The organism is Methylobacterium sp. Leaf100 (assembly GCF_001422845.1).
Lineage (GTDB): Bacteria > Pseudomonadota > Alphaproteobacteria > Rhizobiales > Beijerinckiaceae > Methylobacterium.
The window spans coordinates 115,343-171,938 of record NZ_LMMW01000034.1; the positions used below are offsets into that span (position 1 = coordinate 115,343).

Consider the following 56,596-nt stretch of genomic DNA (forward strand, 5'->3'; position numbering starts at 1 on the left):
TCCGGTCCGCATGCGCCGGGGCGAATGTTTCCCCCGTGGGCAGAGGTTTTCATCCCGATCGGGCGTTTTCTGTTCGGGTGGGCGTTTTCCCCGGCGGCCGATGGGTTCAAGCTGTGCGAGAATCGCCCGCGGGAGCGTCCGCCCGGTTGGCCGTCCCCTCGTTTTTATCGGCGATCGGTTCTTGCCACGCCGCCGTTCTTGTCATTCAGCGTTCTTGCCGCCAGCTGTTTTTGCCGCCAGCCGTTCTTCCCGTCCCATAACTCTTGCCGTCCCATAAGTTTTGAGTCCCGATGGTCATTCTCCGCTCGATCGCCTTCAGCCTCGCCTTCTACCTCGCCACGACGCTCATCGCGGTGCTCGGCCTGCCCGCCCTCGTCTCCCGCCGGGCCGTCATCCGCCTCGCTCAAGCCTGGGCGAACGTCACCCTGTGGCTCCTGCGGGTGATCGGCGGCGTGGCGGTGGAGTTCCGGGGTCTGTCCAACATTCCGCAGGGTCCCGTCCTCGTCGCGGCCAAGCACCAGTCCGCTCTGGAGACCCTGGCGCTCGTCACGGTGTTCCCGGACTTCGCCTACATCCTCAAGCGTGAGCTCCTTTGGATTCCCCTGATCGGCTGGTTCCTGTCGCGCTCCGGCATGGTCGCCATCGACCGCTCGAAGGGCACGCGCGCCATGGCGGCGATGAACGAGGCCGCCGCCGACGTGATCCGCGCGGGACGCCAGCTCATCATCTTCCCCGAAGGAACGCGCCGCCCGCCCGGCGCCCCGCCGGCCTACAAGCTCGGGCTGACCCACCTTTACGCGACCCTGGGCGTGCCCTGCCTTCCCGTGGCCCTCGACACCGGCCTGTACTGGCCGCGCCGCAGCCTGATGCGCCGGCCCGGCACCACGGTGATCGAGTTCCTTCCCCCGATCCCGCCCGGCCTCGACCGCGCCCGCTTCCTCGACACGGTCCAGGCGCGCATCGAGGGCGCCTCCGACGCCCTTCTCAGTGCCGGCCGGGCCGACCTCGCGGCTCGGGGCCACACCGTACCGGCCCCGGTGCAAAGCGCGTCGCCCACCGCCTGAGGCGTTGCAGGGCGCGCTCCGGCATCGGCGGACACCCGGGCGAAACCTTCGTGGGGTCGCGGGCATGGAATCGCGGGGATGGGGTCGCCGGTGCCCGAACGTTCTCGCCCGGGAACGGTGGCCTTGACGGTAACCCTTTGTTAGGAATACTTTGGAACAAACAGCGAACGAAGGGTCCTGTCCCGGTCCGCTCCCAGCGGAACTTCGCGGAGGCCCGAGCACGGAGACGACCGATGCGCGAAGAACGCCTCAGAACGACCGCCGGTCTGCGTGGAACCCCCGCCCTGCTGCTGAGTGCATGGCGTGGCCGGTCCGGCCGTCGCTACATCGTCGGCATCCACGATCTCGTCGAGCCTGAACTCGACGACATGGACGACGCGGTGATCCTGGCGGTGCGCCGCGACGCGGACGGGCATGGCGAGCTCGTCAGCGTCACCTCCGCCGGGGAAAGCCCGCGGGAGCGCCTGACCCGCGGCTGGCTGGCCCGCGCCCGGCATCGCGGCGCCAATGAGATGCACGTCCACCGCCTCGCCGAGACCGAGGCCGAGCGCCGCGCCATCGTGGCCGACTTCGACGCCGACGCGATGGCCGACGCCTGAACCCATCGGCCATGCTTTCGCCGCCAAGACCCTGATAGGCCATGCCGGACGAACGTGGCGGGCCTGCAGAGGGGCCGCCTCCGAAAGATCAACGGCGGCGGGGACCCGATGACAACGACGACAACGCCGGCCGCGCCCCGCGCGCATTCGCGAAAAGGCCTGTTCGTCCCCTTCATCCTGCTCGCCACCCTCGTGGTCCTGTGGTCCGCCGCATGGGTCTGGGTCCGCGACCGGGCGGGCCGCGAGATGGATGCCTGGCTCGCCCGGGAGGCGGCGGCTGGCCGGACCTGGACCTGTGCCGACCGGTCGATCTCCGGCTATCCGTTCCGCATCGAACTCCGCTGCGCGTCCCTCGCCTTCGCCCGCGCCGACAGCCGCTTCACCCTGGGGCCGGTCACCGCCGTGGTTCAGGTCTATCAGCCGCGCCAGGGCATCCTGCAGGTGGCCGGGCCGTTCCACGTCGAGCAGGGCGACCTCACCGGCGACGTGACATGGACGTCCCTGGAGGCGAGCTTCCACGGCGCGTCCGAGGCGTTCGTGCGCGCCTCCGTGGTGGTCGACGCCCTGAAGGGCACCGTGCGCGGACCCGGGCAGCCCGACATCGCCTTCGACGCCCAGCACCTCGAGGCCCATGGCCGGCCGACCCCCGGCCGCTTCGCCGCCGAGGGAGCCGTCGACCTCAGCCTGCGCGTCGCCAAGGCGGCGGTGCCGTTCATCGATCCCTACGTCGGCAACGCCGACCCGACCGACATCGCCCTCGACGCCACCGTGAACCGGGCCGCGACCCTACACACGGGAACGGTGGCACGGGAACTGGAGGCCTGGCGCCAAGCCGGCGGCAGCCTCGACATCGCCCTCCTGTCGCTCGCCAAGGGCAATCGTCGGGCCCAGGCCCACGGCAGCCTGAGTCTCGATCCGAGCCATCGTCCGGAAGGACAGATCGACGTGCGCGCCGCCGGCGTCGAAGCCATCGTCGGCCAAGTCATGGGCCAGCGCTTCGGCGCCGAGAAGGGCGCCCTCATCGGCAACCTCGTCGGCCAGTTCCTCGGCGGCGGCCGCCGTGCCCGGGCGGAGGCGGCGGCGCCCGACGCGGTGCCCCCGGCCGACCCGGCCCTGAAGGCCCTCCCGCCCCTGCGGATCGCCGACGGTCGCCTGATGCTCGGCCCGTTCCCGATCCCGAATGTCGAGGTTCCGCCGCTCTATTGAGGCGGAGTGGGGCCGGTCGGCGGACGGGATTTAGTGAAAATCGGCGGGTTCGAGAAAATCTCGGTCCCGTCCGGTTGAACGGAATCCGATGCGGGGCGTTTGAACGGTCAAGCTCAAGCCGAAGCGGTTGAGCGCGCCCCGGAGTTCCGTTCCATGACCTTGACCACCATCCTTCTCATCATCCTCATCATCGCGGTTCTCGGCGGCGGCAACTTCCTCGGCGGCGGCGCCTATCGCGGACAGAGCTTCGGCCTCGGCGGTATCCTCGTGATCATCCTCATCGTGCTGCTGGTGACCGGACGACTCTGAGCTTCCGAACCTCGTCTTAAGACACTAGCCAAGCGAGATCTTTGGGACTTGTCGGCGTATCGGCCCGAACGCGAAGCTCGCCGTTCGGGTCGCTGCGTTCAAGGCTGGCAGGTGATTCCGACCACGGCGCCTGCCAGCCGCGCAACGACGGTTCCGGACGGGCCGGTCGCAGCGGTCGCGGTCGTCACGCCGGCCGAAGTCAGGAACGCGCCGATCCGGTCGGCCGCAACCGTTCCGTACCGCGCGGGCGGCACCACCCCCGCCACCTTGCGCGGCGCGCTCGGATAGCTGGCAACGAGTCCGGAGAGCGCCCCGCTGGCGTTCAGGATCGGTGCCCCCCCGGCGCCCGGCTGAAGAGGCGCCTCGATTCGCCCGTCGCTCGCGAGAAAGCCGGGCGCCGCCGCCACGGCGCCGTTCCCCTCCGCCCCCATCACCAGCACGGATCCCGAGGCCGTCGCGCCCGCCCCCTGCAGGGCCGGCGGAGCACCCGACTTCGACGGGCCCGACACATCCAGAAGCATCAGGCCGCCGTCGCGCATCGCGATGCGGGCGGCCCCACCGTTGACCCGCGGGATGGCGCAGCCGTCGAGGGCGGCGGCACTCGTGAGCACACGACCCGGCGCCACCAGCAGCCCCGTCGCGAAGGGCGCGGCGGGACGGTCGATCAGGGGGGGCGGGATTGGAGCGGCGCGGGCGACCGGAGCCGCGGGCGCCGCGTCCGGGAACGGCACGAAGCTGTTGGCGATGGCGATGACGAGGCGGTCGAACGTCTCCGAGAGCGCTTTGTCGTAGCCCAGGGTCAGACCGCGCAGGCCAGCTTCCCCGGCGGCGTAGCGGATGTAGGACTTGCCCGCGGGTGTCTCGGCGGTGACCACGAGGAAGTCCGGCCGCTGAAGCTTGTACGTCACGCGGCGCTCGGGGGTCGGCGCGGTGAGGCGGGCGAACATCGCTTCGAGGCTCGACTCGCCGGGGGCGAACGACTTCGTCTCCACGGTGATGCGGCCATCCGCGCTCTGCCAGCGGGTGCCGCCCGGGATCGCTCCGCGCTTGGGCAGCAACCGCTCGGGCAGGCCCAGAACCGTGCCGCTCGCCGGATCGGGCTTGATGAGGAAGCCGGCCGCCGCGCGCGCGGCCGCACCGGCCTTGAGCAGCCCCGCGCGGCCGGTCGCGTCGAGGAGGCCGCCCCCGCCGCCCGTCCGGGCCCGGTAGGCGTTCAAGGCGTCGTAGGTGCGCTTCCCGAACGTGCCGGTGACGACGGCGTTGGAATCCCCCGTCCAGACCAGGGCGTCCTGGAGGGCCTTGCGTTCGGCTTCCGGCAACGCCTCGTACGCCGCCTTGGCCGCTTCGAAGGCCGGGTCGGGCGCAGCCGCCCTCGGAGGCGGCCCGGCGGGCCTCGGTGCCTGGGCCAGGGCCAGCGCCGGGGCGAGACCCAACACGACGCAGCCCATTCCCAAACCGGCCCGAACCCGTCGCACCATCGATCCGTGCCTCCGAAACGCGGGATGGAGCTTGGCAGAGGCGCCGCGTGAATTCCAGGGCGTCGATCCCGGATTGCGGGCGGGAGGCGAAGTGCTACGGTCCCGGCCCGGAGCGCCGTGCGGGCGGGGTCGAGTCGATGGGGTTGGCGATGGCGGGATCGACGGGGCACAGGCGCACGGCGCTCGTGGCAGCGGGCGCGTTCCTCCTGGCCGGCCTGTTCGACCCGCCTGCGCAGGCGCAGGCACCCCTGGGCCAACCCACCAGGACGGGCCTGAAGGCCCCGGCCCCCAAGGCCTTTCAGCGTGAAACCCTCGCCAGCGACGGCGTACGCCTCGAGGCCGCCCTCAAGGCCGAGGCCGGCCCGCCGCGCCCGGCCGCTCGGGCACGGGCCGAGGGCGCGGCCCTGATGGAGGCCGAAAAACCCCTCGAGGCGCTCAAGCCCCTCGGGGCCGCCGTCGCCGCCGAGCCGGGCAACCCCGAGAACTGGCTCGCCTACGCCCGTGCCGCGAGCGCCGTCGGCACCGGTGAGACCGGCGATTACAGCAGCCGCATGCGTCTGCGCCGCAACGCCCGGGCCGCCGCCTACGCGGCTTACCTGCGCGCGGCCACCGTCGCCGCCGAGGCCGAGGCGCTCGCCACCCTCGGCGAAGTCCAGGCCGCCGAATCCGAGTGGCGCCCGTCCCTGGAAGCCTACCGCGCCAGCCTCGCGCTCGCCGACGACGCGCAGGTGCGCGAGACCTACGAGGGGCTGCGGGCCGAGCACGGCTTCCGTGTCCTCGACTACAAGGTCGATTCCGATGCCGCCGCCCCGCGCGTCTGCTTCCAGTTCTCCGAAGGGCTGGCCGCGAAGACCGATTTCACCCCCTTCGTCGCCGTCTCGGGCGCGGCCAACGCCGCCGTCACGGGGAGCGGCCAGCAGGTCTGCGTCGACGGACTCAAGCATGGTGAGCGCTACGCCTTCGTCCTGCGCCAGGGGATTCCGTCTGCGGCCGGCGAGACCCTGCTGAAGTCGTTCGACTACGAGGTCTATGTCCGGGACCGCTCGCCCCAGGTGCGGTTCACCGGGCGCAACTACGTCCTGCCGCGCACGGGTCAGGCCGGGGTGCCCCTGATCTCGGTGAACGCAGCGAAGCTCGACGTCGAGGTCCTGCGCATCGGCGATCGCGGCCTGCTGCCGTCGCTGCGCTCGGAAGATTTCCTCTCCCAGCTCAACGGCTCGACGGCGAAGACCATCGCCGAGCAGAAGGGCCAGCGGGTCTGGAAGGGCGTGCTCGACACGGCCAAGGCCGAGCCGAACGCGGAAGCCGTCACGGCCTTCCCCGTGCTGCAGGCGGTGGGCAAGTTGGAACCCGGTCTCTACGTCATGCTGGCCCAGCCCACGGGCGTCGCCGGCGCGACGGACGAGGAGGGCGGCTACGAGCAACAGGCGACGCAGTGGTTCGTGGTCTCGGACCTCGGGCTGACGGTGTTCAAGGGCCGCGACGGGGTCCACGTCTTCGCCCGGTCCCTCGCTTCGGCGGCCGTGGTGGCGGGCGCCGAAATCCGGCTGGTGGCCCGCAACAACGAGGTCCTGGCGACCGCCAAGACCGACGCGCAGGGCCACGCCGCCTTCGCGGCCGGTCTCGCGCGCGGGGAGGGCGGGATCGCGCCGGGTCTCGTCGTGGCGCAGATGGGCGACGATTACGGCTTCCTCGACCTGAACCAATCCGCCTTCGACCTGACGGATCGCGGCGTGAAGGGCCGGCCCCAGCCCGGGGCCGTCGAGGCCTACGTGTTCCCCGAGCGCGGCGTCTACCGCTCGGGCGAGACCGTGAACCTCACCGCCCTCCTACGCGACGCCGTGGGCGTCGCCGTGCCCGACCTGCCCCTGACGCTCGTGCTCAAGCGCCCCGACGGCGTCGAGGCCCGCCGCGTCGCCGTGCCGGATGCCGGCCTCGGCGGGCGCTCGCTCGCCGTGCCCCTCCTGGCCGGGGCCATGCACGGCACCTGGCGGGTCTCGGCCTATACCGACCCCAAGGCGCCCGCCATCGGCGAGGCGAGCTTCCTCGTCGAGGATTACGTGCCCGAGCGCCTGGATGTGACGCTGTCGAGCGCGACCCCGAGCCTCGTCCGGGATGCGCCGGCCACCATCGATGTCGCGGCGCGCTACCTCTACGGCGCGCCGGGCTCGGGGCTCGAAGTCTCCGGCACCGTGCTGGTGCAGCAGGCGGCGGGCAGCGGCATCAAGGGGTTGGAGGGCTTCTCCGTCGGCCTCGACGACGAGCGGGTCGAAGCCGTCTCCCAGGAGATCGAGGCGCGGGCCACCACGGACGCGCAGGGGGCCGCCCGCCTCACCGTGCCGGTGCCGGCGCTTGCCGCCCCGCGCCCCACGGAGGCCCGCATCACCCTTCAGGTCGGCGAGCCGGGCGGCCGGGCGCTCTCGCGCACCCTCACCCTGCCGATCCTGCCCGCCGGCCCGGTGCTGGCGATCCGCAAGACCTTCTCGGGCGACCTGCCCGAGGGCGGCACCGCCGGCTTCGAGGTCGCCATGGCGGCGCCCGATGGCCGGCGCTTGTCCCAAGCGGGCGTCGCCTGGACCCTGCAGAAGGTCGAGAAGACCTACCAATGGTACCGCGAGGGCGGGCGTTGGTCGTTCGAGCCCGTCACCAGCACCCGGCGCATCGCCGACGGGAAACTCGATCTCGCGTCCGACACCCTCGGGCGGATCAATTCCGTGGTGAGCTACGGCACCTATCGCCTGGAGGCGAGCGTGCCGGGCCGGCCGCAGGCCACCGCGAGCGTCACCTTCACGGTCGGCTGGGGCGGGGGCGAGACGGCGGACGTGCCGGACCTCCTCGATCTGCGCCTCGACAAACCGGCCTATGCCACCGGCGAAACCCTGCGTGCCCGCCTTCAGCCGCGCTTTGCCGGTCAGGCGACCCTGGCGGTGGTGAGCGACAAGGTCCACGCCGTGCTGACCGTGGCGGTGCCGAGCGGCGGCACCACCGTCGACATCCCGGTCAAGCCCGAATGGGGTGCCGGCGCCTATCTCGTCGCCACCGCCTACCGGCCCCTCGACCAGGCGGCCAAGCGCCTGCCGGGCCGGGCCCTCGGGGTGGCGTGGTTCGCCGTCGATCCGGCGAGCCGCAGCCTCGCCGTCACCGTGGAGGCGCCCGCCAAGGTGCGGCCCCGCGAGACCCTCACGCTTCCGATCCGCCTCGCGGGCCTCGGCTCCGGAGAGACGGCCCGAGTCAGCGTGGCGCTCGTCGATGTCGGCATCCTCAACCTGACGCGCTACGAATCCCCCGATCCGTTCCGGCACTTCTTCGGTCAGAAGGCCCTCGGCCCCGAGATCCGCGACGTCTACGGCTACCTCATCGACGGCATGCAGGGGACGCTCGGCGCCATCCGCTCCGGCGGCGACGGCGGTGCGGCCGAACTCGCCGACACGCCCCCGACCCAGGCGCCCCTGGCGCTGTATTCCGGCCCCGTCACCGTCGGGCCCGACGGCCGGGCCAGCGTCAGCTTCCCGCTCCCGGCCTTCAACGGCACCGGCCGGGTCATGGTCACGGCCTGGAGCCGGTCGAAGGTCGGCGCGGCCCAGGCCGACGTGATCATCCGCGATCCCGTCATCCTCACCGGCACCCTGCCGCGCTTCCTCAACGTCGGCGACCGTTCGCGCTTCCACATCGCCATCGACAACGTCGAGGGGCCGGCGGGCGACTACACCGTCGATCTCGGCCTGACCGGTTCCGTGGTGGTGGGGGCCGAGGCCCTCCACAAGACCCTGCGACTGGAGGCGGGGGCCAAGGGGGCCCTGGTGATTCCCATCACCGCCGCCGGTCCAGGCACGACGCGCCTCGACGTGACACTCACCGGCCCCGGCCTGCCGCCCGGCATCGGCCAGAGCTTCGCGCTCGGGATCGGCGCCGGCACCGGGCCCCTCGCGCGCCGCACGGTGCAGCCCCTCGCTCCCGGCGCGACCCTGCGGGTGACGGACGAACTCCTCGCCGACATCCTGCCCGGCACCGGGGCCGTCTCGGTCACGGCCTCGACGCTCGCCGGCCTCGACGTGCCGGCCCTGCTCCAGGCCCTGGAGCGCTACCCCTACGCCTGCTCCGAGCAGACCGTGAGCCGGGCGATGCCGCTTCTGGCCCTCAGCCGCGCGGCGCCCGGGGACCGGATGGGCGTCGACGACGCCGTGGACATCCGCATCCGCGAGGCCATCGACCGGGTGCTCGCCCGCCAGGGCTCGTCGGGCGAGTTCGGCCTGTGGTCCGTCGGCGGCCAGACCGATGTCTGGCTCAACGCCTACGTCACCGACTTCCTCACCCGGGCGCGCGAGCGAGGCTTTGCCGTGCCACCCACCGCCTTCGCCAGCGCCCTCGACAGCCTGCGCAACGCGGTGGCCAACACGAGCGAGGTCCGGGACGGCGGCATGGACATCGCCTATGCGGCCTACGTGCTCGCCCGCAACGGCCGACCGGTGATGGGGGATCTGCGCTACCTCGCCGACACCAAGCTCGACGCCTTCGCCACCCCCCTCGGGCGCGGCCAGATCGCGGCGGCCCTCGCCCTGCTGGGCGACCGGGGCCGGGCGGCCAAGGCCTTCGCCTCGGCGGTGACGGCACTCAAGGGGCCGGGACCCACGGACCGGCCGGATTACGGCTCGCGCCTGCGCGACGGCGCCGGCCTCCTGACACTGGCCGCCGAGACCGGGCTCGCCCGCGACGCGGTCCAGCCCCTGGCGACCGTCATCGCCGAGGAGCGCCAGGCGGGGCGCCCGACGAGCACCCAGGAGAACGCCTGGATGGTCATGGCTGCGCAGGGGCTGGCCAAGGATTCCGACGCCCTGCGCTTCACCATCGACGGCGCATCCGCGACCGGTGCCCTCGCGCGGCTCTATCGCGGCGATGCGCTGGCGGAAAAGCCCGTCGCCATCGTCAACGCCGGCACCACGACGGCGCAGATGGTGGTGAGCGTGATCGGCAACCCCATCGCGCCCGAGCCCGCCGAATCGCGGGGCTACGCCATCGAGCGGACCTATCACCGCCTCGACGGCAGCCCCGTCGATCTCGCGCAGGGCATTCGCCAGAACGACCGCCTCGTAGTCGTTCTCAAGGTGACGGAGGCCAAGTCCAGCCCCGGCCGCCTGTTGCTGGTGGATCGCCTGCCGGCCGGCCTGGAGATCGACAACCCGAAGCTCCTCGACGCCGATGCGCTCACCGGCCTCGCCTTCGCCAAGTCCGACGTGGCACCGGTGTACACGGCGTTCCGCGACGACCGGTTCGTCGCCGCCTACGAGCGGACGACCGAGCAGTCGGCGTTCTTCCGCGTCGCCTACACCGTGCGCGCCGTCTCGCCCGGCACCTACGTCCACCCGGCCGCCACCATCGAGGACATGTACCGGCCCGAGCGCTTCGGGCGCACGGGCTTCGGGTCCGTGGTCGTGAGCGCGAAGTAGGGCGATGACGCGCGAGGGTCCGCCCTTCGGTTCCTCAGCCGTCGAGGACGCTCACGCCTCCTCCACGGCGGGCGATGGCCGTCATGTCGAGGCGAGCGCGGGTCCCCTCTCCTGGGGGGAGAGGGACAGGGTGAGGTGTGTGACCTCTCCGGGGATGGACCACACCTCACCCCAACCCTCTCCTTCCAGGAGAGAGGGCCTGTCGCGGTCCAGGCGATCGACGAGGACAGTTGCCGCGGGGCTGTTCGTCTTCTTTCTGACGACGGTCGCCATCGCCACCCTCGCCCTCTGGCGATTCGTCGCCATCCTCCCGCCCCTCGATCTGACGCAAGCCGGCTTGCGCTCCACCGTGGTCCTCGACCGCGACGGCGGACTCCTGCGCCCGTTCGCCACCGTGGATGGGCGCTGGCGCCTGCCGCTCTCCGCAGGGCAGGTCGATCCGCGCCTACTCGCCATGCTGACGGCCTACGAGGACAAGGGGTTCGACACCCATCCGGGCATCGACCCGGCCGCCACGCTCCGCGCCGCCGGGCAATGGCTGCGGCACGGCCGAATCGTCTCGGGCGGCTCGACCCTGTCGATGCAGGTGGCCCGCCTCGTCGAGCCCCGCGCCGCGCGCTCGCTTACCGCCAAGCTGCGCCAGATGGTACGGGCGGTGGAACTGGAGCGCCGCCTCGGCAAGGCGGGGGTGCTCGACCTCTACCTTGCGCTCGCCCCCTATGGCGGCCCGGTGGAGGGCCTGCGGGCGGCGAGTCTGGCCTATTTCGGGCGCGACCCGGCCCGGCTTTCCTTCGCCGAGGCGGCTTTGCTCGTCGCCCTGCCGCAGGCCCCCGAAGCGCGTCGGCCCGACCGCTTCCCCATGGCCGCCCGGCGTGCCCGCGACCGGGTCCTCGACCGTGTGGCCGCGCAAGGGATCATCACGCCGGCCGAGGCGAAGGCGGCCAAGGCCGAACCCGTGCCGCAGAGGCGAAAGCCCTTCCCGATGCTGGCGGCCCATGCGGCGGAGGCGGCGGTCGCGGCCGATCCCACTTCGAGGAGCATCCGCCTCACCCTCGATGGGCGCCTGCAGGCGAGCCTCGAGGCACTGGCCACGGAGCGTGCCGCCGCCCTGGGCCCAAGCCTGTCCGTCTCCATCCTAGCCCTCGACAACCGCACGGGCGCGGTGCTGGCCCAGGTCGGCAGCCCGGGCCACGGCGATGCCTCACGGTCGGGTGCCATCGACATGACGGTGGCGATCCGGTCGCCGGGCTCGGCCCTGAAGCCCTTCATCTACGCGCTGGCCTTCGAGCAGGGGATCGCCCATCCAGAGACCCAGCTCGACGACCGGCCCGTGCGCTTTTCCGGCGCCTACGCCCCCGAGAATTTCGACCTCGGCTACCAGGGTACGGTGACGGCGCGGCGCGCCCTCCAGCTCTCCCTCAACGTGCCGGCGGTGGAGCTGCTTCAGGCCGTCGGGGCGGCCCGCTTCATCGCCCGCCTGCGGGCGGCGGGGGCGCGCATCGAGCTGCCGCGCGACACCGCCCCGGGCCTGCCCGTGGCCCTCGGTGGCCTGGGCATTACCCTCACCGACCTCGCGCGGCTCTTTTCCGGGATGGCGCGCGGCGGTCTGGTGCCGCCCCTCCTGCGCCGCCTCGACGGTCCCGCCCTCGGCTCTCCCGATGCCCGCATCGCCGAACCCGTGGCGGCTTGGTACGTGGCCGATACCCTGCGGGGAGCCCCCCCGCCCGAGAACGCTCTTCCCAACCGCATCGCCTACAAGACGGGCACGTCCTACGGCTATCGCGATGCCTGGGCCGTGGGGTTCGACCGGCGCGTCACCCTGGCGGTCTGGGCCGGGCGCCCGGACGGCAACGCCGTGCCGGGCCTCGTCGGCCGGGTTGTGGCCGCCCCGGTCCTGTTCGACGCCTTCGCGCGCTTCGGTGGCGAGCCCGAGCCCGTGCCGCGTCCGGCCGACGCCCTGGTGACCACCAATGCCGGCCTGCCGCCGCCGCTGCGCCACCTCCGCCGCGACGCGGCGAAGACCGTCTCGGCCGCCCTGGGGGCCACCCTCAAGATCGCCTACCCGCCCGATGGCGCCCGGATCGATCTCGGTGTGCCGGACACCGGTTTGGAGGGCGATCTAGCGGGCAGCGCGCCTGACACGGAACTCCGTGCGAGCCTCGCCCTCAAGGCTCTGGGCGGTGTTCCACCCCTGACCTGGATGGTCGACGGCCTGCCCGTCGCCGGCGGTGCCCGGCGCCAGGCCGCGTGGCGCCCCGAAGGCGCCGGCTTCGCTCGCATCTCGGTGATGGACGCCAGCGGGGCTTCCGATTCCGTCATGGTGCGGATCGAGTAGGCCACCGTCGGGGGCCGGCGCGCTTCCGCCGGGACCACCGCTCTCGACCCGGTTCCGGCCGTTGCGCTTGGCCGCGTAGAGGGCCGCGTCGGCCGCTCGCATGAGTCCGTCGAGGTCGTGGCCGCAGGCCTCCGTCGTCGCCAACCCCACGCTGACGCTGACGTGCAGGTCCGGCAGGGTCGGCACGGCGAGGCTCGCGACGGCCCGGCGCACCATCTCGGCGCGGGCACGCGCATCCTCGGTTCCGGTCAGCAGGCAGGCGAACTCCTCTCCGCCCATGCGGCCGAAGATCGTGCCGGGGGGCACCAGGGCACCGGCGGTGTGGCAGAATCCGACGAGCACGGCGTCGCCGACGGCATGGCCGTAGGTGTCGTTGATGCGCTTGAAATGATCGAGATCGAACAGCAGCAGGGTCGCGGTCCGGTTCGAGCGGCTCAACGCCGACTGGGCTTCTGCCACGAAGGCCCGTCGGCTGGCGATGCCCGTGAGCGGATCCGTGTCGGCGGCGAGGCGCTGCAGCCGCTCCGCGCGTTCCTTCGTGAGTGCCATGAACACGAAGGCCAAGGCCAGGGTGAACAGCATCCCGAGGCAGGCGAGGATGGCGAACGCACTCGTCTGCAGGGGATGCACCCCCACGGGTTGTGGCGGGATGAGGAGGGCCATGGGAACGCGCACGGCGTACATCCCCCCATAGGCCAACAGCAGAAAGACGGCCGGGTAGCGGGAAACCAGGGGCTCGGTTCGCTTCTTCCAGATCAGGGCCGCCATGGCGAAGCAGAAGCTCGCGGCCATGCCGGAGGCCAGGACGATGCGCGCCGGAACGGAGGCGAAGAAATCCGGCACCAGGCATGCGCCGCTCCACAGGGCGACGCAGAGGATGACCGGCCGGGGGCGCAGGCGCCGCCCTTCGAAGGCGAGGATACCGTTCCAGATCATCCCATACGCGCCGATGATCAGGGCGTTGGCGAGCCCGATGGACAGCGGATCCGAGATCAGTCCGCGCAGGGCGAGGAGCGCCGAGCCCACGCCGCCGACGAGGTGGGCGAGCCCCCAGATCGCCAGGGCGTGCATCCGTCGGGCCTGGCTCCACGACAGAAGAAACAGGATCCCGACCGTGAAAGTCAGGATGACCGTTACCAGGAGCAAGGTCGGGGCATCGAGCCGCATCGATCAGTTCCAAGCCGCAAGGCCTTCGCCTCCAAGGCACGAGGCTTTCGACTGCCTTCGCATGCACGAGCAGGTTGCGCAGCGCAATCGTGAAGACGCTCGATCTACCTTCGCGAAAACAAAGCAACGGTGCCGACTCGGCTCCTTTCCCGAGAGATCACGAGAATGTCATGCCGATACGGTGAATGCGCTTTCCGTGGCGAAACACGCAGGCATCGAATGCCGCCTCATGCCTGGACTTCGGTGATCAGGTCCCGGATCCGAACGGCCAGGGACTCCATGACGAAAGGCTTGGTCAGCACCTGCATGCCCGGTTCCAGGGTGCCGTTGCCCAGCACGGCGTTCTCGGCGTAGCCGGTGATGAACAGCACCTTGAGGCCGGGGCGGACGGCGCGGCCGGCATCGGCCATCTGCCGGCCGTTCATGCCGCCTGGCAGGCCGACATCGGTGACGAGGAGGTCGAGGCGCACGTCCGAGCGCAGGACCTTCAGGCCCGCCGCCCCGTCCGCCGCCTCGATGGCCGTGTAGCCGAGATCCTCCAGGACTTCGGTGACCAGCATGCGCACGGTGGGTTCGTCGTCGACGATGAGCACCGTTTGGCCCTGCTCGGCCCGGGGCGCATCGGCGAGATCGGCCGGCGTCTCGGCAGCCTCGGCCTGTCCGTAATGCCGCGGCAGGTAGAGGCACAGGGTCGTGCCCTGTCCGACTTCCGAATAGATTCGGACCTGCCCCCCCGACTGGCGGACGAAACCGTAGATCATCGACAGGCCGAGACCGGTGCCCTCGCCCAGGGGCTTCGTCGTGAAGAACGGGTCGAAGGCGCGCGCCGCCACCTCGGGCGTCATGCCCGTGCCCGTGTCGGTGACGCACAGGGACAGGTACTGGCCGGGCTCGAGATCGCGCTCGCGGGCGCCGCGCGTGTCCACCCACGTGTTGGCGGTCTCGATGGTGATGCGCCCGCCCGTCGGCATGGCGTCGCGGGCGTTGATGCACAGGTTGAGGAGGGCGTTCTCGAGCTGGTTCGGGTCGACGAGCGCCGTCCACAGGCCGGCTGCGCCCACCACCTCGATGGTGACGGCCGGGCCGACGGTGCGGCGGATGAGCTCCTCCATGCCGGCGACGAGGCCGTTGATGTTGGTCGGCTTCGGGTCGAGGGTCTGGCGGCGCGAGAAGGCCAGCAGGCGGTGCGTCAGGGCGGCCGCGCGCTTCGAGGCGCCCTGGGCCGCGTTGATGTAGCGGTCGAGATCCGTCAGCCGCCCTTGGCTCATCCGGGTCTGCAGCAGTTCGAGGCTGCCGGAGATGCCGGTCAGCAGGTTGTTGAAGTCGTGCGCGAGGCCGCCGGTGAGCTGTCCCACGGCCTCCATCTTCTGGGCTTGGCGCAGGGCTTCCTCGGTCTGGCGCTGCTCGGTGATGTCGCGCCCGACGATGTAGAAGTGGTCGCCGCCGGGGGCCGCATTCCACATGACCAAGCGCTGGCGGCCGTCCTTGCAGAAGATCCGGTCGACGAAGCCCGTGACCGTTTCGCCCGCGGCGAGGCGCCGGACCACGGTCGCGGTCTCGGCGTGGTCCGCCGGATCGATGAGGACGAGGAAAGGCTGCGCGAGAAGCTCTGTCTCGGACCAGCCGAGGGTCCGGCTCCAGGCCGGATTCACGGCCTTGAGGTAGCCATCGAGGCCGGCCGTGCCCATCAGATCGTGGGTGGTCTCCCAGATGCGGTCGCGCTCGCGCGTGCGGTGCTCGACCTGATCGGCGAGGCGGGCGTTGAGGCGGGTGAGTTCGGCCGATGCGGTGCGCTGATCGTCGATGTCGGTGTTGGTGCCGACCCAGCGGACGATGCTTCCGTCATCGGCGCGGATCGGTTCGGCGCGCACCAGGAACCAGCGATGGACCCCGTCCCCGCGGCGGATGCGGAACGAGGTCTCGTAGGGCATACCCGAAGCGAGCGCCGCGCCCCAGCTCACGACCAGGCCACCGAGATCGTCGGGATGGATGATGCTGCCCCAGGCCGCCCCGTCGAGCTCGCCCGGCCCCGCGCCGCTATAGGCGTAGACCTGCGCGTTGAACCAATCGAGGTGTCCTTCCGCCGTCGCCGCCCAGACGTGGTTGGGCACGGCCTGGGCGAAGGCGTGGAACTGCGCATCGCTGGCGCGGCGGGCGGCTTCGGCACGCACGCGCTCCGTCGCGGCCCGGACACGCTCGGCGACCTGGCGGATGAACGCCAGTTCTTCCGCCGGCCAGGCGCGCTCGGTGGCGTGGTTGAGATAGAGCAGGGCGACGAAGCCGCCATGCTCCGTCAGGGGCATGTTGACGAAGGACCGGGCCGAGATCGCCTTGAGCGCCTCGGCCGTGGCGGCGGTACGCGGATCGGTCTCCGCATCGACGCAGATGACGGTCTCGCCGCGCTTGAGGTCCTCGATATACGAGCCGTAATCGCGAAACCGCAGGATGCCGGCGAGGCTGGTGATGCCGGGCGCATTCCAGTCGCGCTCGATGGCGATGGTTTCGGTGGCCCGGTCGATGGTGCCGTAGCCGGCGCGGCTCACCCCGAGGGTTCGCCCCAAAATCTCCGCCGCCACGAATGCCATCTGGGCCGTATCGTCGAGGTCGCGCAGGCGGTCGCCGAGGTCGGACAGCGCCAGGCGCCGGCTCTCCGCGGCGTGGCCCTCGCCGATATCGACCACGATGACGAAGAAAGTCTCGACCGTTCCGGCCGCGTTCCGGCGCGGCACGTAGTCGATGGTACAGGGCCGGCGCCGGCCGCCGCCATCCGGCAGAAACCCGGAGACGGTGATGGCCTCGCCCGCAAGCGCCCGGTCCATGAACGGACGACGCTCGGCGAACGCCGCCTCGCCGAGGACGTCGCGGACGTGGGCCCCCGTGAGACCCTCGGCACGGCGCCCGAACCACGTCTCGTAGTGCCGGTTGTTGAAGCGGTACCGGTAATCGGGCCCGATCTGGGCGACCAGGGCAGGAAGGGCGTCGGACAGGAGCCGGAGATCCCCCGTCTCCTGTCCGAGGGGCGACTCGCTCACCCGTGTCACCTCGGCCTCGAGTTCGCGCACGCGGCGGCGCAGAGCCTCGATCTCCGTGTCGCCCCGCGCCGAGGCGGCTTGTCCGGATGGATCGGCGTGCGGAAGATCTGCGCCCGAAGCCGTGGTCACCGGCTCAACCGGCGCGCAGTTCGTCGGCGAGGAAGGCCCGCACGTCGCCGGCGTCGATGCCGGGCGCGATGAAGCTCTGGCCGATCCCGCGGGCGAGGATGAAGGTCAGGGCCCCGTCGCGGACTTTCTTGTCCTGGGCCATGGCATCGAGGAGGGCATCGGCGTCGCCGCAACCGCCCGGCACCGCCCCGAGGGTGGTGGGCAGGCCTGCGAGCGCGAGGTGGTTGGCGACGCGGCCCGCATCCTGGCCCGGACACAGGCCGAGGCGGGCCGAGAACCGGAACGCGAGGGCGAGGCCGATGGCGACGCCCTCGCCGTGGACGAGTCGGGCGGAATCGTACCCCGTCAGCCGCTCCAGGGCGTGGCCGAAGGTGTGGCCAAGGTTCAACAGGGCGCGTTCGCCGTCCTCGCGCTCGTCGCGCACCACCACGCCGGCCTTCGCGCGGCAGCAGATCGCCACGGCCTCGTCGCGTTCCGGACCGCCGGAGAAGAGACCGGCCCAGTTCGCCTCGCACCAGTCGAAGAACGCCGCGTCGGCGATGAGGCCGTATTTGGCGACCTCCGCGTAGCCGGCGCGCATCTCGCGCTCCGAGAGCGTGTCGAGGGTACCGGTGTCGGCCAGCACTAGGCGCGGCTGATGAAAGGCCCCGATGAGGTTCTTGCCGAGCGGCGAATTGATGCCGGTCTTGCCGCCCACGGACGAATCGACCTGGGCGAGGAGCGAGGTCGGGGCCTGAACGAAGCGGACGCCGCGCCGGAGGGTGGCGGCGGCGAAGCCCGCGAGATCGCCGACGACCCCCCCGCCCAGGGCCACGACGATGTCGCCGCGCTCGACCTTGTGGGCGAGGAGCCCGTCGCAGACCTCCGCGTAGGTGGCGTAGCTCTTCGAGGCTTCGCCCGGCGCCACGGTGACGAGGCCCGCGCGCAGGCCCGCCGCCTCCAGGCTCGCGCGCAGGCGGTCCGCGTAGAGAGCGGCGACGTTGGAATCCGTGACGATCACGGCAGCGCGTGCGCCGAGGGCCGCGATGCGCGTTCCGGCTTCGTCCAGGAGGCCCCGGCCGATGAGGATGCTGTAGGCACGGCCCTGATCGAGGGGGACGTCCACCGTCAGGCGATCGGTCACTGGGCGGCGATTCCTTGCGGGTCGTGTCTTTGGGCGGGGCGCCCGCTCAGATGGGCGTCGAGGGCTTCCATCACGTCCTGCACCACCCGATCGTGGGCGACGTCGCGGGAGAGGACCACCACGTCGGCACCGGCGTAGACCGGATGCCGGAGTTCCATCAATCCGCGCAGGGTCTCCTCGGGGTCTTCGGTCTGGAGGAGGGGGCGGCCGCCGCGCTTGCGCACCCGGCGCATGAGCACGTCGAGCTCGGCCTTGAGCCACACGGAGACGCCGCGCTCCGCGATCCGCTCGCGCGTGCTCGTCCGCATGAAAGCGCCCCCGCCCGTGGCGAGAACGAGGGGGCCCTCGCGCATGAGCCGTGCGATCACGCGCTCCTCGCCATCGCGGAAGCTCGGCTCGCCGTAGATGGCGAAGATGTCCGGAATCGTGAGCTTGGCCGCCGTCTCGATCTCGATGTCGGCATCCCGGAACATCAGGCCGAGGCGCGAGGCCAAGCGCCGCCCAACCGTGCTCTTGCCGGCTCCCATGAGGCCGACGAGCACGATGGATCGGTCGCCCAGGGCACGGCGCAGGCGCAGTTCGATGGGGTCGCCCGGGGGCGGGGTGCCCTGAGGCTCGGCTTCGGTCATCGGTTTCTTCGCATCGTTGCGCCGGTCTTAGCGCGTTTTGCGAGGCGGGCGAAGCGGTGCGCGTGCGCGCCGCACGAAAACCCGGGGGCTGGTCCGGTCCCGTCATTGTGCGCCGGCCCCGGCGAATGCGGCGCACCCTGTGGCCGGGAAGTCATTGCCACGGCGCGTCCTGCATGGTGCAACCGATGACTTTCATTGCGCACTCCGCGCCGCATTTCCCCTCACGCCCCGCGACCGAGGTTCGTCCGAGTGCCGACCCTGTTCCGTTTCCTCGCCACCCTCGCCATCCTGGGTGGGCTCGCCTTCGCGGGCCTGTTCGCCCTGGCGACCCTGGTGGTGCCGACACCGCGCGAGATGAGCGTGACGATCCCCGCCTCGAAGCTCCAGCCGCCGGGCCGGTGAGCGCGGCGTCATCCCCGGAAGAGTCCTCGCCGGAAGACCCGTCGGGCGAGGCGCTGATCCAGGGCTACCTCGACATGCTCGCCGCCGAGCGTGGGGCGGCGGCCAACACCGTGAGCGCTTACCGCCGCGACCTCACCGATTACCTCGCCGCCCTGGCACGTGACGGGCACGATCCCGTCCGCCTCGAGGCCGGCCCCGTGCGGACCTACATGGCGGATCTGGAGACGCGGGGATTGTCCGCGGCGTCCGCCGCGCGGCGGCTGTCCTGCATCCGGGGCTTTCACCGGTTTCTCTACGCGGAAGGCTTCGCCGAAGGCGACCCGAGCGCGCCCGTGGCCGCACCCCGCAAGGGCCGGACGCTGCCCAAAGTGCTGTCGGTCTCCGAGGTCGATACCCTTCTGGCCACGGCCCGAAATCTCGCCGAGGCGGACGGGACGGGGCGGAGCCGGCGGATGCTGTGCCTCATCGAACTCCTGTACGCCACGGGCCTGCGCGTTTCCGAACTCATCGCCCTGCCGCGTGCGGCGGGATCGACGCGGGAACGCTACCTCGTGGTCAAGGGCAAGGGCGGGCGCGAGCGTCTGGTCCCGCTGACCGACATGGCGCGGGGCGCCATGCGCGACCACCTTGCCCACCTTGCTCCCGGGGGCACGTGGTTGTTTCCCGCCGACAGCGAGAGCGGCCACCTCACCCGGCAGGCCTTCGCGCGCGACCTCAAGGATGTCGCCACCCTCGCCGGACTTCGTGCCGACCGGGTCAGCCCGCACGTCCTGCGCCACGCCTTCGCCAGTCACCTCCTGCAGAACGGCGCGGACCTGCGCATCGTGCAGGAACTCCTCGGGCACGCCGACATCGCCACGACCCAGATCTACACCCACGTCCTCGACGAGCGCCTGAAGGGGATGGTCCGCGACCTCCACCCCCTGTCGGACGCCGAGGACGTGGAGTGATCGCGAGGTTTGGCCAGCAGGCGGCTTGCCCCGGCGAGGACGCTCGCCCGGCTCAGGCCTCGGCGTCCTCGTGCAGGGTGTCCTCGATGTAGAGCTGGGCGAGCAGCACCTTGATCACCGCCATGAGGGGCAGGGCGAGCGCGATGCCCCACAGGCCGAACAGCACGCCGAGGATGAGCTGCCCGGCGAAGATGGTGGCGGGCGGGATGTCCAGCGCCCGCTTCTGGATGTACGGCGTCAGGCCGTAGCTCTCCAGGGTCTGCACGGCGAGGTAGACGCCGACGGCGCCGAGCAGAGCCGTGAGGCCCGAAGCCAGGGCCGCCAGCACGATCACCACGCCCGCGATGAGCGGCCCGATGGTCGGGATGAAGGCGAGGAGGCCGGCCTGGAGGCCGAGGATCAGCGCGCCCCCGATCCCGAGGAAGCTCAGGCCCGCCCAGGTGCACAGGAAGATCACCGCCATGGTGATGAGCTGGCCGAACAGCCAGTGCCGCAGGGTCTCGCCCATGCCGTCGAGGAGGGCCCTGGCCCGTTCCCGGTGGCGGGGCGGCACGAAGCGCACGGCCCCGTCGCGGTAGGCCGCCGGATCGGCGGCGCACGAGAGGCCGAGGAACACGATGACCAGGACGTTGCCCAGGGCGCTGAACAGGGCGATCACCACACTGGCCGCGGGACCGAGGACGCTGCCGGCATCGGAGAGGATCGAGCCCGGACTCTCCATCGCACCCGAGGCGAGGCCGGCGAGGCCACCGGTCTTCTGGCCCTTCGGTTCGGTGGAATCCTTGTCGCCCTCAGGCGCGGCCTGTCCCTCCGGCGCCTTCTTGGGTGCGGAGAGGCCCGGCACGTCGATGCCGTAATCCTTGAGACGATCGCGCACGGTGCCGGCCTGCGAGGCCACGGTCTGACCGAGTTCGCGGCCCTGCTGCATCACCGTGGCGCCGCCGAACGCGATCATCGCCAGGCTCAAGCCCGCGAGCGCGAGACTGACGAGGCTGAGGCGCAGGCCGCGACCGGCGGGCATCACCTTGCCGAGGAGCTGCGTGAGCCCATCGAGGAACACCCCGAGCAGGATGCCGGCGAAGACGAGGAACAGGGTCGAGACCGCACTCCAGGCCAGCGCCAGAAAGGCGGCGAACGCCACGATGGCGATGCCCGAGACGGCATGAGACCAGCCCCGCGGCTGCGGGCCGGCACCTTGGGGAGCCGCTTGGGAATCGGGCCTGAGGCTGGACATGGAAATCGGGTGAACTCCTTCGGATCGGGCGCAACCCGGCACATGCGGGGCCGGCGGGCACAAGGTCCATCCGTCGGGTTGCCTGTGGATGCTCAGAGCAGGCCGCGCGAAAGCGGGTTCCGGTTCTGCGACAAAAACCGGTTCAGGCCCATCGCGCGGCGGCGTCGTCGTCGGCCTGCGTCGCCTCGACCCAGCCGCCGATTGCGCCGCCGACGAGGTGCTCGCGCTTCCAGAACGGCGCCTGCGTCTTGAGGTAGTCCATGAGAAAGCTCGCCGCCTCGAAGGCCGCGATCCGATGACCGGCGGCCGCCACCACGAGGACAATGCCGTCGCCCGGCGCCACGAGGCCGTGGCGGTGGATCACCCGAACCGCCTGGAGCGGCCAGCGGGCGCGGGCGGCCTCGACCACCCGGCCGATCTCCGCCTCGGCCATGCCGGGGTAATGTTCGAGTTCGAGGCCTGCGAGACGCCCGTCCTCGTCGCGGCACAGGCCGGTGAAGGTCACGATGGCCCCTGCCCGGCCGTGGAGGTCGCGGGTCAGAACCGCGATCTCGTGCGCCACGTCGAAGGGCTCGGCCTGGATGCTGACGTCGGGGATCTGTGCAGTCATGAAAGCTCGCTGCGGCATGACGGTTGATCGAGGCGCGGCGACAGGAGCTTGCTAAAGCCCGCGCGTCACGCGACCCGTGTCCCGAACGCCCTTATCCACCGCTTCGTAGCCGGGCATGTCCGCCCGGTCCCAAAGGACCTATATGCCCCTCGTCCCGGTCCGCGCCACCGGGCTTCGAAGGAGACCGTCCGCGTGACCCCCGACCTGATCCTGCCCCATGACGGGGTCCTCCCGGTCTTCTCCGCCCGTCCGGTCTGGTGCGGACGCGGCAGTACGGTGATCGGCACCGCCACCCTCGGGGCGCAGGCCTGGCTCGGGGACGACAGCGTGATTCGTGCCGACGGCCAGGTGGTGACCGTCGGTGAACGCTTCTGGCTCGGCCACCGCTCCACCGTCCACATCGCCACCAACACCTACGCGACCGTCGTCGGCGACCGGGTCACCGTGGGCCGCAATGCCGTGGTGCATGCCTGTACGGTCGGCTCGGACGTTGTGATCGAGGACGACGTCATCGTCCTCGACGGGGCCACGGTAGAGGACGGCGTGCTCATCGAGGCCGGCGCGACGGTGTTCCCGCGCGCGCATCTGGCGGCGGGGTTTGCCTATGCGGGGAGCCCGGCCAAGCCTCTCCGCCCCATCTCCCTGCCGGAGATCGCCGAACGGGCCGAGCGTCTGCGCGAGGCGTCCGGCGACCTTCCTCCTCTGCCCGAGGCCGACACCCCCGAGATCGAGGCGAGCGTGTTCGTCGCCCGCACGGCCCGCCTGCGCGGCCGCATTGCTCTGGGGGCTGGGTCGAGCGTGTTCTTCTCGTGCGATCTGCAGGCTGAGGGCGGTGCCATCGTGGTCGGCGCCGACACCAATATCCAGGACAACACGGTGATCCGTGCCCGATCCGAAGGCGTCGTCATCGGCCGCGACACCACCATCGGCCACAACGTGCGGCTCGCCGATTGCCGCATCGGCGCCCGCAGCCTGATCGGGATCGGCTGCGTCGTCGCGCCCGGCACCGTGGTGGCCGACGACGTGCTCCTGGCGGCCGGTGCCACCACCGAGCCGGGCCAATTGCTGGAGGGCAGCCACCTTTGGGGCGGCCGACCTGCCCGGGTTCTAGGTCCCCTCGACGAGGGCAAGCGCGCGATGATGACCCGCGTCGTCGAGGGGTACCGCGAGCACGGGCGTGCGTATCGCCTGGCGCAGGACGCGATGCAGTAGGGCGGCTCGGACCAAATCCGTTCGATCCCTTCGGGATGGCGGATGCGGGCGTCGCGCGGGCCTGCCGATCCGGGCTCCGCTTTGATCGAGTGGAGCCGCTCTCAGAGCGCCGGGGCGATCGCGTCGGCGTCCGCCTCGTCCTCGTCGATCTCTGCGTCGCCTTCGACCTCGTGGCCGAGGGCGCCGGAGATTTCGGCGAGATTGCGCGCGGCCTTGCGCAGGAGCTTGCGCAAGCGGCGGCGCTCCTTGCCGTCGAACCCGGTGAGCAACTCCGCTTCGACCTCGTCTCCGATCCGCTCGATGGCCTCGGCCTTGGCAAGCCCCATCTCGGTCAGCCGGACACGTACGATCCGCCCGTCGCCAGCCTCGGCCCGCCGCTCGACGAAGCCGAGGGCAGCGAGGCGCGAAATCGTCTTCGACGCCGTCGGCGGGCGCACCCGGAGGGTGGCGGCCAAGTCGCCCATGGTCATGGTGCCGGAGGCCGCGAGTGCCTGGACCACCTGCTCCTGGCCCGCGAACAGATCGAGGGCCGCCAGCCGGTCGCCGACCCGAGAACGGTGAAGTCGGGCCGCCTGGACCAGGGCCCAGCCGACACTCTTGGATCCAGGGACGCTCTTGGATCCAGGGACGCTTTTGGATCCAGGGACGCTTTTGGACCCGGGCGCGGTCTTTTCGGGGCCGTTCTTCGAACCCGGCGGGCGGATGCGCTTGTCCGACTTGCTCATGGTCCGCTCGGTAGCCTTGGGGAGGTGAAGGGAAGGAGAGAGGCCGGCGGGGGATGGCGCGCGGCCCAGGACCGCCTCCGTTCGCTCGTCAGCCGCCTGCATTGCCGCGTCCTCTTCACATCATAGCGCGCAATCGGCGGTCGGGCGCCGGGGTTTCCAGACGCGTCCACCGCCGAACCGGCATCTGCCAGGGGAGTCGTGACGCCGATGTGACACGAGCCACGGTTTCCGCCCGCGTCCGCCTTGCCTGGACGGGTAAGCCCCCCTCGACTAATCGTGGGCCGCGGAACGAGGGCGGACGCGGGAAACCATGAAGGCAGTGATCCTCGCGGGCGGTCTCGGGACGCGCCTGTCGGAAGAGACCGTGACACGGCCCAAACCCATGCTGGAGATCGGCGGACGCCCGATCCTGTGGCACATCATGCAGATCTTCGCCGCCCACGGCGTGCGCGAGTTCGTGATCTGCCTCGGCTACAAGGGCTACGTCATCAAGGAGTTCTTCCTGAACTACCGCCTGCATCTCTCCGACGTCACCATCGATGTCGGGGCGGGCCATGTCGATTTCCACCGCAGCGCCGCCGAGGACTGGCGCGTCTCCCTCATCGAGACTGGCGAGACCACCATGACGGGCGGGCGCCTCAAGCGGGTGCGCGAGTATCTGGGCGACGACGACTTCTTCATGACCTACGGCGACGGCGTCGCCGATGTCGACCTCACGGCGCTCGCCGCCTTCCACAAGTCCCATGGGCGTCTGGCCACCCTCACGGCGGTGACGCCACCGGGCCGCTTCGGCGCCCTCGAACTCGACGATGGTGTGGTTCGGAGTTTTCGCGAAAAGCCGGCGGGCGACGGGGCGACCATCAACGGAGGCTTCTTCGTGCTGTCGCCGCGCGTCCTCGATCACATCGCCGGTGATTCCACCGTCTGGGAGGCAGAGCCCCTGGAGCGCCTCGCCCATGACGGGCAACTCTCGGCCTATGTCCACACGGGCTTCTGGCAGGCGATGGACACCCTGCGCGACAAGAACCACCTCGAGGCCCTCTGGGCCGGGGGCCACGCGCCGTGGAAGTGCTGGTAGGCGCGAACTGACACCGGCGCCGTCCCGGTGTAGGGAGGCGCGATCCGGAGACACGACGGCTTGCAGACTCCTATCCATACGCTGCCGAACGCGGGCGCCCGCAACCCCGACCCCGCCTTCTGGGCCGGACGCTCGGTGCTTGTCACCGGGCACACGGGCTTCAAGGGCGCGTGGCTGAGCCTGTGGCTCGAGCGCCTCGGCGCGCGGGTGAGCGGCCTCGCCCTGCCGCCCGAGACGAGCCCGAACCTGTTCGACCTCGCGGGCCCCTCCGGGCGGATGGATTCCCGGCTCGGCGACATCCGGTCCGCCGACACCGTGCGCGACGCCCTCGCGGCCACGCGCCCCGAGATCGTGATCCACATGGCCGCCCAGGCGCTGGTGCGTCCGTCCTACCGCGATCCCCTCGCCACCTACGCCACCAACGTGATGGGCACCGCCCACGTGCTGGAGGCCGTGCGCACCACTCCGTCCGTGCGCGCCGTGGTGGTGGTGACGAGCGACAAGGCCTACGCCAACCGCGAATGGCCCTATGGCTACCGCGAGACCGAGGCGCTCGGCGGCCACGACCCCTACAGCAGCTCCAAGGCCTGCGCCGAGCTGGTCACGAGCGCCTACCGCGCCTCGTTCCTCGCCGAGCGGGATTGCCGCGTGGCGACCGCCCGGGCCGGCAACGTCATCGGCGGCGGGGACTGGTCCGAGGACCGGTTGATCCCCGACATCGTGCAGGCCTTCCTGGAAGGCCGCTCCGTCGAGATCCGCGCGCCCCACGCCACCCGGCCGTGGCAGCACGTCCTCGAACCCCTAAGCGGCTACCTGCGCCTCGCCGAAGCCCTGTGCGCGCAAGACGGCGCGGCCGTCGCCGAGGCCTGGAATTTCGGCCCGGCCGACGAGGATTGCCGCCCTGTGTCGTCCATCGTCGAGACCCTGGCGCGGGAATGGGGCGAGGGCGCCGCGTGGCATCTCTCGGAAGAGACCCACCCGCACGAGGCGACCTTCCTCAAGGTCGATGCCTCCAAGGCACGCGCCTATCTCGGATGGGACCGGCGCCTGCGCCTCGACGCGGCGCTCGCCTGGACCACGGCCTGGCACCGGGCCCAGGCGCAGGGGGCTTCGGCCCTCGACCTCACCCTGGCGCAGATCGGCGCCTACGAGACCCTGGGAGCGTGAGCACCGTGACCCGACCCGCCTGCCGCGCCTGCGGCGCGCCTCTCTCCCGCACCGTAGCCGATCTCGGCCTGTCGCCGCTGGCCAACGCCTACGTGCCGGCAGACCGTGCCGGAAGGGGCGAGATGTTCCACCCGCTCCACGCCTTCGTGTGCGACGTCTGCTTCCTCGTGCAGCTCGAAGCGTTCGAGACGCCGGAGGCGATTTTCTCGGATTACGCCTACTTCTCGGGCTTTTCCGCGGGCTGGCTGGCGCATGCCGAGGCCTATGTCGCTCGCATGCAGGCGCGCTTCGGCCTGGGACCCGACAGCAAGGTCGTGGAGGTGGCGAGCAACGACGGCTATCTCCTCCAATACGCCGTCGCGCGCGGCATCCCAGCGCTCGGCGTCGAGCCGGCGGCCAATGTCGCCAAGGTCGCCGTCTCGCGCGGCGTGCCGACCGAGGTCGCGTTCTTCGGCGCCGAGACCGCCCGGCGCCTCGTGGCGCAGGGTCATTCCGCCGATCTCACGGCGGCCAACAACGTTCTCGCCCACGTGCCCGACATCCACGATTTCGTGGAGGGGTTCCGCATCCTGCTGAAAGCGGAGGGCGCCGGCACCTTCGAGTTCCCGCACCTCCTGCGGATGATCGAGGAGCGCCAGTTCGACACCATCTACCACGAGCACTTTTCGTACCTCTCCCTCGGCGTCGTCTCGGGCATCCTGGAGCGACACGGCCTGCGGGTGTTCGACGTCGAGGAACTGCCGACCCATGGCGGCTCCCTCAGGGTGTTCTTCTGCCATGCCGGGGCCGGCCACCCCACGAGCCCGGCGGTGGACCGGGTGCGGGCGGCCGAGCGCGACAGGGGCCTGTTCGCGCCGGATGGCTACGCGGCCTTCGCGGAGGACGTGGTGGCCATCAAATGCGCGACGCTCACATTCCTGGCGGATCTGCGCCTGAAGGGCGCGAAGGTCTGCGCCTACGGGGCGGCGGCCAAGGGCAACACCTTCCTCAACTACTGCGGCATCGGCCCCGAACTGGTGGCAGCGGTGGCCGACCGGTCCCCGCACAAGCAGGGCACCCTGCTGCCCGGCAGCCGGATTCCCGTGGTCTCGCCGGAAGACCTGCTGGCGCTACGGCCGGACTACGTCCTGATCTTGCCCTGGAACCTCAAGGACGAGATCGCCCGCGAGATGGCCGCCATCCGCGATTGGGGCGGCCGCTTCGTCACGGCGATCCCGCACCTGACCGTGACCTGACGCCATGCGGTTCGAGGAAACGCCGCTGGCCGGGGCCTACCGCGTGTGTCCCGAACCCATCGCCGACGATCGCGGGTTCTTCGCCCGCACCACCTGCACGGACGAGTTCGCCGCCCGGGGTCTCGTGGGGGGCTTCGCGCAGTCGAGCGTGTCGTTCAACGCCCGGCGCGGCACCGTCCGGGGGATGCACTTCTCGGTTCCGCCCCACGCCGAGACCAAGCTCGTGCGCTGCACGGGGGGCGCCATCCGCGATGTCATCGTCGATCTGCGGCAGGATTCTCCGAGCTATCTCAAGAGCTTCGCCGCCGATTTGACGGCGGGCAACCGTTGCGCCCTCTACATCCCGGCCGGCTTCGCCCACGGTTTCCAGGCCCTGACCGACGCGGCCGAGGTGCTCTACATGATCGACCGCGCCTACGTCGCCGGAAGCGCCCGAGGCCTGCGCTGGAACGACCCGGCCCTCGACGTGACCTGGCCCGAGCCCGTCACGGTGATCGCCGAGCGCGATCTCGCCTATCCGGACTGGAGCGCGTGAAGGTCCTCGTCACCGGCGCGTCCGGCTTCGTCGGGCGGCACGCGCTGCCGGCCCTGGCGGCGCGCGGGTTCGAGGTCCACGCCGTGGCGCGCAGTCCCATTCCGGGGGCCGTGGTTCATGCGGCCGACCTGCTCGACGCGGCCGAGCGGCGGGCCCTCCTCGCCGACGTGGCGCCGAGCCACTTCCTGCATCTGGCCTGGGACGCCGAACCCGGTCGATACTGGACGTCGCCGAGCAACCTCGACTGGGTCGCGGCCAGCCTCGACCTCGCCCGAAGCTTTCACGACATTGGCGGGCGTCGCTTCGTCGGCGTCGGCACCTGCGCCGAGTACACCTGGGGCGATCCCCGCTTCGACGAGGCGACGAGCCCTTGCCGCCCCGCGACCCTCTACGGGGCCGCCAAGGATGGGACCCGGAGAATACTCGCGGCTTACGCCGAGAGCGTCGGTCTGTCCTTCGCGTGGGGGCGCCTGTTCTACCTCTACGGTCCCGGCGAGCGGCGCGGCCGCCTCGTCTCCGACGCCGCCCACGCCCTCCTGACGGGTGCAGAGTTCCCCACCTCGCCGGGCCACCAGCGCCGTGATTTCCTGCATGTCGTTGATGCGGCGGGCGCTTTGGCCGCGCTCCTCGACGGTCCGGTGACGGGGGCCGTCAATATCGGCTCGGGGGAAGCGGTCCCGGTGCGGACCCTTCTCGATGGTCTGGCCACCCGCACCGGCCGGTTCGAACTCGTGCGTTACGGGGCCCGGACGCTGGGTCCGTCCGAGCCGGCCGCGATCGAAGCCGCCGTTGCGCGCCTTTCCGGAGAGGTCGGGTTCCGGCCGCGCTTCACCCTGGAGACCGGCCTCGACGACACCCTGAGTTGGTGGCGGAACCGTCTCGGGGGCAGCCGGCTCAGCAGGGGAGTAACCCCTTGAGCTGACTGAGGATGTCTTCGCCGGTGCACGGGCGGGCGATGAAGCGGGCGCCCGGCGGCATCCGCTCGGGGTCCGGCGCGGCCCGTCCCGAGACGATGACGATGGGCAGTTGCGGACGCGCTGCCGCGACCGCGTTGGCAAGCTCGAACCCGTTGGTTTTGCCCGACAATTCCACGTCGGTGACCAGGCCGCAGATGTCGGGCCGGGCCTTGAGGATGCCGAGCGCCCGCTCGGCGGAGGCGCATTGCACCGTCTCGTAGCCACCGTTCTCCAGGACGTCGCCGAGGTCCATGATGGTCAGCGCCTCGTCCTCGACCAGAAGGATCACCGGCCGATCGTCGCCTGGGCCCGTTGTCTCATCCACCACGATGCACCCTCCGCCCGTTCCATGGGATGCGGCCCGTAACGTTCCACGGGGTCGTGCGCCGCTCCCGACCCTGGTCCAACGAGAAAGCGCGCCGGGAGTTGCAGCGCTCAGGTCCGTGTCACGTCGCACACCACCGCGACGACCGCCTCGACGAGCCGGTCGAGGTCGGTCGAATCGATGGTGAGAGCCGGGGTGAGGTAGACGATGTCGCCGAACGGGCGGACCCAGACGCCGCGCGCGAGGAGGCCCCGCTTCAGGTCGGCGAGGTCCGGCACCTGCGTCCACTGCACCGCCCCGATGGCCCCGAGTACCCGGACGTCGGCGAGGCCGGGTCGGCCGCGCAAGGGGGCGAGGCCCGCCGCCAGGCGCGCCCCGATGGTCCGGACCTGGGCGAGGCGGGGTTCGGTCTCGAACAGGTCGAGGCTGGCGTTGGCGGCCGCGCAGGCGAGGGGGTTCGCCATGAAGGTCGGCCCGTGCATGAGGGCGGCGGCGGGGTCGTCGGAGAGGAAGGCCTCGAACACCGCGCCCGTCGCCACCGTGGCGGCGAGCGGCAGGGTGCCGCCGGTGAGCGCCTTCGACAGGCACAGGATGTCGGGCACGAGGCCGGCCTGCTCGCAGGCGAACAGAGTGCCGGTGCGGGCGAAGCCGGTGAAGATCTCGTCGACGATGAGGGGCAGGCCGTGGGCCCGAGCGAGGCGCGCCACCTCGGCCAGCACGTCGGGGGCGTGCATCCGCATGCCGCCGGCGCCCTGGACCAGGGGCTCGACGATCACCGCCGCGAGGGTTTCGCGGTGTCGAGCGAGGCAGGCGTCGAGGGCCGCGATCCGTTCGGCATCGGTCGGGAGGTCACAGAAGATCTGCTCCGGCAGGTAGGCGCCGAAGCGCCGGTGCATGCCGTCTTCGGGGTCGCAGACCGACATCGCCCCCATCGTGTCGCCGTGGTAGCCGCCCCGGAAGGCGAGGAAGCGGGTGCGCCCCTCCACCCCCCGGTTGAGCCACATCTGGGCGGCCATCTTCAGGGCGACCTCGACGGCCACCGACCCGGAATCGGTGAAGAACACGTGGTCGAGGTCGCCCGGCAGCAGGGCGGCGAGGCGGGCGGCGAGGCGTTCGGCCGGCGCGTGGGTGAGGCCGCCGAACATCACGTGTGGCATCGCCTCCAGCTGGGCGGCGACGGCGGCGCGGATGTGGGGATGGTTGTAGCCGTGCGCCGCGGTCCACCACGAGGCGATGCCGTCCACGAGTTCGCGCCCGTCGGCGAGCACGATGCGGGTCCCGTGGGTTCGCACCGCCTCCAGGGGCGGCGCCGCCGTCTTCATCTGCGTGTAGGGCCGCCAGAGGTGGTCGCGCCGGGGTTCGCTCATGCGGCTTCGATGGAAGCCGGACGCGCTCGGGTCAAGGCGGTGTGTTCGCGCCCGATCCTGCCACGACCCTGCCGGCACGGCTCCGGCGGCACCGGCCCTCCGACGGTCCACCGGCGGATCTGTCGGGACCGGGTGTACCTGTCGCGACCGGGGGTGCGCCGGCGCTTCAGACGGGGCGTACGGCGCGCAGGATGAAGCCGCTCCTCGGGCGCGCCGAAATGTCGGCGAGGTCGATCCCGAGATCCTGGGGCGGGACCTCGTAGCGCATCGACGTCGCCAGCAGGCCGGCCGCCGTGATCGGCAGGGTCTGGGTGATGCCCTCGCCGGGGCACCGGTGTCCGTCCATCGCCGCGCCGCCGCCATGGGAGATCAGGTCGAACGGATCGAGGGCTTCGGTGCCGAAACGGTCCGGATCGAAGCGCTCCGGCGTCGGCCATCGGCTCGGGTCGTGATTGGTGCCGTAGAGGTCCATGAGAGCCCAGTCGCCGACTTCGAACGCATGGTCTCGCCAGGCGAAGGGCTCGCGGACCCGCCCGCCGATGAACGGGATGAACGGAAAGGCGCGCCGCACTTCCCAGGCGAAACGCTGGCGCGTGCCCGCGTCCGCGTCGGCGAGTGCCGCGACCCAGTGCGGGTTCTCGTGGAGCGCCAGGGCGGCGAACACCACGTAGCGCGCGTTCGCGACCGTCGGGCGCAGCAGGTTGATGAGTTCGACGCCGGCCGTCCTGACGTCGAGACGACGCCCATCGGCGTCGCGGTGGGTCGCGACGGTCCGGGCAGCGCCCGGGGGCACGTCGCGGCGACCGCTCCGGATGTCTTCGATCATGCGCCGGGCCCAGCGCTCGGTGCGGGCGCGAAGGAGATGCCCCCGCCAGTTGCGCGGTCCGATCGCCCCCGTGCCGGCGACCATGGCGGCGAACTCGGCCGCCCGTGCCTCGATCTCGTCCGGGGGCAGGGCGAGGCCCACCCACGCGCACACCGTGGCCGTGATGACGCGGTGCGCCTCGTCGAGGAGCACCACGCTGTCCATCGTCGCCCAGCGCAGCACGGCGCGGCGCCAATGCTCGGCAAGCAGGTCGGAGAAGCGCCGGAGGGCGTCCGGCCCGACGAGCGACAGGAACATCTCTTTGCGGTGGCGATGGGCGTCGCCGTCGAGGACCATCACGCTCCCATGGTCCTGGATCAGCGCGAAGGTGGTCGGCGGCAGCGCGTGTCGTCGGGTGAAGCGATCGCCGTCGTAGAAGTGCGACGCCGCCTCCCGGCCGGACATGCAGATCACGGGACTCAACATGAGCCGGGCCGCGAACACATCCGATCCGTACCGTCGGCAACGGTTCGGGATGAAGGCATAGCCTTCGGAGAGAAGCGACAGCGTACTGTCCGGTGCCCGGTCCCGGGGAATCGCGGAGTCGTTCAGCCGCTTGGTCTTCATGGGGGATCCACTCGTGTGGCTGATACAGGTCATGTCCTGGCACCGACTGCCGGCACCGACGCCGAGCGCGCGGGGTCAGCCCGTCCGGTCCTCGTCGTCCTCCTCCGGGACGATGTCGCCGAACGGCACCATCAGAACCCGCCGCGCCCGCTCGTCCTCGATCTCGAACGAGCAGGCGAACCAGTCGCGCACCGCGAAGGAGGGGGACCCGGCGACCAGGTCGCGGGCGCATTGCAGGGCGTGCCGGCGGGCCGCCTCGTCGTCGGCGAGCTCATCGCCCTCGGGGTCGACGGCCAGTTTTTCGGTCCCGCGCCCGTATCGGAGGTGGAAGAAGTAGCGCGGCATCTCAGGCCCCCTCGATCAGGCGGGCATACTCGGCCTCGGGCGTGCCATAGCCGCCATCCGCCATCTCCTCCAGGAGTTCGCGGTTCACCACGGTGATGCGCCCGCGTCTGGCTCGGATGCGGCCGGCCCCTTCGAGCTGCTGCATCGCCAGGGTCACGCCCGAGCGTCGCACGCCGAGCATCATCGACAGGAAATCGTGCTTGAGCAGGATCTCGTCGCCGTCCACCCGGTCGTGGCACATCAGCAGCCAGCGCGCGAGGCGCGCTTCGATCTCGTGGGTGGCGTTGATGAAGGCCGTCTGCCGCACCTGGATCATCTCGGTCAGAACGTAGCGCAGGAGCAGCTTGCGCAGTGTCGGGCTCTCCTCCACCGCGGCGGTGAGGGCATCGGTTCGGATTTGCAGGGCACTGCCCGGCATCTGGATGAAGTGGTTGTGCGGGATCCGATCGGAGCCGAGCAGCACCGGGGTGATGCCCACCGCACCCTCCCGCCCCATGATCCCGACTTCGACCCGGCCGTTGGCCCCCTCGGCGGTGATGGACGCGATGCCGGTCTCGATGAAATGGATGTGTTCGGTCCGCGCGTTCGGAGCGAGCAGGATCTGTCCCGTCAGGAGATCCACCGGCTCCAGGTGCGGTCGGAGGCGGGCGAAATCCTCGGGCGGCATGACCTTCAGCAGGCGATTGTGGGCATCGCAGTGTCGACCGTGAGTCAGGAGCCCTCGTCTCCACCTCGGAGCAAGAGCGCGCGCTGTCTCCCAAGCGCCCACGCTCTGATCCGTATGCGGACGATGGGAAGAAGATAGGATCGTCTCCGACAAGTGACAATACGGATTTTTGGAGAATAAAAACGAATTAACATAGGTTATTGACGGATAAATCTAGGTTAGTCCTAGATGTTGTGGAGGTTCGATAGCGCACCGGACGTGAGAGTAGACTTTCGTGCGGCATAAAAGCTGCCTATAGCTGGGGCATCCAGCCTTGCCCGCGCCCGTGGCGGTCAAGTGCCACAAATTCTGGAGCCTTGAATGCATCTCACCGCCCAGCAGCCCCTCGTGCTGCTTGCCGAAGCCAACGCCCTGGTCGGCGTGGACCTCGGCGACGCTTTGGTGCAGGCGGGCTACCGTGTGATCGGTCCCTACGCGACGGCCCTCGACGCCTTGGATGCCCTGGAGCGCGAAAGTCCCGTCCTCGCCGTCGTGGACGTCGAACTCAAGGACGGCGTCTGCACCGCCCTCGGGCAGGAGTTGCGCCACCGTGGCATTCCCTGCCTCGTCCACTCGAGCCTGCTGCCGAACGAGCCCCAGGCCATCGGCTTTCAGGGCGTGCCCTGGATCTGCAAGCCGGCGTTCCCGGAGGATCTGATCGCCCTCCTGGACGAGTTGGCGTTCCTGCCGCCTCCGTCGGCGCGGATCGAGGCCCTGCCCGTCGGGTTCGCCCGGCCGGCGGAGACAAGGGGCAATCCCCTCGTGCGCAAGCTCGAGGGCTTCGTCGCGCTCTCGGAGGCGGACCGGGCGATCCTGGAACGGATCAGCGCCGCTCCGCGCATCGTCGGACCGCGGACGGACCTGATCCGGGAAGGCGATACCCCCAGGGGCGTGTTCCTGATCATGGACGGCATGGCCTGCCGCTACAAACAGCGCAGGGACGGGGCGCGCCAGATTCTGGCCTACCTGCTCCCGGGAGATTTCTGCGACCTGGACGCGGCGCTCCTGAGCGCGATGGATCACACCATCAGCACCCTGTCCGGGTGCCGGGTGGTTCATATCGCGCCGGACCTCATCGCCGAGCTGATGCGCAACCATCCGCAACTCGCGCGGGCGATGCGCATGACGACCCTCGTGGACGAGGCGACCCTGCGCGAATGGCTGTTGAACGTCGGCCGCCGGTCCGCCCTGGAGCGGCTGGCGCACCTGTTCTGCGAGCTCTACCTGCGCATGAAAGTGGTCGGGTTCGTCCATGACGAAAGTTACGGTCTGCCGATTACGCAGTCGGAGCTGGCCGACACCGCCGGCATCACGATCGTTCACGCCAATCGCAGCTTGCAGGAACTCCGCCGGCGCGGCCTCATCGAAATGAGGGGTCGGTCCCTGAAGATCCTGAACTTCGATCGGTTGAAGCAGCTTGCGGAGTTCCAGTCCGCGTACCTGCACCTGGACGGTCGTGCCGCCGCATGAGTCTCCTCTTCCAGCCCGTGCAGGTTGCGACGGGGAGTTCCGACAGCGAGAGCCGCCTCGTCTTCGACGACGGTTTCCTCGTCGCGATCCTGGTGCAGCTGTGCGCGCAGCATGGCGATCAGGCGGGCCGGTGGTTCCTGGAGGCCGGTTTCGGTCGCGTCGAGCATGCGAACCCGCCCACCTTCGCCGATCTCGACGTGGCGCAGGACTGGATCGAACGGCAACTCGCCAGTGCCGAGGATGTCTGATCCCGACGCCACGGCCCAGGGGAGGGGCCGGACCCGCGGCAGGTTTCGCGAAAGTGGTCACCGGTCTTGCGTCGAAGACCTGCTTAGCGGATGAGCCAGTTTCCGACGAAGGACAGCACGCCCGAATAGACCACGTGTCCGTCCTCGTCCGAGACGAGAACCGTGACCGCATGGTGCTCTCCGTCGGCCGGAACTTCGTCCAGCGCGATGACGGGCAGCAGCTTCTTGGCCTCGCGCACGGCGCTCTGAAGATCGGCGCAGATCACGCCCTCGTCGTCGCGCTCGTGATGGCAGCCTTTGAGGTCGAAGAAATAACGCGGCATCGCAATCTTCGTGCACCCGAAACGGGAAGCCGCAGCATTCTTCAGCACGGGGTGGCGGTCAAGGGACGCTCGGGTGCCGCGCCGATATGACGAACGTCCGATAACCTGATCGCGCGGGAGTGCGGTGCGGGTCTGGGCCGAATGAAGTCTGCGATCCGGAGGCGGACGATCTTGGGAAACCTGGTAGCCGAATCAGAGACCTTGCCGCTGGAGACACGCCCGCTCCAGGTTTTGGTGATCGCCGGATCGGCGAGGCGGCTCGACGGATGCCCCGGCATGGACGGCAAGGCCCGCTTCCTCATGCACCGGATGCTCGGGCGCCTGCCGCCCCGCTGGCAGGTCGACCACGTCGACATCGGCAACGCGCACGGCAAGCCCAAGATCCAGGGCTGCAACGGCTGCGTCGGAAGCTCCATGGCGCTCTGCGTCTGGCCCTGCAACTGCTACGGTCCGGACAGCGACCACCAGCCCGACCTGATGTGGAACGAGAAGCTCTACCAGCGTCTCGCCCGGGCCGACGCTTGGGCGATCATCGGCCCTGTCTGGTGGTACGGGCCCTCGACCAACCTCAAGGCGATGTTCGACCGGCTCGTCTGCATGAGCGGCGGCAACCCGCGCCCCGACCTCATCGACAAGAAGACCACCCTGAAGGCCCAGGCCCTGGAGAAGAGCCCGCTCTGGAAGGAGCTGACCCGGAACCACCTGGAAGGGCGCACCGCCGGGTTCTTCTGCTACGGCAACGAAGGCGGCAACGAACTCGACGACGGCCGTCGTCCGCGCATCCTCCGCCACAAGGCGTGGTTCGACCCGGCCCGGGAGCCGTACCAGGGCGACGAGCGGAACGCCTACCAGGGCCTCGTCTGGCAATGCCGCTACAGCGGGATCGAGGTGCCGGACGACCTCTGGCGCCACGCCTCCGTCGGCCTCGGCCAGCCCTACGCCGACGATCAGGCCGACGACATGGTTCGCGAGCCCGAGGCCATGGCCTGCTTCGACGGGTGGGTCGATGCCTTCGTGGGGCACGTGACGGCCAAGGGCATCGTGCCCGGGACGACCGAGGCCGAACGGGGCGCGCAATCCACGACGGATTGACGGCCCGAGCCCCGGGTCCTCTCCGCGATGCGGCCGCGGATGCGCGGCGCGAGCATCCCCGGTCATCCGCACCGTCTTTCGGAGAATGCGGGCGTCGGCCGGCCGGGGGAGCCATCCACCGAAGGCGTTAGGGCAAACGTCGAATGGCATAGGGATTAAAGCGGGCCGGTCGCCGGTACACGGTTGGGCGTGCCTCGGGGTTCGGTGCGCGCCCGCTTGCCCGGCCCCCGCTCCCCCGACCTCACCGGAGAGATCGCCCATGACGCTCGTCCTGCGTCACCCCTTCTGGGAACGCCTGCTCGCGAGTTCCCCCCGGGGCATCGCCCTGGCGGTGTCCGGCCTCCTCCGGCATCCCGTCGCCCTGCGCCCGCTGCGCGAAGCCCGGCCGAACAGCACCCTGGGCCGGCTCCTGAGGGGCCGCCCGGAGGTCTGGGGCATGGTCGCCACGCCCTACCTCTGCGCCCGCTGGAGCGCGGCCGAACGCCTGACCCGCATCGCCGGGCATTGCGCGGCGGTCGAGCGTCTCGGCCCCCTGCTCGATACGCCCCTCGACGCCTTCGTCGACCTGCTCGACCTGCCTGAGATCGATTCCGCCCATCGCATCGTCCTCGACCAGCCGCACTGGCTCCTGCGCGACGGGCAGGCCACCTTCAGCCTGTGGGACGGCGCGGACCGGCTGATCTCGCTGTCGTACTGCCTGTCCTTCGACGGCGACGGTCTCACGGCCTATGTCGGCGGCCTGCAGGGGCGCAGCGAGGCGGGCGTGCTCGACCGCTACCGCCGCTTCACGAAGCAGGCCGAAGGCCTGCGGCCGACCGACTTCACCATCGACCTGTTCCGGGTGTTCTGTTGCGGCCTCGGCGTGACGCGCCTTCTCGCGGTCTCGGACGCGATCCATCATCGCCGCAGCGCCTACTTCGCGCGCCGGTCGGATTCGACGGCGGCCCATCTGAGCTACGATGCGCTCTGGCACGGACGCGGCGGGGCGCTGCGGCCGGATGGCTTCTACGCCCTGCCCCTGGCCGATGCGCGGCGGCCCGCGGGCGCGATCCCGGCCAACAAGCGCGCGATGTATCGCCGTCGCTACGCCATGCTCGACGCCCTGGCGGCCCGCCTCGATCGGATCACCCGCGACGGCGCCGATCCCGTGCGGGTGGGGTTTCACGGACGCGTCGGCCCGGCGAGTCCCGGCCCGTTCGGCCGCGGCCCCGGCCGCCCGGGGTTGCGCCCTTTCCCGGGTTCGGGTTCCGCAGCCGGCGCCGTCCCGGCCGCAGGGCGAGGGCGGCACTTGGAGTGGGGCTTGGGACCAGACTTCGGGACGGACCTGAGGCGCCCGCGGCCGGGGCCGCCTTGACAAGGCTTGGGCCGGTGCCGCCTTGACAAGGCGTGGGCCGGGGGTGCCATCAGCCCCCATGTCGCGCCCCCAGACACCCGGCCCGGACCCGTCCAGCCTCGACGCCTTCGCGGAGGCCGGCCTCGCCGAGCTCGACGCCAAGGCCCTGCGCCGGCGCCTCGTCGCGACGGCGCGGGCGCCGGAGGCCGGGGCGGAGCGGGACGGGCGCCGCCTCGTGTCGTTCTCGTGCAACGACTATCTCGGCCTCAGCCAGGATCCCCGGGTGATCGCGGCGGGGCAGGCGGCGCTCGCGCGCCACGGCGCCGGGGCGGGGGCCTCGCGCCTCGTCACCGGCAACCACCCGCCGCTCGCCGCCCTCGAAGCGCGCCTCGCCGCCCACAAGGGCAAGGCGGCGGCCCTGGTCTTCGGCAGCGGCTACCTCGCCAATCTGGGGATCGTGCCGGCCCTGGCGGGGGCGGGCGACCTCGTCCTCGTCGATGCCCTCGGGCATTCCTGCCTGTTCGCCGGGGCGCAGCTCTCCGGCGCGACGCTGCTGCGGTTCCGCCACAACGACGTCGCCCACCTGCGCGCGATCCTGGCGGCGCGCCGCGCCCGGCACGGGCGGGTGCTGGTGCTCACCGAGCGGGTGTTCAGCATGGACGGCGACCGGGCGCCGCTCCCCGAGATCCTGGCTCTCGCGGCCGCGTACGACGCCTGGACCCTGGTCGACGACGCCCACGGCCTCGGGGTGGTCGAGGCGGGCGCCCGCGCGCCCCTCGAAATGGGCACCCTGTCGAAGACGCTCGGCTCCTACGGCGGCTATGTCTGCGCCTCGCGCGCCGTCGTCGACCTCCTCACGAGCCGGGCCCGCAGCTTCGTCTACACCACCGGCCTGCCCCCGGCCTCCGTCGCGGCGGCGCTGGCCGCCCTCGACATCGTGGAGACCGAGCCCGCGCGGGCCGCCCGGCCCCTCGCCCTCGCGCGCCGCTTCACCGCCCGCCTCGGGTTGCCGGAGGCCCAGAGCCCCATCGTGCCGATCCACGTCGGCGAGGCCCCGGCGGCCCTGGCCCTCTCGGCGGCCCTGGAGGCGCGCGGCTACCTCGTCGTCGCCATCCGCCCACCGACGGTGCCGGCCGGCACCGCCCGCCTGCGGGTGGCGTTCTCGGCCGCGCACGACGCGGCGCAGGTCGACGGCCTCGCCGACGCGATCCTGTCCCTGCGGGCGGACGCCGACGCGCGGTCCGCCTGAACGGAGCCGGGCGGCGCGCCCTGCACCGGGAGAGCTTCGTTCATGGGCGGCAGACGTGCGCTCCCGCCTTCCGGAGTATCGCCGGGGGGCGTGATCGTCTGGCCCATCCTCATATGGTGCTGCCTCATACCGGTGCCGCTCGGCAGCATCGCTTCCGGGCTGTGGCTCCGCCACCGCGCCTATCGGCAGGCGGCGCTGAACGCTCGCTCGCAAAGGCGGGGCACCGGCGGCCGGTCCACTCGCGGCGGGCCGTATGAAAACGGCCGCCGTTCGCCCGGGCCGCGGAGGTCCGCAGCGTTGCGCTCATCCGGGACCTCGACTGTCGCCGCCCCTATGCCGCTCGCTGCCCCGTCCCGCGCATCGGTCCGAGGGGCGAGGTCCCGGCGGTCGCGACATCCGGATCGCGCCAGCCCCGCATGACGACCTCAAACCGCGGGTGGATCGAGGAGCACCCAAAGGCGCGCGATCCGACCATCCACGATCTCGGCAACATCCGCTCCGGTCACGAGGACGGGCCCGCCTTCCGGACCTGCCTGCCATTGCAGCGAACCCAAACCGTGATGGCCGACGGCCTTGCGGGTGGGCGTGAACCGGAACGTCGGACCGAACTGATCCAGGAGCTTGCCCGCCACGGTCGCGATGGCCGCGCGTCCCCGAACGACGCCCGTCGGTTCGTACATGACCGGTTCCTCCACGAAGAGGTCGGTCAGCGCCGAGGCCCGGCGGAGCGGGTCGCGCTCGTTGAAGACACGCTCCAGGTTCGCGCGGAGCAGCGCGTCGTGATCGGGTTCTCCCGCGGCTCCCATCGTCTGCTCGGACTCGGGCATGGGGGCCTCCTTCCGTCGGGATGCGACTGCGCGGCCTATCGGATCCGCCGCGGCGGAGCGCCGGCAGAGGGCTTCCGGGAAACTGCACGAACCGGCATCCGAGCGCGAGTGGTCCGAGGCCGGAAACCCGGGCCGGATCGTCGGCGCTCCGACCTTCGCCCACGTCGCGTCGCAATCGCCCGAGCGCACGGGGGTCTCGAGGCCAGTAGCGACAACCCTCCGCGCTGCCGTTCGCGGCAAGGGGCGCTCGGCCCGGCTGTCATCCGCACGTCGAACTCCACCGCGGCGGTCTCGACGACGGAGGTTTCACGAACCGGATGGCATGCCGTTCACGCGGCCAGGCCATCGTGCCTGTGCCCTGCCGGTGGGCTCGATGTCGCCGAGAACTCCCGAGCGCGGGCGTTTGCGCGCTCGGGGCGTGCCGAGCTAGTTCGGGATCAGCTCACGGGCTGGCCCCCCGGTCTCCTCGCCCCGCCCCTGGGCATAGCCCGGCAGGGCCGGGTTCCGGGCGTTGCCGCTGTCGAGGTCCGGGCCGCCGAGCCAGTCCGCGGACCGAGCCTGCGGCCGGATCGAGCCGGTGATCGCCGGGCTCTCCAGCGAATGCGTGACGGTTCGGGCCTGGGAGACCCCGGTCAGAGCAGCGAGGGTGCAGGCGGACGCGAAAGCGACGGCAGAGACGGTCTTGAGCATCGTCATGTCGGATCTCCGGTGTTTCCCGCCCGATCGAACGGCGCCGAGCAGGGATGCCGGACAGACGACGTCTTCGGCCGCTTATTCCCCATGCCGTCGAAGAATTCGGTTCTCGTCTTGAGCACCGTCCCGCAGAGACTCGGTGTCCGGTGCGCGCGTGAGAAAGTTTGGTGCGAGCGTGGAATAATCCCGGACCGGCGGCGTCCATGCCTCTGTCGTCGGCTGTCATCGGCCGCGGATCAGGCTCGCACCGGTCGGCCTGCACACGGAGGAGCCCCGGCCATGCCAGGAGATCGGACATGACGGACATGATGCGCCTCATCGCGCCGCTGATCCCGGCCCTGCGCCGCTACGCCCGCGCCCTCCTGCGTAATCCCGCCGATGCCGACGACCTCGTGCAGGACTGCCTGGAGCGCGCCGTCGGCCGCTGGCACCAGCGTCAGGCGGGCGGAGACGCGCGGACCTGGCTCTTCGCCATCCTCCACAACCTGGCGGTGACGCAGATGCGCCAGCGTGCCCGCCGCGGTGCCCACATGCCGATCGAGGACATGGCGGAGGCCACCCTGGCGGTGGCGCCGACGCAGGAGAGCGCCCTGCGCCACCGCGACCTGATGTACGCGCTCGACGCTCTGCCGGAGGAGCAGCGCAGCGTCCTGCTGCTCGTGACGGTGGAGGGTCTGTCCTATTCCGAGACCGCCGAGATCCTCGCCATCCCGACCGGGACCGTGATGTCCCGCCTGTCCCGGGCCCGGGCCCGGATGATCCAGTCGATGGACGGTGCCGAGGCGGCCGTTCCGGCCAAGCGCCCGCTCCTGCGGAGGGTGAAATGACCATGCGTCCGATCGGCGAAGACGACCTCCAGGGCCTCGTGGACGAACGGCTCGATACCGCCCGGAGGCGCGAGGTCGAAGCGTATCTCGCCGACCATCCCGAAGCGCGGGCGCGCGTCGACCGCCTCGTCGACATGGGCGACGCGATGCGGGCCGCCTTCGCCCCCATCGCCGCCGAGCCGGTTCCGGCGCGGCTGAACCTGACGCGGATCGTCGAGGCACGCCGTCGCCCGCAACGTCCAGTCTGGCAGGCGATGGCGGCCGGGCTGCTTCTTCTTCTCGGCGGGGCCGCAGGCTGGGGACTGCGCGACGTGGTCTCGCCGGTGCCGACCGGCATCGCGGCGCTGGCCCAGGCGGCGAGCATGAACTACGCGGTCTATGCCCCCGATCACACCCGGCCCGTCGAACTCGCTGCCGCCGACCGGAACGAACTCGCCGGCTGGTTCTCGGCCCGGCTGAAGCGAACGGTCGGCGTGCCGGACCTGAGCGGCGCCGGCTATCGCCTCATGGGCGGGCGCCTCGTCGCGACGCAGCAGGGGCCCGCCGGCCTCCTGATGTACGACGACGGGCACGGCGCCCGCTTCGTGATGCTCATGCGGCCCATGTCCGTGCCCGGGGACGCACCGATGCAGCCGCACACCTCCGGGACGTCGAACGGCTACGCCTGGGCCCAGGACGGGCTCGGCTACAGCCTGGTGGGAGCGGCCGACCCGGCCGTCCTGCACCCGCTCGCCGACGCGATCCGCCGCGCCACCAGCCCCAAAGCCATCTGAAGGCCCGCCATGTCCCTCCTCGACGACCTCGCCGGCGCCGGTCCGGCGATGAGACCGCGCGCCGTCATCCTGCGGCTCGGCGCCATCGCGGCTCTGGTCGCCGGCACCGCCGGGGCCTTCGCGTATGCCGGCGGCTGGCTCTCGCCGCATGACCTGACCCCGGCGCGGATCGTCGACCGCTTTGAGCGGGTCAACGGACCGCATCCGGGGTTCCGGCGCAACCACGCCAAGGGGCTCTGCCTCGCCGGCCGCTTCGAGAGCAGCGGCCGGGGCGAGCGCCTGTCGAAGGCGTCGCTGTTCGCCCCGGGCCAGATCACCCCGGTCACCGGGCGCATCGCCCTCGCGGGCGGGCGGCCCTACGCCGCCGATGCGGCCACCACGGTGCGCAGCCTCGCGCTCCGCTTCCACCTCCCCGACGGCGAGGAATGGCGCACCGGCAACAACGACATCCCGGTCTTCCCGGTGCGGACCCCGGAGGCGTTCTACGCCCAGCTCCTCGCCGCCAAACCCGATCCGGCCACGGGCAAGCCCGATCCCGAGGCGCTCGCAGCCTTCTTCGCCGCGAACCCCGACAGCGCGAAGGCGGCGGCCCTGATCAAGGCGCGGACCCTCACCGCCGGGTTCGCCGACGACACCTTCCGGGGCCTGAACGCGTTCCGGTTCGTCGCCAGGGACGGCAGGCAGACGCCGGTGCGCTGGGCGTTCGTGCCGGAGCACGCCGCAACGGCGGAGAGCCCGGCCCAGGGGGGCCGCGCGGACGAGAACTTTCTGTTCGACGGTTTCGCGTCCGCGGTCCGTCGCGCGCCCGTGCGCTGGCACCTCGTCGTCACGCTCGGCGAGCCTGGCGACCCCACGGCGGATGCGACGCGGGCCTGGCCATCCGAGAGACCGAGCCTCGATGCCGGGACGGTGATCGTTTCGGAGACGGAGGCCGAGGCGGACGGCAATTGCCGCGACGTCAATTTCGATCCCCTGGTTCTGCCCGCCGGCATCGAAGGCGGGGACGACCCGCTGCTCGGCGCCCGCTCGGCGGCGTACGCGCAGTCCTTCACGCGCCGCGCCGGTGAACCGAAGTCGCCGAGCGCCGTCCACGATGCCCCCGTTGCAGGAGCCGGATTATGAGCAACACCACGCACTTCAACCGGCCGGCCCGGCTGCTGCACTGGACCATGGCCGGCATGATCCTGGCCATGCTGTTCATCGGCGTGGCGATGGTGACCTCCCTCGCGCACTATGACGCGCTCGTGGCGCTGCACCGCCCCCTCGGCATCGGCATCCTGATCCTCGCGGTGCTGCGCCTCGTCAACCGCTGGCGCCATCCGCCGCCGGCATTGCCGCCAGACCTTCCGGGCTGGCAGCGGCAGGCGGCACACGCCTCGCACCGCCTGCTCTACGGCCTGATGCTCGGGCTGCCGCTGATCGGCTGGGCGATGCTGTCGGCGGCCGGCTATCCCATCGGGCTCGGCGGCTCGGTGGTGCTCCCGCCGATCCTGCCGCGCGATCCCGCGATCTATGCCTGGCTGCGTCCGGTCCACTCGGTGCTGGCCTACGCCCTGTTCGGCCTCATCCTCGCTCATCTCGGCGCCGCCCTGATGCATGGGCTGATCCGCCGGGATGGCGTCTTCTCCAGCATGGCCCTGCGCGCGACGGCGCCGCGCTCTTGACGACGATCCGGGCAACGAGGCGAGACGGCATGGACGACAGCGCAACACGCCGAGTGCTCATCGCCGGAGGCGGCATCGCCGGCCTTGCCATGCGGCGAGCGCTGCAGCGACGCGGCCTTCCCTCGCTGACCCTGGAGCGACGACGGACGCCGGCCGATGCGGGCCTCGCCATCAATCTGCCGGGAAACGCGGTCCAAGCCCTGCGGCAGCTCGGCCTGAGCGACGCCCTGCGCAGGGTCGGCTCCCCCATCCGCCGGCGCGAATACCGCACCGGGAGCGGGCGCCTCCTCTTCGCCATCGACGAGACGGCGTTCTGGGGGGAAGAGGCATGCCCGCATTGCCTGCGTCGCGCCGACCTGCTGCGCCTCCTGACCCGCGACCTTCCCCCGGCCGATCTCCGGCACGGATCCGGGATTCACACCGTCCGGCAGGTGCCGAAGGGCGTCGCGATCGAGACCCGGGAGGGGATGGTCGAGACCGGCGGATTCCTCGTCGGCGCCGACGGCGTCCACTCGCGGGTTCGACGCGAGACGTTCGGTGATTCCGTGCTCGGCGCGGCGATGTTGGCCCCGGCGAGCTGGCGCTTCATGGCACCGAACCCGGGCCTCGACGCCTGGACGCTGTGGGCGGGATCGGACGGATTGTTCCTGCTCATCCCCGTCGACCACGGTGAGGTCTACGGGTGGGTCTCGTTGGGCGCGGCCGCCGGACGGGGGCGGGATCTGGCCGCCTTCCGGACGGCCTTCGCGTCGTTCCCGCGCCTCGTCCGCGACACCCTCGCGTCGGTTTCGTCCGAGCCGGGCGCGCTCCATCACTCGCCCCTCGAAGAGGTCCGCATTCCGACCTGGACCCGGGACCGGGTGGTGCTGGTCGGGGATGCCGCGCACGCGACGGCGCCGGTCTGGGCCCAGGGCGCCGCCATGGCTCTCGAGGATGCCCTCGTGCTGAGCTCACTGCTCGCCGGGAGGGCGGACTGGGGCACGGTCGGTCCGGACTACGAAGCCCTGCGCCGGCCCCGCGTGGCCCATGTCCAGGCCATGACCGATCGCCTGTCCCGCACCGCACGGATGCCGAATTGGGCCAGAAGCCTCTTGCTCCCCGTGATCGGGCCGCGCAGCTACCGCGCCACTTACGCTCCCCTGCGCACACCGGTCCCGGCCTGAGCACCGGGCCACGGCGATCCCGTGCATTCCCGACGGTCCCGGACGGGGCCGGACACGGAACCAGGATACTTCCCCGACGACGACAGCCGGATCCGTCCCTCGACGTCCGGCCGCGTCCTCGAATGTCGCGAGGCGGCTCCGACGGCGGATCGGCGCGCCGGATGTCGCTCCTCTCCATCATGCGGGCGACGTCTTGGGGTGCCACGTCTTGGGGTGCCACGTCTTGGGGGGCGACGTCTTGGGGGGCGACGCTGGTTGCGTCGGACTCGGGGGCCGGCGATACCATGGGGCGGTGACCGAGGAGCGAACCGATGCGCCGAAGGCCACCGAGCCTCACGTCGTTGGGCTGGCGGTTCAGCCTCTTCACGCTCCTCTACCTCTACCAAGGCGTCGTCGCGGGCTTCGCGCTGACGGCCCTGGTCAACCACTTCGCCACGGCCGGTGCCTCCACGGCGGAGGTCGGCCGGCACCTTGCGATCGTCGGTCTGCCCTGGGTGCTGCAGCCGCTGCTCTGGGGGCCGGTGATCGATCGCGCGACCCCCGCCCGGATGGGGCCTCGCCGCTTCTGGCTCGTCCTGTCTCTGGCCTGCGCGCAGGTGGCTCTCGCGGGCCTTCTCCTGCTCGGCGCGGCCCCGAGCTTGACGGCTGTCAGCGCCGTGCTGTTCCTCCACAGCCTCGCGGCCTCCCTCGCCGATACGGCAACGGACCGCATGATCGCCGGCAGCGTACCGACCGGCGAACTGGGACGCACCAGTGCTGCGACGCGGGCGGGCTTCGTCACCGGCGGTGCGGCGGGGGCTGCGATCTTCGCCTGGCTGCTCGCCGCGAACGGCTTGCCCGCAGCGGCCGGCATGCTCCTCGCCCTGACGACTCCGCTCGCCCTGGTGTCCGTTCTCGTGCGCGAGGCGCCGACCGACCGGCTTCTCTCCCTTCGCCGCGGACCCCCATCGCGGGCGCCGGACCGGGGTCGGGCGTCCGAGGCGGTCGCCTTCGCGCGTCGGCTCCTGACTGCGTTCCGGACGCGCGACGCGGCGACCCTCCTGGCGATGTGCTTCGCGATCGATCTCGGTCTCGCGGTGTTCCAGGTGCCCTTCGCCGTCGCGCTCGTGCAGGTCCACGGCTGGAACGCGGTCGATCTCTCGCGCCTTCAGGCGGGACTGGCTCTCCTCGGCGGGACCCTCGGCGCGGCGGGCCTCGGCACCGCCGTCGACCGCTTCGGGCCGCACCGTGCCCTCCGTGCCCTCCTCGTCGCCTGCGCGGGAGCGTTCGGGATCGCTGGATTGCTGATCGTGGCCGGATTGGAGGCTGCGGCGGGTCCGGTCATCCTCGGGCTGGCGAGCGTGGTGCCGGCCCTGCTCTACGTCGCCCTGCTGCCGACCGTCCTGCTGGCGAGCCGCACCGGACAGGCGTCGGCGACGCAGTTCCAGGTCTACATGGCGGCCCTGAACTTCGGCGACGTCGTCGGTTCGGCGCTGGCCGGCGCGCTCGCCGCGGTGACGGCCCCGACGATCGTCGCCCTCGGCGTCGCGGTCGTGTTCCTGATCTGCGCACGCGTCGCCCCGACCTTCGGCCGGGGGCGGTTCCATCAGGCCGGCGCCGCGTAGATGGGTCCCGCCGAGGCGTGCCGCGATGTCGCCGCATGATCGCTCGACCGAGCGTCCTAGAACATCGCCACGATGGCGACGCCCACGACCATGATCAGAGCCCCGAGGACGCGCCATAGGCTCGCCGGATGAACCTCGAAGCCGACCCAGCCGTAATGGTCGAGCACCAGCGAGGCGACGACGCCCACGGTGACGATGATGCCGAGGAACGAGGCGGCCCCGATGGCCGGGGATGCGTAGAGCTGGGCCAGGATCAGGAGGACGCTGAGGCAGCCGCCCAACCATCCCCACCACGGGACCTGGGCGAGTTGCTGCCCGGACGGAATTTCCAGTTTGCCGAGGGCAAGGCCGCCCACGAGCATCGTCCCCGTGCTCACGAAGAGGATGATGAGCGCGGCCGTGACCGGCATGGCCAGCGACTTCGAGAGAGTTGCGTTCTGGCCGGGTTGGATCGCATTCGCGAGACCGGCGAGGACCGTCAGACCATAGAGATACCACATGCTGTGACAGCGCCTCGGCAGGCCGCCAAGTTTCCCCGTTTTCGCTCCATGCGGCGTTTTGTAAGACCCGTTTGCGCGATCGGGGGGGCGTCCAGGGGCGCTCGAAACGAGCCGCTCCTCCGAGCGGGCGCGCCCGCGGCGGTGGCGGGGCCGGCACTACGGCGACCGGTTCACGCTCGATCACGGCACCGGCGCGGGCGCGTCCGTCCGTGTGCCGCCGACCGGGACGCACGCGATGGTGCGACGGCGAGGAACATCGACGGGCGGCGCGTGGAGACCATCCCCGATTGCCGTCGCGTCCGGGTCCCGCGCCGGCTCGGTGGCGATGGCGTGGAAAGCACCTCCGATCCGCCCGGTGCGCCGACGGGACAGCCTCGGCGGTCGCGATCCGCCGAGACTGTCCCGGCATGCGGCGGGGAGGGGCGGTCGGACCATGCCGAGCCGACGCCGAACACCGCTCCGCTGTGCCGTTGTGCTCCATTGCCCTTAGGTTCGTCTCGGACGGCCACGCACGACCGCTTCCACCGGCCGTTGCCCGGCATGGGCCGGCCTACCCGATCGGGGGACAGCATGACGGACCTTTCGCGAAACAAGGCCACGGTGATCGCCTTCTACGAGCTGATGTTCAACGAAGGCCGGCCGCGCGAGGCCATCGCGCGCTATGCCGGCGACGTGTACATCCAGCACAACCCGCACGTGGCCACCGGCAAGGACGGCTTCATCGCGTATTTCGAGCGCATGGCGCGGGCGTGGCCGGGCAAGCGGGTCACGGTGAAGCGCGCCCTCGCGGAGGGCGATTTCGTCGTGTTGCATTGCCTCCAGCACTGGCCGGGCGACCACGATTACGCCGCCATGGACATCTTCCGCCTCGATGCCTCCGGCCGCATCGTCGAACACTGGGACGTGCTCCAGATCCTGCCCGAAACGTCGGCGCACGAGAACGGGATGTTCTGACGAACGACCCGCCCGAAGAACGACCCGCCCGAAGAACGACCCGCCCGAAGAACGGCCCGCCCGAAGAACGGCCCGCCCGAAGAACGGCGCGGTCCGGGCGGGCCGCCGTGCCGGCTCCCGAGCCGGTCGGGGAAGTTCCCGCGCCGCCGCTGAATTTTTTGTTGCCGATCCGTCTCATGGCGGCGCGCGTACGACAGTGATGGCGAAACATTTCGCGTTGTCGTGACGGTCCGATCCCATCAAGGCTCTCGATTCCTCAAGTCGAACTTTTTCGGCCAGATGTTTTCGGTAGATAGGATCCATATTTACAATTCTCGTCGCGCCGACTGAAGAAATGGCGCCGACGCATATTTTGTTTACCTGATCAACCCAAGAATGAGCCGAACGTCCTCCGGGGCAAAGCCAGGATAACGGCCGTGGGATTCCGGCGCGACGCTTCCGAGGGCGCCGTCGCGACGGGCCGCCCCGCGATCCTCGGTCGAGGGCGATGCGTGGGGGCACGGGGCATCCTGTCGGCCGCCACGATCGATTGGGTTGAGGGTCTACGATGAACATTTCGACCGTCGTCGAAGTCAAGCGGCCGACTTCGTTGAACGAACTCTCGGGCTGGCAAGACGGGTCTTCCTGGCAAGAGGGGGCTTCCTGGCTGGCCGGCGGAACCTGGCTGTTCGCCGAGCCGCAGACTGCCGTCGACACGCTCATCGATCTCGAAAGCCTGGGCTGGGCGCCGCTGACCGCGACGGAATCCGGCCTCGAGATCGCCGCGACCTGCCGGATCGTCGACCTGCACGGGTTCGAGGGTCCGCCGGCCTGGCGCGCGGTGCCGCTGTTCCGGCAGTGCATCGACTCGTTCCTGATGTCGTTCAAGATCTGGAACGCCGCCACCATCGGGGGCAACGTCTGCATGTCGCTGCCCGCCGGCGCGATGATCTCGCTGACCGCCGCCCTCGAAGGGGTCTGCACCCTGTGGCCGCGCGACGGCACGCCCCGCACGGTCACGGTGGCCGAGTTCGTGACCGGCAACCACGCGAACGTGCTCGCCAAGGGCGAACTGCTGCGCAGCATCCACCTGCCCGCCGCGGCGCTCGCGAAGCGCACGGCCATGCGCCAGGTCTCGCTCACCCGCTACGGGCGCTCGGCCGCCCTGATCATCGCCACCGTGGGCGACGACGGCGCCGACTTCCTCCTCACCATCACGGCGGCGACCCCGCGGCCGGTGCAGCTGCGCTTCGCCACCCTTCCCTCCGCCGACGACCTGCGCCGCGCCATCGACGCGCGCCTGGCGCCGGACGCCTACTTCCCCGACGTGCACGGATCGGCGCCCTACAAGCGTCACGTCACGCAGTACCTGGCCGAACAGATCCGTACGGAGCTCGCGTGACCCAGTATTCCATCAACGGCCGCGCCTACGCCGCCGAGCCGGCGCCGGGCCAGTGCCTGCGCACCATGCTGCGCGACCTCGAGGTGTTCGGGGTCAAGAAGGGATGCGATTCCGGCGATTGCGGCGCCTGTACGGTGCACATCGACGGCAAGCCGTTCCATTCCTGCCTCGTCCCGGCCTTCCGGGCCGAGGGACGCGAGGTCACCACCATCGAGGGGCTGGCGCCCTGCGGCGAGCGCCATCCGCTGCAGCAGGCGTTCCACGACGCGCAGGGATTCCAGTGCGGCTTCTGCACCGCCGGCATGATCATGACGGCCGTGACCTTCACGGACGCGCAGAAGGCCGACCTGCCGCACGCCCTCAAGGGCAACCTCTGCCGCTGCACCGGCTACCGCTCGATCAAGGACGCCCTGAACGGGGTGTGCAACATCGAGGCGGACGTCGCCGGCAAGGCCCTCGGGGCGAGCCTGCCCAACCCCTTCACCGACACCATCCTGAACGGCACCGCCCGCTACACCATGGACCTCGCCGTCGAGGACCTGCTGCACCTCAAGGTGCTGCGCTCGCCCCACGCCCACGCGCGCCTCGTGTCCATCGACCGCCAGGCGGCGCTCGCCGTGCCGGGCGTCGTCGCCGTCTACACCTGGGAGGACGTGCCCAAACGCCGGTTCAGCTCGGCCCTGCACGAGGATCACCTCGTCGATCCCGACGACATCCTGCTGCTCGACAACGTCGCCCGCTTCGCCGGCCAGCGCATCGCCGCCGTGGTGGCCGAGACGGAGGCCGCCGCCGAGGCCGGCTGCCGGGCCCTGCGGGTGGACTACGAGGTTCTGCCGGCGGTGTTCGACCCCGTCCTGGCCATGCGGCCCGACGCGCCGGTGCTGCACGACAAGGACGGGCTCACCGCGAGCACCAACATCTTCTGCACCCTCCAGGGTGAGATCGGCGATGTGGCCCGGGGATTCGCCGAGGCCGACGCCGTGCACGAGCAGACCTACTCGACCTCGCGCGTCCAGCACGTGCACCTCGAGACGCACGGCTCCATCGCCTGGAAGGGCGAGGACGGGCGCTGGCATGTCCGCACGAGCTCGCAGGGGCCGTTCGCCGTGCGCCAGAAGCTCGCCTACATCATGGGGATCCCGCACCGCGACCTCCACGTGTTCACGGAGCGGGTCGGCGGCGGGTTCGGCGGCAAGCAGGAGATGGTCTCGGAGGACCTCGTCCTGTTCGCCACGATGAAGCTCGGCCGCCCGGTCAAGTGGGAATGGACCCGCGAGGAGGAGTTCATCGGCGCGACCACGCGCCACCAGATGACCACCCGGGTGAAGATCGGCGCCCGCAAGGACGGGACCCTGACGGCCCTCGACGTCGCGGTGTTCTCCAACACCGGAGCCTATGGCGGCCACGGCAGCGAGACCCTGGCGGCCGCCATGGCGAGCCCGATCGCGGCCTACCGCTGCGCCAACAAGAAGGGCATCGGCCACGCCGTCTACACGAACATGACGCCGGGCGGCGGCTTTCGCGGCTACGGCGCCTCGCAGACCACCTTCGCGGTGGAATGCGCCATCGACGCCCTGGCCCGGCAACTCGGCATCGATCCCTTCACCATGCGGCGCCGGAACGTGGTGCAGCCGGGCGACAACATCGAATCCATCTGGAAGGAGCCGAGCGACGCCAGCTTCGGAAGCCACGGCATCGGCGAGTGCCTCGACATCGTCGAGCGCGAACTCGCCAAGGGCAACGGGGTCGCCAAGCCCGAGGGAGCGGACTGGGAAGAGGGCCGGGGCGTGGCGCTCGCCATGCTCGAATGCGGACCGCCGACCGAGCACCGCTCGGGCGCCGAACTCCACCTCAAGGCCGACGGCACCTACTTCCTCGCCTGCGGCTCGACGGAGATGGGCAACGGCATCACCACGGCGCACAAGCAGATCGCCGCCGCGATCCTGGGGACCCGCGCCGACGATGTCGGCATCATCAACGCCGACACCGACCGCACCCCCTACGACACCGGCACCTTCGCCAGCACCGGCGTCGTGGTCGGCGGCAAGGCGGTCCACCTCACGGCCGAGGCCATGGTCGAGGACATCCTGGACTTCGCCAGCAGGCACACGGGGGTGCCCCTGGAGCAGTGCCGCCTCGACGCCGACGGGGTCGTCTGCGGCAACCAGCGCATCACCCTGGTGGATCTGCACGCGGCGGGCACGAAGGTCGACCACCGCTTCACCGTGAGCCGCCGGGCCTACCTCTCGCCCCGGACCATCGCGTTCAACGTGCAGGGCGTGCGCCTCGCAGTGCACCGCGTCACCGGCGAGATCCGGGTGCTGCACAGCGTCCATGCCGCCGATATCGGCCTGCCGATCAACCCGATGCAGTGCCGGGGCCAGCTCGATGGCGCCGTCTCCATGGGGTACGGCTGGGCGCTCGTGGAGAACATGGTCCACGACGACGCGGGCCGGATGGTCAACGCGCAGCTGCGCAACTGCCGCATCCCGACCTTCGCCGACACCCCGCGCACGGACATCTTCTTCGCCGACACCACGGACCGGATCGGCCCCCTCGGGGCGAAATCGCAAGGGGAGTGCGGCATCAACCCCGTGGCCCCGGCGGTCTCGAACGCGCTGGCCGACGCCACCGGCGTCCGCTTCGCCCACCTGCCGTTCACGCCCGACCGCCTGTTCACGCAGCTCGCCGCCCGATGAGCGACGCGGCCCACAGCGTCAGCATCGTGACGCAGACCTCCGTCCGGCCCGAGAGCGCCGAGGCGTTCGCCCAGTGGCAGGGCGGCACCAGCGCGGTGATCTCGGGGTTTCCCGGCTTCATCGAACAGCGCCTGATGCCGCCCCACCCCCCGCTCCAGGTGGATTGGGTGATCCTGCAGCGCTTCGGCAGCCTCGCCGACGCCAAGGGCTGGCTCGCCTCGCCCGAGCGGCAGGCCCGCATCGTCGGCGCCTCTCCGATGCTGGTGGGGCGCGACGATGTCCACATCGTCACGGACGACGCCAGCGCGGCCCGCACCGCGCCGGCCTCGGCGGTCATCAGCACCCGGGTGAAGCCCGGGATGGAGGCCGCCTACCGCAAGTGGGAGCAGAAGGTCGCCGCCGCGCAGTCGAAGGCCGCCGGCCTGCAGGGCTATCGCTTCGAGCCGGCGGTGCCGGGCGTGCAGGAGGATTACGTCGCGATCCTGCGCTTCGACAGCGATGCCAACCTGAGGGCCTGGCTCGACTCGCCCCAGCGCCGGGAACTGATCGAGGAGGCGGTTCCGCTGACGGCGGAATTCCACACCCGGACGGTGCAGAGCGGGTTCGAGCAGTGGTTCCGCGACGCCACGCCGGAGGGCGCCCCGCCGCCCGCCGCTTGGAAGATGAACATGATCGTCCTCCTGACGCTCTATCCCACGGTGTTCCTGTGGGGCCTGTTCGTCGGAACGCCGTTCCTCGGCCGCGTCCTGAACCTCGATTTCCCCGTCGCCCTGTTCATCGGCAACGTCTTCAGCGTGCTGGTGACGGCGCGGCTGGTGCCCTGGACCGCCAACCGGCTCGGCTGGTGGCTGTCGCCGCCGCCGGAGCGGCGCGCCGACACCGACCGCCGGGGCGCGGCCCTGCTGATCGCCGCCTACGCGATCATGATCCTGGTGTTCTGGAAGGTTCTCTGAGCCGCCCTCAGAGGTGACCGTGTTCACACATCGGGCAGGCAGCGCGGGTCACCTGGTCTTTCGGCGTTTCGCCGGTTCGACCGAACGGACCCGTCGCGAAGACACGTTTGGGAAACTCGCACATGCTCGCGTTCGCGCCTCGCGCCGGCCGCCCGGTCCTGACGGCCCTCGGCTTCTCGGCGGCCCTCCTCGTCGCGGACGCCACCGGGGCGCACCCCATCGGGGCCGCCCGCGCGACCGAGCCCCTAGCGGCAGCCACTGCGCTCGTAGCGCCGCCGTCCCCGCCGGGGTTCTTCAGCTTCTCCGACACCATCGTCAGCTACCGCTTCCAGGGGCCCTCGGCGGAGCCCGGCATCGGCGTGCAGCGCCCCGACGGCACGCCGACGGGCCGGCGGGAGCCCCGCGAGATCCCGAAGAACGTCGTCAACCTGTTCCATACCAACGCGTGGACCTACGGCACCAACCTCGTGTCCCTCGATCTCCTGCGCTCGGGCTCGCAGGACCCGGCCGGCAACGCCTTCGGCAGTTTCCCGGACATCGGCGCGACGGAACTGTACCTGATCTACCGGGGCACCCTGAGCCCGAACCGGATCTTCGACACCGACGTGTTCGCCATTCCGGGCCTCGTCAAGGATATCGGCCTCGCCTTCGGCGTCGACGCCAACGCCAAGAACACCACCTTCAACTCGCAGAAGCGCGCCGGCACCTTCGGCCTCAACTTCGCCTTCGACGTGCCGGCCGGATTCCTCAACCTGAAGGTCCAGGGCTACAAGGAATTCGCCCATAACGGCTTCGCCGCCGGCCGCTTCCGCAGCGTCGAGTTCCAGATGACGCCCGAGTTCGAGCTCACCTACGCGATTCCCCTGCCGTTCACGGGCCTGCCCCTCTCGCTCTCGGGCTTCAACACCATCATCCTGCCCAAGGGCCGCTACGGCCGCACCAACGAGTACGAGACGCAGCTCGAATTCGTATCGCAGACCAATCTGGTCCTCGATGTCGGGCAGCTCGCGGGCGGCCCGGCCCACCGGCTCGAAGTGTTCGCCGGGTTCCAGTACTGGCACAACAAGTTCGGCGCCGACCCCCGGCGGACCATCAACACCGAGGAGAAGGCCCTGATCGCGGGCGTCTCCTACCACCTCCCGTAGTAGAGGCAGCCCGCCGTAGGGACGGTCCGGGCGCCTCCGCCTCAGCTCCGTCCGGCCCGCAGGTCGCCGGGGGCGAGGCCGAAGCGCCGGCGGAACGCGCGATTGAAGGTCGGCACGTCGCCAAAGCCGCACGCATACGCGATGGTGGCGATCTTCAGCCCGTCGTAGCGCGACGCGGCGAGGCGGTGGTGCGCCAGGGCGAGGCGCGCCTCCCGGATGGCCGCCGCGATGCCGTCGGTCTCCGAGAACGCCCGGTAGAGATGGGCGCGGGACACGCCCAGCACCGCCTGGATCTCGTCGGGGCCGAGGGCCGGGTCGTGCAACCGGCGCTCGATATGGGCGCGGGCGAGGGAAACCACCGCCGCGTGCGAGACGGGCACGGTCGACCGGTCGGCCGGGGCGCGGGGGAGGCCGCGCAGCATGTGGAGCACGCCCTCGACGGCGACCTGCGCCTCGCCCTCGGTCATCCACGCGACGGAGCGGGCGAAGCTGCGAAAGCATGCCTCGAACGCCGCGTTGGCGGGTTCGCCCGCGATGCAGAGGCCGGCGAAGCGGTCGACGTCGCCGATCCAGGCCTCGAAGGTCCGGCGCGGCACCGCGAGGCGGATCTCCTCGTAATCGGTCTGGGTGCCGGCGAGGAGGGGACGGCCGCGCGACAGGAAGCTGATGCCGCCGGTCGCGATCCGGGCGCCGCGATCGAGCTGCTCCTGATACCCGATCCCCTCGAGGGCGAGGCCGATCACCACCATCTCGGGGGCACTTCGATCGACATGGCGCGACCCGACCTTCAGGCTCACCGGACTGCTCACCGTATGGGTGAGGGCCCAGTCCGCGGTGCCCACACCGAGGCGCCGGGCCCGGAACGGCCCGCGCGGCTGCACGCGGGAGACGTCGCCGAAGGGCGCCAGGGCGGTGGAGCGCCAGAAATCGAAGGCCCATTTCGATTCGACGTGATCCGTCGTTTCGACCACGCTGGGGACGATCGCCAGTCGAGACACGTTGCAAGCTCCGGTGTCCCGCCGCCGGCCGATCGCGGGTGTTCGGGATGGGATCGCGTAGCACACATTACGCCGGGCGATTTCATCCGGGCGATTTCATCCGGTCGCGAGAGGGGACGACGGTCCCGGCGGCATCGGGCGGTGCGCGGAGCGGGGTTCGTGCGCCGCGCCCACACGGGACATTAACGGCCCCGGTGGTCTTAATCCGGGCGCACGCGACATCCGGCGCTCCGTCGGCCGACCGCGTCCACGGACGCCCCAGGCATGAACCCCTACCTGCTCCTCGCCTTCGCGATCACCGCCGAAGTCACCGCGACCCTCGCCCTGAAGGCCGCCGACGGGCTCACCCGCCCGGTGCCGACGATCATCACGGTGCTGGGCTACGGCACCGCCTTCTGGCTGATGTCGCACAGCATGAACATGCTGCCGATCGGCGTGGTCTACGCGATCTGGGCCGGGGTCGGCATGGTCGGCGCGGCCCTCGGCGGCGCGCTCCTGTTCGGCGAACCGATCACCCTCCCGATGATGGTCGGCATCGGCGTGATCGCCGTCGGCGTCACGATCCTGGCCTCGGGCCAGACCGCACCCCACTGACGAGGGTTCGCAGGAGCCGCCACCGGTTCTGCGCCGAGACCCTGCGTCGTGAGCCTGCGCCGGACCCGGGACCCGAGCGGGTCCGTCGTGGTACCGCCCGTCCGCATCGATAGCGCAGGGGTAGATGCGGCGGGATTCCTCTCCTGGTGATCCTTGCCCTCGTGATCCTTGCCCTCGTGATCCTTGCCCTCGTGATCCTCCCCTTTGCGCTCCTTCCCTTCGCGCTTCTCGCCATCGAAAAGGGTTGCCTTCAGGTGTCTGCGAAACCCGGCCCGCGCGCGCGGCTCCGCCCCCGGCTCGTCGGCGCGGCCCTCGCCCTCGGCCTCCTCGCCGGGGCGGCCTGGGCGGCGACCGCGCTCCTCGCCGTGCCGAACCCCGTCACCCTGGCGGCCCTGGCCGTCGTCGAGCCCTCCGCCGTGGGGACCTGGTTCGCGAGCCGGCCGGTGGCGGCGTCGGCGACACCGCGCATCCTGACGGTCCAGCCCCGCCCGCTGCCCGACCGGGTCCCGTGGAAGGGCGCCCTCGTGCCGCTCGCCACCGTGCTGGAGGCGACGCGGACCAACGCGTTCCTGGTGTCCCAGAACGGCGTCCTCGTCCACGAATGGTACCGGCCGGGCTTCGAGGCGGCGACGCTGTTCCCGTCCTGGTCCGTGGCGAAGTCCGTGGTGTCGCTGCTCGTCGGGCAGGCCATCGCGGGCGGCCGCCTCAAGGAGACCGACCCCGTCTCGACCCTGCTGCCCGACCTGCAGCGGGTGCCTGTCTTCGGCCGCATCACGGTCCGCGACCTCCTCGACATGACGAGCGGCCTCGCGGTGCCGGAGAACTACGACCCCTGGAACCCCCTCGTCGGCACCGCCGGGATGTACCTCACCCGCGACCTGCCGGCCTTCGTCCGCGCGCATGCCGCCCTGTCCTCGAAGCCCGGCAGCAAGGGCGAGTACCGCAGCATCGACACGGAGGTGCTCGGCCTGATCCTCGCCCGGGTGCACGGCAAGCCGCTGGCCGACATCCTGTCGGAGCAGATCTGGACACCCATGGGGGCGGGGGCCGACGCCACCTGGAACCTCGACGCGCAGGGCGGGACCGAGAAGGCGTTCTGCTGCCTCAACGCCGTCGCCCGCGACTTCGTCCGCCTGGGACTGATGGTGGCCGATCGCGGCCGGGTCGGCGCGGTCGACGTCGTTCCGCCGCACTGGATCGAGCGGATCGAGACGCCGGCGCGGCGGGCCGTCGACGGCTGGCCCTACTCGGCCCAGTGGTGGCACGTGCCGGCCGGCGACGACGACATCTCGGCCATCGGGGTCTACGGCCA

49 protein-coding genes and 1 pseudogene (1 of these 50 only partly in view) are annotated in these 56,596 nt (G+C 71.1%); 32 read left to right on the top strand and 18 right to left on the bottom strand.

What is annotated here, in order from left to right:
• Window positions 1–290: 290 nt before the first annotated feature.
• The 4 genes from ASF25_RS15215 to ASF25_RS22830 all read left to right on the top strand — a co-directional run bounded on the left by ASF25_RS15215 (window position 291) and on the right by ASF25_RS22830 (window position 3,178).
• Window positions 291–1,064 (top strand): lysophospholipid acyltransferase family protein, encoded by a 774-nt coding sequence (locus ASF25_RS15215; RefSeq protein WP_056176760.1) that lies wholly within the window; start codon window positions 291–293, stop codon window positions 1,062–1,064.
• A gap of 233 nt (window positions 1,065–1,297) precedes the next feature.
• Window positions 1,298–1,663: a hypothetical protein gene (locus ASF25_RS15220; RefSeq protein WP_056268111.1), complete on the top strand. Its 366-nt coding sequence runs from the start codon at window positions 1,298–1,300 to the stop codon at window positions 1,661–1,663.
• A gap of 108 nt (window positions 1,664–1,771) precedes the next feature.
• On the top strand, window positions 1,772–2,869 hold the full coding sequence (locus tag ASF25_RS15225) for a DUF2125 domain-containing protein (RefSeq protein WP_056305718.1): 1,098 nt from the start codon (window positions 1,772–1,774) through the stop codon (window positions 2,867–2,869).
• A 153-nt stretch (window positions 2,870–3,022) separates the two neighbouring features.
• On the top strand, window positions 3,023–3,178 hold the full coding sequence (locus ASF25_RS22830) for a DUF3309 domain-containing protein (protein WP_156369003.1): 156 nt from the start codon (window positions 3,023–3,025) through the stop codon (window positions 3,176–3,178).
• A 98-nt stretch (window positions 3,179–3,276) separates the two neighbouring features.
• Here the strand turns inward: ASF25_RS22830 and ASF25_RS15230 are convergent, their stop codons facing one another.
• A complete protein-coding gene (locus tag ASF25_RS15230) occupies window positions 3,277–4,656 on the bottom strand; it encodes a hypothetical protein (RefSeq protein WP_056305598.1) in 1,380 nt (459 codons plus the stop codon).
• 149 nt (window positions 4,657–4,805) lie between these two features.
• On the opposite strand from ASF25_RS15230, the gene ASF25_RS15235 reads away from it, so the two are divergent.
• Window positions 4,806–10,100, top strand: coding sequence for an alpha-2-macroglobulin (locus tag ASF25_RS15235; RefSeq protein WP_056305600.1), 5,295 nt, complete (start codon window positions 4,806–4,808; stop codon window positions 10,098–10,100).
• Between the two features lie 154 nt (window positions 10,101–10,254).
• Window positions 10,255–12,435: a penicillin-binding protein 1C gene (pbpC, locus tag ASF25_RS15240; RefSeq protein ID WP_082502780.1), complete on the top strand. Its 2,181-nt coding sequence runs from the start codon at window positions 10,255–10,257 to the stop codon at window positions 12,433–12,435.
• A gap of 54 nt (window positions 12,436–12,489) precedes the next feature.
• Here pbpC and ASF25_RS23990 read toward each other — a convergent pair.
• The 4 genes and pseudogenes from ASF25_RS23990 to ASF25_RS15260 form a co-directional block, all read right to left on the bottom strand.
• Window positions 12,490–13,602 (bottom strand): annotated as a pseudogene (locus ASF25_RS23990) (GGDEF domain-containing protein); the annotation flags it as partial.
• Between the two features lie 227 nt (window positions 13,603–13,829).
• On the bottom strand, window positions 13,830–16,763 hold the full coding sequence (locus ASF25_RS15250; RefSeq protein ID WP_056305602.1) for a PAS domain S-box protein: 2,934 nt from the start codon (window positions 16,761–16,763) through the stop codon (window positions 13,830–13,832).
• A 4-nt stretch (window positions 16,764–16,767) separates the two neighbouring features.
• Window positions 16,768–17,886, bottom strand: coding sequence for a 3-dehydroquinate synthase (gene aroB, locus ASF25_RS15255; protein WP_056305604.1), 1,119 nt, complete (start codon window positions 17,884–17,886; stop codon window positions 16,768–16,770).
• Entirely contained in the window at window positions 17,883–18,515 is a 633-nt protein-coding gene (locus ASF25_RS15260; RefSeq protein ID WP_056305606.1) for a shikimate kinase, read from the bottom strand. Before ASF25_RS15260 ends, aroB begins: the two co-directional genes overlap by 4 nt.
• Window positions 18,516–18,764: 249 nt before the next feature.
• Between ASF25_RS15260 and ASF25_RS23695 the strand changes: the two genes are divergently transcribed.
• Both ASF25_RS23695 and ASF25_RS15270 read left to right on the top strand, forming a co-directional pair.
• Window positions 18,765–18,917: a hypothetical protein gene (locus tag ASF25_RS23695; RefSeq protein ID WP_056089629.1), complete on the top strand. Its 153-nt coding sequence runs from the start codon at window positions 18,765–18,767 to the stop codon at window positions 18,915–18,917.
• A gap of 53 nt (window positions 18,918–18,970) precedes the next feature.
• Window positions 18,971–19,867 (top strand): site-specific tyrosine recombinase XerD, encoded by an 897-nt coding sequence (locus ASF25_RS15270; RefSeq protein WP_056305720.1) that lies wholly within the window; start codon window positions 18,971–18,973, stop codon window positions 19,865–19,867.
• A 52-nt stretch (window positions 19,868–19,919) separates the two neighbouring features.
• Here ASF25_RS15270 and ASF25_RS15275 read toward each other — a convergent pair whose 3' ends face one another.
• Both ASF25_RS15275 and ASF25_RS15280 read right to left on the bottom strand, forming a co-directional pair.
• Window positions 19,920–21,101 carry an AI-2E family transporter gene (locus tag ASF25_RS15275; RefSeq protein WP_056305608.1) on the bottom strand — a complete coding sequence of 394 codons (1,182 nt, stop codon included), beginning with the start codon at window positions 21,099–21,101 and terminating at the stop codon, window positions 19,920–19,922.
• Window positions 21,102–21,243: 142 nt separating this feature from the next.
• Window positions 21,244–21,711 (bottom strand): molybdenum cofactor biosynthesis protein MoaE, encoded by a 468-nt coding sequence (locus ASF25_RS15280; protein WP_056305610.1) that lies wholly within the window; start codon window positions 21,709–21,711, stop codon window positions 21,244–21,246.
• A 192-nt stretch (window positions 21,712–21,903) separates the two neighbouring features.
• Between ASF25_RS15280 and ASF25_RS15285 the strand changes: the two genes are divergently transcribed.
• On the top strand, window positions 21,904–22,923 hold the full coding sequence (locus ASF25_RS15285; protein WP_056305612.1) for a gamma carbonic anhydrase family protein: 1,020 nt from the start codon (window positions 21,904–21,906) through the stop codon (window positions 22,921–22,923).
• A 101-nt stretch (window positions 22,924–23,024) separates the two neighbouring features.
• Here ASF25_RS15285 and ASF25_RS15290 read toward each other — a convergent pair whose 3' ends face one another.
• Window positions 23,025–23,648 carry a MarR family winged helix-turn-helix transcriptional regulator gene (locus ASF25_RS15290; RefSeq protein WP_056305615.1) on the bottom strand — a complete coding sequence of 208 codons (624 nt, stop codon included), beginning with the start codon at window positions 23,646–23,648 and terminating at the stop codon, window positions 23,025–23,027.
• Between the two features lie 310 nt (window positions 23,649–23,958).
• Here ASF25_RS15290 and rfbF point away from each other — a divergent pair, with 310 nt between their 5' ends.
• Genes rfbF through ASF25_RS15315 form a run of 5 tightly spaced genes read left to right on the top strand, consistent with a single transcriptional unit; the run spans window position 23,959 to window position 28,580 of the window.
• Window positions 23,959–24,726: a glucose-1-phosphate cytidylyltransferase gene (rfbF, locus tag ASF25_RS15295; protein WP_056176789.1), complete on the top strand. Its 768-nt coding sequence runs from the start codon at window positions 23,959–23,961 to the stop codon at window positions 24,724–24,726.
• A gap of 60 nt (window positions 24,727–24,786) precedes the next feature.
• The gene (gene rfbG / locus ASF25_RS15300) at window positions 24,787–25,893 is read left to right on the top strand and encodes a CDP-glucose 4,6-dehydratase (protein WP_244473042.1); all 1,107 of its coding nucleotides are present in this window, start codon (window positions 24,787–24,789) and stop codon (window positions 25,891–25,893) included.
• 5 nt (window positions 25,894–25,898) lie between these two features.
• A complete protein-coding gene (locus tag ASF25_RS15305) occupies window positions 25,899–27,128 on the top strand; it encodes a class I SAM-dependent methyltransferase (protein WP_056305726.1) in 1,230 nt (409 codons plus the stop codon).
• Window positions 27,129–27,132: 4 nt separating this feature from the next.
• The gene (locus ASF25_RS15310; protein ID WP_056305617.1) at window positions 27,133–27,663 is read left to right on the top strand and encodes a dTDP-4-dehydrorhamnose 3,5-epimerase family protein; all 531 of its coding nucleotides are present in this window, start codon (window positions 27,133–27,135) and stop codon (window positions 27,661–27,663) included.
• On the top strand, window positions 27,660–28,580 hold the full coding sequence (locus ASF25_RS15315) for an NAD(P)-dependent oxidoreductase (protein ID WP_056305619.1): 921 nt from the start codon (window positions 27,660–27,662) through the stop codon (window positions 28,578–28,580). The genes ASF25_RS15310 and ASF25_RS15315 overlap by 4 nt, the downstream gene beginning before the upstream one ends.
• Here the strand turns inward: ASF25_RS15315 and ASF25_RS15320 are convergent.
• From ASF25_RS15320 to ASF25_RS15340, 5 genes are all read right to left on the bottom strand, one after another.
• Window positions 28,558–28,950: a response regulator gene (locus tag ASF25_RS15320; RefSeq protein ID WP_056177015.1), complete on the bottom strand. Its 393-nt coding sequence runs from the start codon at window positions 28,948–28,950 to the stop codon at window positions 28,558–28,560. The genes ASF25_RS15315 and ASF25_RS15320 overlap by 23 nt on opposite strands.
• A 104-nt stretch (window positions 28,951–29,054) precedes the next feature.
• Window positions 29,055–30,311, bottom strand: a complete 1,257-nt coding sequence (locus ASF25_RS15325; RefSeq protein WP_056305621.1) for an adenosylmethionine--8-amino-7-oxononanoate transaminase — start codon at window positions 30,309–30,311, stop codon at window positions 29,055–29,057.
• Window positions 30,312–30,477: 166 nt separating this feature from the next.
• Entirely contained in the window at window positions 30,478–31,743 is a 1,266-nt protein-coding gene (locus ASF25_RS15330; protein ID WP_056305623.1) for a cytochrome P450, read from the bottom strand.
• A gap of 75 nt (window positions 31,744–31,818) precedes the next feature.
• A complete protein-coding gene (locus ASF25_RS15335; protein ID WP_056176802.1) occupies window positions 31,819–32,088 on the bottom strand; it encodes a hypothetical protein in 270 nt (89 codons plus the stop codon).
• A gap of 1 nt (window position 32,089) precedes the next feature.
• Window positions 32,090–32,755, bottom strand: a complete 666-nt coding sequence (locus ASF25_RS15340) for a Crp/Fnr family transcriptional regulator (RefSeq protein WP_056305625.1) — start codon at window positions 32,753–32,755, stop codon at window positions 32,090–32,092.
• A gap of 360 nt (window positions 32,756–33,115) precedes the next feature.
• On the opposite strand from ASF25_RS15340, the gene ASF25_RS15345 reads away from it, so the two are divergent.
• Together ASF25_RS15345 and ASF25_RS15350 are read left to right on the top strand one after the other, a co-directional pair.
• A complete protein-coding gene (locus ASF25_RS15345; protein ID WP_056305626.1) occupies window positions 33,116–34,264 on the top strand; it encodes a helix-turn-helix domain-containing protein in 1,149 nt (382 codons plus the stop codon).
• The gene (locus ASF25_RS15350; protein ID WP_056268145.1) at window positions 34,261–34,512 is read left to right on the top strand and encodes a hypothetical protein; all 252 of its coding nucleotides are present in this window, start codon (window positions 34,261–34,263) and stop codon (window positions 34,510–34,512) included. Before ASF25_RS15345 ends, ASF25_RS15350 begins: the two co-directional genes overlap by 4 nt.
• An 83-nt stretch (window positions 34,513–34,595) precedes the next feature.
• Here the strand turns inward: ASF25_RS15350 and ASF25_RS15355 are convergent, their stop codons facing one another.
• The gene (locus ASF25_RS15355) at window positions 34,596–34,835 is read right to left on the bottom strand and encodes a hypothetical protein (protein ID WP_056176813.1); all 240 of its coding nucleotides are present in this window, start codon (window positions 34,833–34,835) and stop codon (window positions 34,596–34,598) included.
• Between the two features lie 141 nt (window positions 34,836–34,976).
• On the opposite strand from ASF25_RS15355, the gene ASF25_RS15360 reads away from it, so the two are divergent.
• The 3 genes from ASF25_RS15360 to ASF25_RS15370 all read left to right on the top strand — a co-directional run bounded on the left by ASF25_RS15360 (window position 34,977) and on the right by ASF25_RS15370 (window position 38,509).
• Window positions 34,977–35,927: an NAD(P)H-dependent oxidoreductase gene (locus ASF25_RS15360; protein WP_056305628.1), complete on the top strand. Its 951-nt coding sequence runs from the start codon at window positions 34,977–34,979 to the stop codon at window positions 35,925–35,927.
• A 259-nt stretch (window positions 35,928–36,186) separates the two neighbouring features.
• Window positions 36,187–37,281: a DUF535 family protein gene (locus tag ASF25_RS15365; RefSeq protein ID WP_056305630.1), complete on the top strand. Its 1,095-nt coding sequence runs from the start codon at window positions 36,187–36,189 to the stop codon at window positions 37,279–37,281.
• 58 nt (window positions 37,282–37,339) lie between these two features.
• The gene (locus tag ASF25_RS15370; RefSeq protein WP_056305633.1) at window positions 37,340–38,509 is read left to right on the top strand and encodes an aminotransferase class I/II-fold pyridoxal phosphate-dependent enzyme; all 1,170 of its coding nucleotides are present in this window, start codon (window positions 37,340–37,342) and stop codon (window positions 38,507–38,509) included.
• A gap of 425 nt (window positions 38,510–38,934) precedes the next feature.
• Here the strand turns inward: ASF25_RS15370 and ASF25_RS15375 are convergent, their stop codons facing one another.
• Entirely contained in the window at window positions 38,935–39,336 is a 402-nt protein-coding gene (locus tag ASF25_RS15375) for a nuclear transport factor 2 family protein (RefSeq protein ID WP_056305635.1), read from the bottom strand.
• A gap of 426 nt (window positions 39,337–39,762) precedes the next feature.
• A complete protein-coding gene (locus ASF25_RS15380; RefSeq protein ID WP_056177019.1) occupies window positions 39,763–40,026 on the bottom strand; it encodes a hypothetical protein in 264 nt (87 codons plus the stop codon).
• Between the two features lie 299 nt (window positions 40,027–40,325).
• Here ASF25_RS15380 and ASF25_RS15385 point away from each other — a divergent pair, with 299 nt between their 5' ends.
• The 6 genes from ASF25_RS15385 to ASF25_RS15410 all read left to right on the top strand — a co-directional run bounded on the left by ASF25_RS15385 (window position 40,326) and on the right by ASF25_RS15410 (window position 46,060).
• Window positions 40,326–40,856: a sigma-70 family RNA polymerase sigma factor gene (locus tag ASF25_RS15385; RefSeq protein WP_056305637.1), complete on the top strand. Its 531-nt coding sequence runs from the start codon at window positions 40,326–40,328 to the stop codon at window positions 40,854–40,856.
• Complete coding sequence (locus ASF25_RS15390) at window positions 40,853–41,629, top strand: anti-sigma factor (RefSeq protein ID WP_056305639.1); 777 nt, start codon at window positions 40,853–40,855, stop codon at window positions 41,627–41,629. Before ASF25_RS15385 ends, ASF25_RS15390 begins: the two co-directional genes overlap by 4 nt.
• A gap of 9 nt (window positions 41,630–41,638) precedes the next feature.
• Window positions 41,639–42,751: a catalase family peroxidase gene (locus tag ASF25_RS15395; protein ID WP_056305641.1), complete on the top strand. Its 1,113-nt coding sequence runs from the start codon at window positions 41,639–41,641 to the stop codon at window positions 42,749–42,751.
• On the top strand, window positions 42,748–43,293 hold the full coding sequence (locus tag ASF25_RS15400; protein WP_056176837.1) for a cytochrome b: 546 nt from the start codon (window positions 42,748–42,750) through the stop codon (window positions 43,291–43,293). Before ASF25_RS15395 ends, ASF25_RS15400 begins: the two co-directional genes overlap by 4 nt.
• Window positions 43,294–43,322: 29 nt before the next feature.
• Window positions 43,323–44,456 (top strand): NAD(P)/FAD-dependent oxidoreductase, encoded by a 1,134-nt coding sequence (locus ASF25_RS15405; RefSeq protein WP_056268163.1) that lies wholly within the window; start codon window positions 43,323–43,325, stop codon window positions 44,454–44,456.
• Between the two features lie 311 nt (window positions 44,457–44,767).
• Window positions 44,768–46,060 carry an MFS transporter gene (locus ASF25_RS15410; protein WP_082502784.1) on the top strand — a complete coding sequence of 431 codons (1,293 nt, stop codon included), beginning with the start codon at window positions 44,768–44,770 and terminating at the stop codon, window positions 46,058–46,060.
• A gap of 56 nt (window positions 46,061–46,116) precedes the next feature.
• Here ASF25_RS15410 and ASF25_RS15415 read toward each other — a convergent pair whose 3' ends face one another.
• Window positions 46,117–46,560: a DMT family transporter gene (locus ASF25_RS15415; RefSeq protein WP_056176846.1), complete on the bottom strand. Its 444-nt coding sequence runs from the start codon at window positions 46,558–46,560 to the stop codon at window positions 46,117–46,119.
• A gap of 570 nt (window positions 46,561–47,130) precedes the next feature.
• On the opposite strand from ASF25_RS15415, the gene ASF25_RS15420 reads away from it, so the two are divergent.
• The 5 genes from ASF25_RS15420 (at window position 47,131) to ASF25_RS15440 (ending at window position 53,692) form a co-directional block, all read left to right on the top strand.
• Window positions 47,131–47,514: a nuclear transport factor 2 family protein gene (locus ASF25_RS15420; RefSeq protein ID WP_056305645.1), complete on the top strand. Its 384-nt coding sequence runs from the start codon at window positions 47,131–47,133 to the stop codon at window positions 47,512–47,514.
• A 547-nt stretch (window positions 47,515–48,061) separates the two neighbouring features.
• Window positions 48,062–48,895, top strand: coding sequence for an FAD binding domain-containing protein (locus ASF25_RS15425; RefSeq protein ID WP_056176852.1), 834 nt, complete (start codon window positions 48,062–48,064; stop codon window positions 48,893–48,895).
• Entirely contained in the window at window positions 48,892–51,594 is a 2,703-nt protein-coding gene (locus ASF25_RS15430) for a molybdopterin cofactor-binding domain-containing protein (protein ID WP_056305647.1), read from the top strand. Before ASF25_RS15425 ends, ASF25_RS15430 begins: the two co-directional genes overlap by 4 nt.
• Window positions 51,591–52,547 carry an antibiotic biosynthesis monooxygenase gene (locus tag ASF25_RS15435; RefSeq protein ID WP_056268177.1) on the top strand — a complete coding sequence of 319 codons (957 nt, stop codon included), beginning with the start codon at window positions 51,591–51,593 and terminating at the stop codon, window positions 52,545–52,547. The genes ASF25_RS15430 and ASF25_RS15435 overlap by 4 nt, the downstream gene beginning before the upstream one ends.
• Window positions 52,548–52,669: 122 nt before the next feature.
• Entirely contained in the window at window positions 52,670–53,692 is a 1,023-nt protein-coding gene (locus ASF25_RS15440) for a hypothetical protein (protein WP_056305649.1), read from the top strand.
• 41 nt (window positions 53,693–53,733) lie between these two features.
• On the opposite strand, the gene ASF25_RS15445 is transcribed toward ASF25_RS15440, so the two are convergent.
• Window positions 53,734–54,690 carry a helix-turn-helix domain-containing protein gene (locus ASF25_RS15445; protein WP_056305651.1) on the bottom strand — a complete coding sequence of 319 codons (957 nt, stop codon included), beginning with the start codon at window positions 54,688–54,690 and terminating at the stop codon, window positions 53,734–53,736.
• 264 nt (window positions 54,691–54,954) lie between these two features.
• On the opposite strand from ASF25_RS15445, the gene ASF25_RS15450 reads away from it, so the two are divergent.
• The gene (locus tag ASF25_RS15450) at window positions 54,955–55,284 is read left to right on the top strand and encodes a multidrug efflux SMR transporter (RefSeq protein WP_056176867.1); all 330 of its coding nucleotides are present in this window, start codon (window positions 54,955–54,957) and stop codon (window positions 55,282–55,284) included.
• 146 nt (window positions 55,285–55,430) lie between these two features.
• Window positions 55,431–56,596, top strand: partial view of a serine hydrolase gene (locus ASF25_RS15455; protein ID WP_244473044.1) — the 5' portion only. The gene runs 133 nt beyond the window's last position; only the first 1,166 of its 1,299 coding nucleotides appear in the window; its start codon is at window positions 55,431–55,433; its stop codon lies off the right edge, out of view.

Excerpts from the sequence above, each read along its gene's own strand:
- ASF25_RS15215 (WP_056176760.1), top strand. The coding sequence starts at position 291 with ATGGTCATTCTCCGCTCGATCGCCTTCAGCCTCGCCTTCTACCTCGCC.
- ASF25_RS15220 (WP_056268111.1), top strand. The coding sequence starts at position 1,298 with ATGCGCGAAGAACGCCTCAGAACGACCGCCGGTCTGCGTGGAACCCCC.
- ASF25_RS15225 (WP_056305718.1), top strand. The coding sequence starts at position 1,772 with ATGACAACGACGACAACGCCGGCCGCGCCCCGCGCGCATTCGCGAAAA.
- ASF25_RS22830 (WP_156369003.1), top strand. The coding sequence starts at position 3,023 with ATGACCTTGACCACCATCCTTCTCATCATCCTCATCATCGCGGTTCTC.
- ASF25_RS15230 (WP_056305598.1), bottom strand. The coding sequence starts at position 4,656 with ATGGTGCGACGGGTTCGGGCCGGTTTGGGAATGGGCTGCGTCGTGTTG.
- ASF25_RS15235 (WP_056305600.1), top strand. The coding sequence starts at position 4,806 with ATGGCGGGATCGACGGGGCACAGGCGCACGGCGCTCGTGGCAGCGGGC.
- pbpC (WP_082502780.1), top strand. The coding sequence starts at position 10,255 with ATGGACCACACCTCACCCCAACCCTCTCCTTCCAGGAGAGAGGGCCTG.
- ASF25_RS15260 (WP_056305606.1), bottom strand. The coding sequence starts at position 18,515 with ATGACCGAAGCCGAGCCTCAGGGCACCCCGCCCCCGGGCGACCCCATC.
- ASF25_RS15275 (WP_056305608.1), bottom strand. The coding sequence starts at position 21,101 with ATGTCCAGCCTCAGGCCCGATTCCCAAGCGGCTCCCCAAGGTGCCGGC.
- ASF25_RS15280 (WP_056305610.1), bottom strand. The coding sequence starts at position 21,711 with ATGACTGCACAGATCCCCGACGTCAGCATCCAGGCCGAGCCCTTCGAC.
- ASF25_RS15290 (WP_056305615.1), bottom strand. The coding sequence starts at position 23,648 with ATGAGCAAGTCGGACAAGCGCATCCGCCCGCCGGGTTCGAAGAACGGC.
- rfbF (WP_056176789.1), top strand. The coding sequence starts at position 23,959 with ATGAAGGCAGTGATCCTCGCGGGCGGTCTCGGGACGCGCCTGTCGGAA.
- ASF25_RS15310 (WP_056305617.1), top strand. The coding sequence starts at position 27,133 with ATGCGGTTCGAGGAAACGCCGCTGGCCGGGGCCTACCGCGTGTGTCCC.
- ASF25_RS15325 (WP_056305621.1), bottom strand. The coding sequence starts at position 30,311 with ATGAGCGAACCCCGGCGCGACCACCTCTGGCGGCCCTACACGCAGATG.
- ASF25_RS15330 (WP_056305623.1), bottom strand. The coding sequence starts at position 31,743 with ATGAAGACCAAGCGGCTGAACGACTCCGCGATTCCCCGGGACCGGGCA.
- ASF25_RS15335 (WP_056176802.1), bottom strand. The coding sequence starts at position 32,088 with ATGCCGCGCTACTTCTTCCACCTCCGATACGGGCGCGGGACCGAAAAA.
- ASF25_RS15340 (WP_056305625.1), bottom strand. The coding sequence starts at position 32,755 with ATGCCGCCCGAGGATTTCGCCCGCCTCCGACCGCACCTGGAGCCGGTG.
- ASF25_RS15345 (WP_056305626.1), top strand. The coding sequence starts at position 33,116 with ATGCATCTCACCGCCCAGCAGCCCCTCGTGCTGCTTGCCGAAGCCAAC.
- ASF25_RS15350 (WP_056268145.1), top strand. The coding sequence starts at position 34,261 with ATGAGTCTCCTCTTCCAGCCCGTGCAGGTTGCGACGGGGAGTTCCGAC.
- ASF25_RS15355 (WP_056176813.1), bottom strand. The coding sequence starts at position 34,835 with ATGCCGCGTTATTTCTTCGACCTCAAAGGCTGCCATCACGAGCGCGAC.
- ASF25_RS15360 (WP_056305628.1), top strand. The coding sequence starts at position 34,977 with ATGAAGTCTGCGATCCGGAGGCGGACGATCTTGGGAAACCTGGTAGCC.
- ASF25_RS15365 (WP_056305630.1), top strand. The coding sequence starts at position 36,187 with ATGACGCTCGTCCTGCGTCACCCCTTCTGGGAACGCCTGCTCGCGAGT.
- ASF25_RS15370 (WP_056305633.1), top strand. The coding sequence starts at position 37,340 with ATGTCGCGCCCCCAGACACCCGGCCCGGACCCGTCCAGCCTCGACGCC.
- ASF25_RS15375 (WP_056305635.1), bottom strand. The coding sequence starts at position 39,336 with ATGCCCGAGTCCGAGCAGACGATGGGAGCCGCGGGAGAACCCGATCAC.
- ASF25_RS15380 (WP_056177019.1), bottom strand. The coding sequence starts at position 40,026 with ATGCTCAAGACCGTCTCTGCCGTCGCTTTCGCGTCCGCCTGCACCCTC.
- ASF25_RS15385 (WP_056305637.1), top strand. The coding sequence starts at position 40,326 with ATGACGGACATGATGCGCCTCATCGCGCCGCTGATCCCGGCCCTGCGC.
- ASF25_RS15390 (WP_056305639.1), top strand. The coding sequence starts at position 40,853 with ATGACCATGCGTCCGATCGGCGAAGACGACCTCCAGGGCCTCGTGGAC.
- ASF25_RS15395 (WP_056305641.1), top strand. The coding sequence starts at position 41,639 with ATGTCCCTCCTCGACGACCTCGCCGGCGCCGGTCCGGCGATGAGACCG.
- ASF25_RS15400 (WP_056176837.1), top strand. The coding sequence starts at position 42,748 with ATGAGCAACACCACGCACTTCAACCGGCCGGCCCGGCTGCTGCACTGG.
- ASF25_RS15405 (WP_056268163.1), top strand. The coding sequence starts at position 43,323 with ATGGACGACAGCGCAACACGCCGAGTGCTCATCGCCGGAGGCGGCATC.
- ASF25_RS15410 (WP_082502784.1), top strand. The coding sequence starts at position 44,768 with ATGCGCCGAAGGCCACCGAGCCTCACGTCGTTGGGCTGGCGGTTCAGC.
- ASF25_RS15415 (WP_056176846.1), bottom strand. The coding sequence starts at position 46,560 with ATGTGGTATCTCTATGGTCTGACGGTCCTCGCCGGTCTCGCGAATGCG.
- ASF25_RS15420 (WP_056305645.1), top strand. The coding sequence starts at position 47,131 with ATGACGGACCTTTCGCGAAACAAGGCCACGGTGATCGCCTTCTACGAG.
- ASF25_RS15425 (WP_056176852.1), top strand. The coding sequence starts at position 48,062 with ATGAACATTTCGACCGTCGTCGAAGTCAAGCGGCCGACTTCGTTGAAC.
- ASF25_RS15435 (WP_056268177.1), top strand. The coding sequence starts at position 51,591 with ATGAGCGACGCGGCCCACAGCGTCAGCATCGTGACGCAGACCTCCGTC.
- ASF25_RS15440 (WP_056305649.1), top strand. The coding sequence starts at position 52,670 with ATGCTCGCGTTCGCGCCTCGCGCCGGCCGCCCGGTCCTGACGGCCCTC.
- ASF25_RS15450 (WP_056176867.1), top strand. The coding sequence starts at position 54,955 with ATGAACCCCTACCTGCTCCTCGCCTTCGCGATCACCGCCGAAGTCACC.